This is a genomic window from Streptomyces sp. NPDC101234, from assembly GCF_044767525.1.
Taxonomy (GTDB): Bacteria; Actinomycetota; Actinomycetes; order Streptomycetales; family Streptomycetaceae; genus Streptomyces; species Streptomyces sasae.
On record NZ_JBIWOA010000020.1, the window covers coordinates 143,492 to 199,582 of the forward strand.

At 70.9% G+C, this 56,091-nt stretch carries 52 protein-coding genes and 1 pseudogene (1 of these 53 running past the window's edge); 29 read left to right on the top strand and 24 right to left on the bottom strand.

The window, feature by feature from the left end; all coding sequences use genetic code 11:
- The first annotated feature begins 147 nt into the window (after positions 1-147).
- Entirely contained in the window at positions 148-1,266 is a 1,119-nt protein-coding gene (locus ACIRR9_RS32650) for an acyltransferase family protein (protein WP_403759219.1), read from the top strand.
- 46 nt (positions 1,267-1,312) lie between these two features.
- Here the strand turns inward: ACIRR9_RS32650 and ACIRR9_RS32655 are convergent, their stop codons facing one another.
- Positions 1,313-1,759 carry an HD domain-containing protein gene (locus ACIRR9_RS32655; protein ID WP_384566957.1) on the bottom strand — a complete coding sequence of 149 codons (447 nt, stop codon included), beginning with the start codon at positions 1,757-1,759 and terminating at the stop codon, positions 1,313-1,315.
- A gap of 45 nt (positions 1,760-1,804) precedes the next feature.
- Positions 1,805-2,968, bottom strand: a complete 1,164-nt coding sequence (locus ACIRR9_RS32660; RefSeq protein ID WP_365344744.1) for a PP2C family protein-serine/threonine phosphatase — start codon at positions 2,966-2,968, stop codon at positions 1,805-1,807.
- Between the two features lie 175 nt (positions 2,969-3,143).
- Here ACIRR9_RS32660 and ACIRR9_RS32665 point away from each other — a divergent pair, with 175 nt between their 5' ends.
- A complete protein-coding gene (locus ACIRR9_RS32665; RefSeq protein WP_403759223.1) occupies positions 3,144-4,388 on the top strand; it encodes a GNAT family N-acetyltransferase in 1,245 nt (414 codons plus the stop codon).
- 7 nt (positions 4,389-4,395) lie between these two features.
- Here the strand turns inward: ACIRR9_RS32665 and ACIRR9_RS32670 are convergent, their stop codons facing one another.
- Positions 4,396-5,199, bottom strand: a complete 804-nt coding sequence (locus ACIRR9_RS32670; RefSeq protein WP_403759226.1) for an Fpg/Nei family DNA glycosylase — start codon at positions 5,197-5,199, stop codon at positions 4,396-4,398.
- Between the two features lie 464 nt (positions 5,200-5,663).
- A complete protein-coding gene (locus ACIRR9_RS32675) occupies positions 5,664-6,149 on the bottom strand; it encodes a ribose-5-phosphate isomerase (protein ID WP_403759229.1) in 486 nt (161 codons plus the stop codon).
- A 228-nt stretch (positions 6,150-6,377) separates the two neighbouring features.
- Here ACIRR9_RS32675 and ACIRR9_RS32680 point away from each other — a divergent pair, with 228 nt between their 5' ends.
- The gene (locus ACIRR9_RS32680; RefSeq protein WP_403759232.1) at positions 6,378-7,853 is read left to right on the top strand and encodes an amino acid permease; all 1,476 of its coding nucleotides are present in this window, start codon (positions 6,378-6,380) and stop codon (positions 7,851-7,853) included.
- A gap of 3 nt (positions 7,854-7,856) precedes the next feature.
- On the opposite strand, the gene ACIRR9_RS32685 is transcribed toward ACIRR9_RS32680, so the two are convergent.
- Positions 7,857-9,500 (bottom strand): serine/threonine-protein kinase, encoded by a 1,644-nt coding sequence (locus ACIRR9_RS32685; protein WP_403759363.1) that lies wholly within the window; start codon positions 9,498-9,500, stop codon positions 7,857-7,859.
- Between the two features lie 373 nt (positions 9,501-9,873).
- Between ACIRR9_RS32685 and ACIRR9_RS32690 the strand changes: the two genes are divergently transcribed.
- Positions 9,874-10,521, top strand: a complete 648-nt coding sequence (locus ACIRR9_RS32690; RefSeq protein ID WP_403759366.1) for an LPXTG cell wall anchor domain-containing protein — start codon at positions 9,874-9,876, stop codon at positions 10,519-10,521.
- 80 nt (positions 10,522-10,601) lie between these two features.
- Here ACIRR9_RS32690 and ACIRR9_RS32695 read toward each other — a convergent pair whose 3' ends face one another.
- Positions 10,602-11,180: a biotin transporter BioY gene (locus ACIRR9_RS32695; protein ID WP_365344754.1), complete on the bottom strand. Its 579-nt coding sequence runs from the start codon at positions 11,178-11,180 to the stop codon at positions 10,602-10,604.
- A 456-nt stretch (positions 11,181-11,636) separates the two neighbouring features.
- Between ACIRR9_RS32695 and ACIRR9_RS32700 the strand changes: the two genes are divergently transcribed.
- From ACIRR9_RS32700 to ACIRR9_RS32735, 8 genes are all read left to right on the top strand, one after another.
- Positions 11,637-12,824, top strand: a complete 1,188-nt coding sequence (locus tag ACIRR9_RS32700; protein WP_403759235.1) for an ROK family protein — start codon at positions 11,637-11,639, stop codon at positions 12,822-12,824.
- Between the two features lie 238 nt (positions 12,825-13,062).
- Entirely contained in the window at positions 13,063-14,130 is a 1,068-nt protein-coding gene (locus ACIRR9_RS32705) for an ABC transporter substrate-binding protein (protein ID WP_403759238.1), read from the top strand.
- Positions 14,127-14,975 carry an ABC transporter permease gene (locus tag ACIRR9_RS32710; RefSeq protein ID WP_123976969.1) on the top strand — a complete coding sequence of 283 codons (849 nt, stop codon included), beginning with the start codon at positions 14,127-14,129 and terminating at the stop codon, positions 14,973-14,975. The genes ACIRR9_RS32705 and ACIRR9_RS32710 overlap by 4 nt, the downstream gene beginning before the upstream one ends.
- The gene (locus ACIRR9_RS32715) at positions 14,951-15,664 is read left to right on the top strand and encodes an ABC transporter ATP-binding protein (protein WP_403759241.1); all 714 of its coding nucleotides are present in this window, start codon (positions 14,951-14,953) and stop codon (positions 15,662-15,664) included. The genes ACIRR9_RS32710 and ACIRR9_RS32715 overlap by 25 nt, the downstream gene beginning before the upstream one ends.
- A 130-nt stretch (positions 15,665-15,794) precedes the next feature.
- Positions 15,795-17,132 carry an LLM class flavin-dependent oxidoreductase gene (locus ACIRR9_RS32720; RefSeq protein ID WP_403759244.1) on the top strand — a complete coding sequence of 446 codons (1,338 nt, stop codon included), beginning with the start codon at positions 15,795-15,797 and terminating at the stop codon, positions 17,130-17,132.
- Positions 17,133-17,143: 11 nt separating this feature from the next.
- Positions 17,144-18,037, top strand: coding sequence for a TauD/TfdA dioxygenase family protein (locus tag ACIRR9_RS32725; RefSeq protein WP_403759247.1), 894 nt, complete (start codon positions 17,144-17,146; stop codon positions 18,035-18,037).
- Between the two features lie 113 nt (positions 18,038-18,150).
- Positions 18,151-19,545, top strand: a complete 1,395-nt coding sequence (locus ACIRR9_RS32730) for an amino acid permease (protein WP_403759250.1) — start codon at positions 18,151-18,153, stop codon at positions 19,543-19,545.
- A gap of 139 nt (positions 19,546-19,684) precedes the next feature.
- A complete protein-coding gene (locus ACIRR9_RS32735; RefSeq protein ID WP_403759253.1) occupies positions 19,685-20,326 on the top strand; it encodes a superoxide dismutase in 642 nt (213 codons plus the stop codon).
- Positions 20,327-20,445: 119 nt separating this feature from the next.
- On the opposite strand, the gene ACIRR9_RS32740 is transcribed toward ACIRR9_RS32735, so the two are convergent.
- Together ACIRR9_RS32740 and ACIRR9_RS32745 are read right to left on the bottom strand one after the other, a co-directional pair.
- Positions 20,446-20,553, bottom strand: coding sequence for a hypothetical protein (locus ACIRR9_RS32740; RefSeq protein WP_403759369.1), 108 nt, complete (start codon positions 20,551-20,553; stop codon positions 20,446-20,448).
- Between the two features lie 10 nt (positions 20,554-20,563).
- A pseudogene (locus ACIRR9_RS32745) lies at positions 20,564-20,791 on the bottom strand (SAM-dependent methyltransferase); the annotation flags it as partial.
- A 138-nt stretch (positions 20,792-20,929) separates the two neighbouring features.
- Here ACIRR9_RS32745 and ACIRR9_RS32750 point away from each other — a divergent pair.
- Positions 20,930-21,151, top strand: coding sequence for a hypothetical protein (locus ACIRR9_RS32750; protein WP_123976965.1), 222 nt, complete (start codon positions 20,930-20,932; stop codon positions 21,149-21,151).
- 9 nt (positions 21,152-21,160) lie between these two features.
- On the opposite strand, the gene ACIRR9_RS32755 is transcribed toward ACIRR9_RS32750, so the two are convergent.
- Positions 21,161-21,823, bottom strand: coding sequence for a disulfide bond formation protein DsbA (locus tag ACIRR9_RS32755; RefSeq protein ID WP_403759256.1), 663 nt, complete (start codon positions 21,821-21,823; stop codon positions 21,161-21,163).
- A gap of 150 nt (positions 21,824-21,973) precedes the next feature.
- On the opposite strand from ACIRR9_RS32755, the gene pepN (ACIRR9_RS32760) reads away from it, so the two are divergent.
- Both pepN (ACIRR9_RS32760) and ACIRR9_RS32765 read left to right on the top strand, forming a co-directional pair.
- Positions 21,974-24,565 carry an aminopeptidase N gene (gene pepN / locus ACIRR9_RS32760; protein WP_403759259.1) on the top strand — a complete coding sequence of 864 codons (2,592 nt, stop codon included), beginning with the start codon at positions 21,974-21,976 and terminating at the stop codon, positions 24,563-24,565.
- A 207-nt stretch (positions 24,566-24,772) separates the two neighbouring features.
- Positions 24,773-25,834 (top strand): hypothetical protein, encoded by a 1,062-nt coding sequence (locus ACIRR9_RS32765; RefSeq protein ID WP_403759262.1) that lies wholly within the window; start codon positions 24,773-24,775, stop codon positions 25,832-25,834.
- 107 nt (positions 25,835-25,941) lie between these two features.
- Here the strand turns inward: ACIRR9_RS32765 and ACIRR9_RS32770 are convergent, their stop codons facing one another.
- Positions 25,942-26,451 carry a DinB family protein gene (locus tag ACIRR9_RS32770; protein ID WP_403759265.1) on the bottom strand — a complete coding sequence of 170 codons (510 nt, stop codon included), beginning with the start codon at positions 26,449-26,451 and terminating at the stop codon, positions 25,942-25,944.
- A 79-nt stretch (positions 26,452-26,530) separates the two neighbouring features.
- Between ACIRR9_RS32770 and ACIRR9_RS32775 the strand changes: the two genes are divergently transcribed.
- Positions 26,531-27,064 (top strand): GNAT family N-acetyltransferase, encoded by a 534-nt coding sequence (locus ACIRR9_RS32775; protein WP_403759268.1) that lies wholly within the window; start codon positions 26,531-26,533, stop codon positions 27,062-27,064.
- A gap of 51 nt (positions 27,065-27,115) precedes the next feature.
- On the opposite strand, the gene ACIRR9_RS32780 is transcribed toward ACIRR9_RS32775, so the two are convergent.
- From ACIRR9_RS32780 to ACIRR9_RS32810, 7 genes are all read right to left on the bottom strand, one after another.
- Positions 27,116-28,318, bottom strand: a complete 1,203-nt coding sequence (locus tag ACIRR9_RS32780; RefSeq protein ID WP_123981999.1) for a glycosyltransferase — start codon at positions 28,316-28,318, stop codon at positions 27,116-27,118.
- A gap of 338 nt (positions 28,319-28,656) precedes the next feature.
- The gene (locus ACIRR9_RS32785) at positions 28,657-29,820 is read right to left on the bottom strand and encodes a serine hydrolase domain-containing protein (protein ID WP_403759271.1); all 1,164 of its coding nucleotides are present in this window, start codon (positions 29,818-29,820) and stop codon (positions 28,657-28,659) included.
- 95 nt (positions 29,821-29,915) lie between these two features.
- A complete protein-coding gene (locus ACIRR9_RS32790; protein ID WP_403759274.1) occupies positions 29,916-31,694 on the bottom strand; it encodes a TIGR03767 family metallophosphoesterase in 1,779 nt (592 codons plus the stop codon).
- A 245-nt stretch (positions 31,695-31,939) separates the two neighbouring features.
- Entirely contained in the window at positions 31,940-32,404 is a 465-nt protein-coding gene (locus tag ACIRR9_RS32795; RefSeq protein WP_403759277.1) for an NUDIX hydrolase, read from the bottom strand.
- Between the two features lie 141 nt (positions 32,405-32,545).
- Positions 32,546-33,328: a hypothetical protein gene (locus ACIRR9_RS32800; protein WP_403759280.1), complete on the bottom strand. Its 783-nt coding sequence runs from the start codon at positions 33,326-33,328 to the stop codon at positions 32,546-32,548.
- 2 nt (positions 33,329-33,330) lie between these two features.
- A complete protein-coding gene (locus tag ACIRR9_RS32805) occupies positions 33,331-33,858 on the bottom strand; it encodes an RNA polymerase sigma factor (protein ID WP_384566890.1) in 528 nt (175 codons plus the stop codon).
- Positions 33,859-33,948: 90 nt separating this feature from the next.
- A complete protein-coding gene (locus tag ACIRR9_RS32810) occupies positions 33,949-34,110 on the bottom strand; it encodes a hypothetical protein (protein ID WP_403759283.1) in 162 nt (53 codons plus the stop codon).
- 47 nt (positions 34,111-34,157) lie between these two features.
- On the opposite strand from ACIRR9_RS32810, the gene ACIRR9_RS32815 reads away from it, so the two are divergent.
- Both ACIRR9_RS32815 and pepN (ACIRR9_RS32820) read left to right on the top strand, forming a co-directional pair.
- Complete coding sequence (locus ACIRR9_RS32815; RefSeq protein ID WP_384566884.1) at positions 34,158-35,174, top strand: aspartate-semialdehyde dehydrogenase; 1,017 nt, start codon at positions 34,158-34,160, stop codon at positions 35,172-35,174.
- A 201-nt stretch (positions 35,175-35,375) separates the two neighbouring features.
- A complete protein-coding gene (pepN, locus tag ACIRR9_RS32820) occupies positions 35,376-37,949 on the top strand; it encodes an aminopeptidase N (RefSeq protein WP_403759287.1) in 2,574 nt (857 codons plus the stop codon).
- A gap of 133 nt (positions 37,950-38,082) precedes the next feature.
- On the opposite strand, the gene ACIRR9_RS32825 is transcribed toward pepN (ACIRR9_RS32820), so the two are convergent.
- Positions 38,083-39,345, bottom strand: a complete 1,263-nt coding sequence (locus tag ACIRR9_RS32825) for a M14 family zinc carboxypeptidase (protein WP_403759290.1) — start codon at positions 39,343-39,345, stop codon at positions 38,083-38,085.
- A gap of 208 nt (positions 39,346-39,553) precedes the next feature.
- The gene (locus ACIRR9_RS32830) at positions 39,554-40,999 is read right to left on the bottom strand and encodes an FAD-dependent monooxygenase (RefSeq protein WP_403759293.1); all 1,446 of its coding nucleotides are present in this window, start codon (positions 40,997-40,999) and stop codon (positions 39,554-39,556) included.
- A gap of 129 nt (positions 41,000-41,128) precedes the next feature.
- Between ACIRR9_RS32830 and ACIRR9_RS32835 the strand changes: the two genes are divergently transcribed.
- On the top strand, positions 41,129-41,728 hold the full coding sequence (locus tag ACIRR9_RS32835; protein ID WP_365344803.1) for a TetR family transcriptional regulator: 600 nt from the start codon (positions 41,129-41,131) through the stop codon (positions 41,726-41,728).
- Between the two features lie 98 nt (positions 41,729-41,826).
- Here the strand turns inward: ACIRR9_RS32835 and ACIRR9_RS32840 are convergent, their stop codons facing one another.
- From ACIRR9_RS32840 to ACIRR9_RS32850, 3 genes are read right to left on the bottom strand one after another with little or no spacing between them, the layout of a single operon-like run.
- Positions 41,827-42,078 (bottom strand): hypothetical protein, encoded by a 252-nt coding sequence (locus ACIRR9_RS32840; RefSeq protein WP_403759296.1) that lies wholly within the window; start codon positions 42,076-42,078, stop codon positions 41,827-41,829.
- 48 nt (positions 42,079-42,126) lie between these two features.
- Complete coding sequence (gene malQ, locus ACIRR9_RS32845) at positions 42,127-44,172, bottom strand: 4-alpha-glucanotransferase (protein ID WP_403759299.1); 2,046 nt, start codon at positions 44,170-44,172, stop codon at positions 42,127-42,129.
- The gene (locus ACIRR9_RS32850; protein ID WP_403251967.1) at positions 44,173-44,382 is read right to left on the bottom strand and encodes a hypothetical protein; all 210 of its coding nucleotides are present in this window, start codon (positions 44,380-44,382) and stop codon (positions 44,173-44,175) included.
- 162 nt (positions 44,383-44,544) lie between these two features.
- Here ACIRR9_RS32850 and ACIRR9_RS32855 point away from each other — a divergent pair, with 162 nt between their 5' ends.
- The 3 genes from ACIRR9_RS32855 to ACIRR9_RS32865 are packed head-to-tail and all read left to right on the top strand — an operon-like array spanning position 44,545 to position 47,128.
- Positions 44,545-45,078 carry a PadR family transcriptional regulator gene (locus tag ACIRR9_RS32855; RefSeq protein ID WP_403759302.1) on the top strand — a complete coding sequence of 178 codons (534 nt, stop codon included), beginning with the start codon at positions 44,545-44,547 and terminating at the stop codon, positions 45,076-45,078.
- A complete protein-coding gene (locus ACIRR9_RS32860; RefSeq protein WP_403759305.1) occupies positions 45,075-45,773 on the top strand; it encodes an ABC transporter ATP-binding protein in 699 nt (232 codons plus the stop codon). The genes ACIRR9_RS32855 and ACIRR9_RS32860 overlap by 4 nt, the downstream gene beginning before the upstream one ends.
- The gene (locus ACIRR9_RS32865; RefSeq protein WP_403759308.1) at positions 45,770-47,128 is read left to right on the top strand and encodes an ABC transporter permease; all 1,359 of its coding nucleotides are present in this window, start codon (positions 45,770-45,772) and stop codon (positions 47,126-47,128) included. The genes ACIRR9_RS32860 and ACIRR9_RS32865 overlap by 4 nt, the downstream gene beginning before the upstream one ends.
- Before the next feature lie 87 nt (positions 47,129-47,215).
- Here ACIRR9_RS32865 and ACIRR9_RS32870 read toward each other — a convergent pair whose 3' ends face one another.
- Entirely contained in the window at positions 47,216-47,752 is a 537-nt protein-coding gene (locus ACIRR9_RS32870) for an HNH endonuclease (RefSeq protein WP_093502957.1), read from the bottom strand.
- A gap of 338 nt (positions 47,753-48,090) precedes the next feature.
- Between ACIRR9_RS32870 and ACIRR9_RS32875 the strand changes: the two genes are divergently transcribed.
- Positions 48,091-49,194 (top strand): mechanosensitive ion channel family protein, encoded by a 1,104-nt coding sequence (locus ACIRR9_RS32875; protein ID WP_403759311.1) that lies wholly within the window; start codon positions 48,091-48,093, stop codon positions 49,192-49,194.
- Positions 49,195-49,330: 136 nt separating this feature from the next.
- Positions 49,331-49,954, top strand: coding sequence for a Uma2 family endonuclease (locus ACIRR9_RS32880; protein ID WP_403759313.1), 624 nt, complete (start codon positions 49,331-49,333; stop codon positions 49,952-49,954).
- Positions 49,955-50,022: 68 nt separating this feature from the next.
- Here ACIRR9_RS32880 and ACIRR9_RS32885 read toward each other — a convergent pair whose 3' ends face one another.
- A complete protein-coding gene (locus ACIRR9_RS32885) occupies positions 50,023-50,649 on the bottom strand; it encodes a hypothetical protein (RefSeq protein ID WP_403759316.1) in 627 nt (208 codons plus the stop codon).
- A 311-nt stretch (positions 50,650-50,960) separates the two neighbouring features.
- Here ACIRR9_RS32885 and ACIRR9_RS32890 point away from each other — a divergent pair, with 311 nt between their 5' ends.
- The 5 genes from ACIRR9_RS32890 to ACIRR9_RS32910 form a co-directional block, all read left to right on the top strand.
- Positions 50,961-51,794 (top strand): hypothetical protein, encoded by an 834-nt coding sequence (locus tag ACIRR9_RS32890; RefSeq protein ID WP_403759319.1) that lies wholly within the window; start codon positions 50,961-50,963, stop codon positions 51,792-51,794.
- Positions 51,795-52,070: 276 nt separating this feature from the next.
- Positions 52,071-53,282 carry an ROK family protein gene (locus tag ACIRR9_RS32895; protein WP_403759321.1) on the top strand — a complete coding sequence of 404 codons (1,212 nt, stop codon included), beginning with the start codon at positions 52,071-52,073 and terminating at the stop codon, positions 53,280-53,282.
- Positions 53,283-53,348: 66 nt separating this feature from the next.
- Complete coding sequence (locus ACIRR9_RS32900) at positions 53,349-54,692, top strand: ABC transporter substrate-binding protein (protein ID WP_403759324.1); 1,344 nt, start codon at positions 53,349-53,351, stop codon at positions 54,690-54,692.
- Between the two features lie 2 nt (positions 54,693-54,694).
- Positions 54,695-55,636: a carbohydrate ABC transporter permease gene (locus tag ACIRR9_RS32905; protein WP_385678327.1), complete on the top strand. Its 942-nt coding sequence runs from the start codon at positions 54,695-54,697 to the stop codon at positions 55,634-55,636.
- A gap of 2 nt (positions 55,637-55,638) precedes the next feature.
- A protein-coding gene (locus tag ACIRR9_RS32910) for a carbohydrate ABC transporter permease (protein WP_403759327.1) crosses the window boundary here: on the top strand, positions 55,639-56,091 show its 5' portion. Its footprint extends 444 nt past the window's final position; only the first 453 of its 897 coding nucleotides appear in the window; the start codon lies at positions 55,639-55,641; the stop codon falls past the right edge of the window.

Below are 56,091 nucleotides of genomic sequence, written 5' to 3' on the forward strand. Positions count from 1 at the left end.
CGTGGGCGTAAGTGCCGCATGGAACGGCATTGCCAGAGACATCGACTTCCTTAAATCCGCGGTCGATTCACAATCGATCACGAGCCATATCCAGGAATCACATCGGCGGTTTTACGAATTCCCACAGGCAACGCTAGGGTGCCTCAGATGTCTGACGCCGCCACGACCCCCGGCCAGAACCGAACACCCCGTCCCCCGGCCCGTCCGCCGGCGGACAGACAGCGCGACGCGTTCTTCGACAACGCCAAGTACCTGGCGATCGCGCTCGTCGCGATGGGTCACTCCTGGGAGCCGCTGAAGGGTGACAGCCGCGTCCTGGAGGCGATGTACTCCGTCGTGTACGCCTTCCACATGCCGGCGTTCATCATCATCTCCGGCTACTTCTCCCGGGGTTTCGACATGCGCCCGGACCGGCTGAAGCGGCTGGTCACCGGTGTCGTCGTGCCGTATGTCCTGTTCGAGACCGGGTACTCGCTGTTCCAGCGGTTCGTGAACGACTCCCCCGGCCAGGACATCAGCCTGCTCGACCCCTGGTACCTGACCTGGTTCCTGTGCGCGCTGTTCGTCTGGCGCCTGACCACGCCGATCTGGAAGGCCCTCCGCCACCCCCTTCCCGTCGCCTTCCTCATCGCGATGCTGGCGTCCGTGTCCCCGTCCATCGGTGACGACCTCGACCTGCAGCGGGTCCTGCAGTTCCTGCCGTACTTCGTGCTCGGCCTGTGTCTGAGGCCCGAGCACTTCCGGCTGGTGCGCCGCCGGCCGGTGCGGATCGCCGCGGTCCCGGTGTTCGCGGCCGCGCTGGTGTTCGCCTGGTGGGCGGCGCCGCGGATGAACCCCGCGTGGTTCTACCACCGTGACTCCGCGCAGGAGCTGGGTGCGCCGTGGTGGTGCGGGCCGGTGATGGTGCTCGCCCTGTTCGGCTGCTCGATGCTGCTGACGGCCGCCTTCTTCTCCTGGGTACCGGGCCGGAGGATGTGGTTCACGACGCTCGGCGCGGGCACGCTGTACGGCTATCTGCTGCACGGCTTCGTGGTGAAGTACGGCGTTCACGCGGGCTGGTTCGACCCGAAGTGGCTGCACGGGCCGCTCGGCGAGATCCTCGTCACCGCGGTCGCGGGCGCCGGCGTCACGCTGCTGTGCACGCGCCCCGTCCGGCGGGTGTTCCGGTTCGCCATGGAGCCGGAGATGGAGTGGGCGTTCCGGCAGGACGCGGCGGAACTGGCCCGGGAGCGGGAACGGCGGAGCCGGGCGATGGCCGGCGCGTAGCCGCTCCCGCGGAGACGTTCACGCGGAGACGCTCACGCGGAGACGTCTACTCAGGGAGGCCGAGAAGGGCGCGCATCCGGGCGTACTTCTCGGTCAGCCGTTCTCTCGTGCCCTCGTCCAGTACGGCGAGCCGGCCGGGGTCGGCGTTGTGCGCGAGGTCGGCCTGTTTCACGAGCAGGGCGCCGGGGGTCGTGAGGATGCGCTCGGCGTAGGACTCGGGAGGCTCGCCGGGGCGCTTGGTCACGGCACGGACGACGGCCTTGGTCCGGGGGCTCAGGGCGGCCGCGTCCAGCCACTCCTCGGTGAGGGCGTGGTCCTCCACGGAGTCGTGCAGCCAGGCGGCGGCGATCTGGTCGGGGTCTCCGCCGCGGGCACGGACGCCCTCGGCCACGGCGGCGAGGTGCTCGGCGTAGGGACGGCCGGCCTTGTCGGTCTGCCCGGCATGGGCGGCTCGGGCGAGTTCCTCGACTTCGGGGAGGGAGAGGTGGGTCACGGTGCGAGTATGCGCCACTGCTGTGCGGCGCCCCCGTCCGCTACCTCACCTCGCCGCCTCCCGGCAGATCAGCAGCAGCGCCCGGTCGTCGTTGACGTCCTTCGCCACCGCCTCGATCAGGTGCCAGGCGGCCCCGTGGAAGCCGCCGGCCACATAGCGGTCCGCCTCGCCCGTCAGGCGGTCGATGCCCTCCACGATGTCCCGGTCGGACGTCTCCACCAGGCCGTCCGTGAAGAGCATCAGGACGTCTCCGGGGCGCAGGGAGCCCTTGACCGGGTCGAACTGCGCGCCGTCGTACACGCCCAGCAGGGGGCCCTCCGCCGCCTTCTCCTCCCAGCGGCCGCTGCCCGCGCTGAGCTGGAGGCCGGGCGGGTGGCCGGCCGAGAACAGCTCGTAGTCGCCGGAGTCCAGGTCCAGGACCAGGTGGATGGAGGTCGCGAAGCCCTCGTCCCAGTCCTGGCGGAGCAGGTAGCCGTTGGCGGCCGTGAGGAAGGCGTGCGGCGGGAGGGAGCCGAGGAGGCCGCCGAACGCGCCGGACAGGAGCAGCGCGCGGGACGCCGCGTCCATGCCCTTGCCGGAGACGTCGGTGAGGACGACCTCCATCGTGCGGCCGTTGTTCGTACGGGCCGCGACCACGAAGTCCCCGGAGAAGGACTGCCCGCCGGCCGGCCGCAGGGCCATCTCGCGGTGCCAGCCCAGCGGCAGCTTCGGCAGCTTGCTCTGCACCCGGATGCGTTCGCGCAGGTCGAAGAGCATGGTGCCGCCGCGCCGCCAGGGGACGCCCACGCGGCTTCTGAACTGTGCGGTGAGGAGGCCGAAGAAACCGCAGGCCGCGACGACGAGGACCACGCCCGGGGTGACCCTGGAGGGGCCCTCCGTATAGGGGCCGAGCCGTACCGACTCCACGATCAGGGCTGTCGCCGCCGCCGCGTACAGGCCGAGCAGGCTCGCCGGGCGCAGCAGCAGGCCGCCGGCGATGATCGGGAGGACCAGGGTGGCCGGGGAGAACCACACCGAGTTGGCGAGGGTCATGGCCGCGAGGACCGGGATGGTGAGGAGCAGTCCGGCCAGCGCGATCCAGTCGGAACCGTCGCCGCGGAAGTAGTCCACGGCGCTTCTGCGCACGCCGACGCGGGCCCGGTGCCACTGCATCTTCCACCGGGCCGTCAACGTCTCGGCCTTCCCGCGCCGCTCTCCGTCTGCTGCCATTAGTTCGGGACCCTATCCATCGGACCAGCTTCTTGGCACGGGAGGTCCCACTTGTCCCCCGTCCGAGGCTCGACTTCGAGTGCAACTTCACAGTGAACTTCACCCGGAGCCGTCGCGTCGGCATCCGCGAGAAATTCGCTCGCTCGTCCCACAATGCCCCTGATAGGGATGGCTCATGGCGACTGACCGTACGACGACCGAGCTGAAGGTCCTGCGGCCCGAGGAGTTCGACGGGTGGTGGGACCACCTGGTGCGGGCCTTCGGCGCCGGTCCGGCGCCCGCCGAGGAGCGCGAACTGGACCGCTCCCTCACGGAGTGCGAGCGTTCGCTGGCCGCTCTGGACGGCGGTGAACTCGTGGGGACGTCAGGGGCGTTCAGCTTCCGGATGAGCGTGCCGGGCGGGGCCGCGGTGCCCACCGCGGGCATCACCATGGTGAGCGTGTCCGCGACGCACCGGCGGCGCGGGGTGCTGACCTCGATGATGCGGCGGCTGCTGGACGACAGCCACGCGCTGGGCGAGCCGCTGGCCGCGCTGTACGCGTCCGAGCCGGCGATCTACGGCCGCTTCGGGTACGGGGCCGCGGCCTTCCAGCTGCAGGCCGAGATCGACACGAGCCGGGTGACCCTCGCCGTACCGGCCGGCACCGACGACGTACGGCTGCGGTACGCCGAACCGGCCGAGGTGCTCGACGTGTGCGAGGAGGTGTACGCGGAGCTGGTGTTGCGGCGGCCCGGGATGCTGGCCCGCCGGCCCGGCTGGGAGCAGGCGGGGCTGCTCGACCCGGAGAGCGGGCGGGGCGGGGCGTCGGCGCTGCAGTGCGTGGTCGCGGAGCTGGACGGGCGGGTCACCGGGTGGGCCCGGTTCCGAACGAAGATGGGCTGGTCGCAGAGCGGGCACGACGGCACGGTGACGCTGGAGGAGCTGGTCGCACTGGACCCCGCGACCGACGCGGCGCTGTGGCGGTTCCTGTTCGGCATCGACCTGATGACGACACTGGCGGTACGGAGGCGGCCGGTCGACGACGCCTGGCAGTACCTGGTCTCCGACATCCGCCGCTGCCGGACCCAGCTGCGGGATTCGGTGTACGTCCGTCCCGTCGACGTCGGTACGGCACTCGCCGCACGGACCTACCAGACGCCGGTGGACGTCGTGTTGGACGTGGACGACGCCTTCTGCCCGTGGAACACGGGGCGTTGGCGGCTGACCGGGGACACCAAGGGCGCGTCCTGCGAGCGTACGACGGATGCGGCCGATCTCTCGCTGTCCGTACGGGAGTTGGGGGCGGCGTACCTCGGCGGGGTGTCGCTGCTGTCGCTGGCACGGGCCGGCCGAGTGGCCGAACTGCGGCCGGGGGCGCTGACGGAGGCGTCGGTGGCGTTCGGGTCACCGGTGCCGCCGTGGCCGCCGCACGGCTTCTAGCGAGCGGTCAGCGCTGCTGGCAGGCGGGGCACCAGAAGAGGTTGCGGGCGGCGAGGTCGGCGGTGCGGATCTCGCTGCCGCAGATGTGGCAGGGCAGGGTGGCCCGGCGGTAGACGTACACCTCGCCGCCGTGGTCGTCGACGCGCGGCGGGCGGCCCATCGCCTCCGGGGTGTGCTCGGGCCGGACGGTGTCGATCCGGTTGTTCCGGACTCCCTCGTGCATCAGCTCGACGAGGTCGGCCCAGACGGCGTCCCATTCGGCGGGGGTGAGGTCCTTGCCCGTGCGATAGGGATCGATGCCGTGCCGGAAGAGGACCTCGGCACGGTAGACGTTGCCGACGCCGGCGATGACCTTCTGGTCCATGAGCAGGGCGGCGACCGTCGTACGGCTGCGGGAGATCCTCCGGTACGCCGCGCCCGGGTCGGCGTCGGCGCGGAGCGGATCCGGGCCGAGCCGGGCGTGTACGGCTTCCTTCTCCTCGTCGGTGATCAGGGCGCAGGTGGTGGGGCCGCGCAGGTCGACGTAGGAGGTGGCGTCGGCGAGGCGGAGCCGGACGGTGTCGGTGGCCGGGGGTGCCGGGGCGTCCCCGAAGCCGACCTTGCCGAAGAGGCCGAGGTGGATATGGACCCAGTCGCTGTCGCGGAAGCCGAGGAAGAGGTGCTTGCCGTGGGCCTCGGTGCGGGTGAGGCGGGCGCCGTCGATCAACGCGGCGGCGTCGGAGAACTTGCCCTGCGGGCTGGTGACCCGTACGGGTCCGGTGAGCCGCCGGTAGTCCAGCGCGAGCCGGTGGATCGTGTGCCCTTCTGGCACTGACGTGCATCCTTTCCCACCCACCCACCGGACTCGGTCGGTGGAGGAGTGAACGTCTGGAGGGAGAGCCCCCGAGGCAAGGTTCGAGGGAAGGACAGCGCCTGGTCAAATGCCGGGAGGGCGCAGCACCCCGTCACATGCCTGGAGGATGCAGCAGCCCGTCGAACGCCGGGAGGATGCAGCAGCCCGTCGAACGCCGGGAGGGCGCAGCACCCCGTCACATGCCTGGAGGATGCAGCAGCCCGTCGAACGCCGGGAGGGTGCAGCACCCCGTGAGGGGCGCTGGGGGTGTCCCGGCCGAAGGCTGGGGGAGGAACTGCGCGATCAGCCCCCACCGGCCCGCAGTCGGACGGCTGCCGGTCGCTCGTGGTGTGAAGCCCCGGTCCCATGCCACGCCCCCGGCCCACCCACCCTCGGCCTCGCTTCTTCGGCTGACCGAGTCGGGTGGGCGGGTGGGCAGACGGCTACTGCTGGGGGTGGTGTGCCGGGATCGGCGGGAGGTCGCCCGTCGTCTCGTACGCCGACAGCATGTCGATGCGGCGGATGTGCCGCTCGTCCTCGGAGAACGGCGTGTTCAGGAACGCCTCGACGAACTTCGCCGCCTCGTCCTCCGTGTGCATGCGCGCGCCCACCGCGACGACGTTCGCGTTGTTGTGCTGCCGGCCGAGCGACGCGGTCTCCTCGCTCCAGGCGAGCGCCGCGCGCACGCCCTTCACCTTGTTCGCGGCGATCTGCTCACCGTTGCCGGAGCCGCCGATGACGATGCCGAGGGACTCGGGGTCCGCCGCCGTCCGCTCGGCCGCGCGGAGGCAGAAGGGCGGGTAGTCGTCCTGGGCGTCGTAGATGTGGGGGCCGCAGTCGACGGGGTCGTGACCCGCCGCCTTCAGCCACTCGACGAGGTGGTTCTTGAGTTCGAAGCCCGCATGGTCGGAGCCGAGATACACGCGCATGTGATGAGTGTGACATGGGTGTGAACACCGGACGGGGGCGGGGCCGCGTCCCTGACTGCGACCCGGAACGCAACCCGGAAACGTGAGCAAGACTACAGAACCTCAAGAAAACCTCAAGTAACGATATGGATTCAAAGGTTCAGGAATCAGTCCACCTCCGTTTCACTGGACCAACTCGTACGCCGCTCGTACGGGAGCCCGCTCACCCGGCGCAAAGGAATTCCCCCCATGACTTCGCAGCCGACTACGACTGCCCCGACCCAGGCCGGCGATCCCGGCAACGGTCTCCACGCAGGACTCAAGAACCGCCATCTGTCGATGATCGCCATCGGCGGTGTCATCGGCGCCGGCCTCTTCGTCGGTTCCAGTTCCGGAATCGCCACCGCAGGACCCGGCATCCTGCTGTCGTACGCGCTCGTCGGCACCCTCGTGGTGCTGGTGATGCGGATGCTCGGCGAGATGTCCGCCGCGAATCCGACCTCCGGTTCGTTCTCCGCGCACGCGGACCGCGCGCTCGGCCGCTGGGCCGGGTTCTCCATCGGCTGGCTGTACTGGTTCTTCTGGGTCGTGGTGCTGGCGGTGGAGGCCACCGCCGGTGCCAAGATCCTGGAGGGCTGGATCCCGGCCGTACCGCAGTGGGGCTGGGCGCTCATCGTGATGACGGTGCTCACCGCCACCAACCTGGTCTCCGTCGGCTCGTACGGCGAGTTCGAGTTCTGGTTCGCCGGGATCAAGGTCGTCGCGATCGGCGCGTTCATCGTCGTGGGCCTGCTGGCGGTGCTCGGTGTGCTGCCCGGCGTGCACGACGACAAGGCGTCCTTCTCCAACCTCACCGGCCACGGCGGGTTCCTGCCCCACGGTCCCGGCGCGATCCTCACCGGTGTGCTGCTGGTGGTCTTCTCCTTCATGGGCAGCGAGATCGCCACCCTGGCGGCCGGTGAGTCCGAGAACCCGCAGCGCGCCGTCACCAAGTCCACCAACAGCATCATCTGGCGGATCGGCGTCTTCTACCTCGGCTCGATCCTCATCGTGGTCTCGCTGCTGCCGTGGAACGACCCGTCGATCAAGGAGAAGGGCTCGTACGTCGCCGCCCTCGACTCCCTCGGTATCGCGCACGCCGGCCAGATCATGAACTTCATCGTGCTGACGTCCGTGCTGTCCTGTCTCAACTCCGGTCTGTACACGGCCTCCCGGATGGCGTTCTCGCTCGGGCAGCGGGGCGACGCCCCGAAGGCGTTCGCGCGGACCACCTCGCGCGGTGTGCCGATGGCCGCGATCGTCGCCTCCGTCGTCTTCGGCTTCGTCGCCGTCTTCTTCAACTACGAGTTCCCCGACTCGGTCTTCCTCTTCCTCGTCAACTCCTCCGGCGCGATCGCCCTGTTCGTCTGGCTGGTCATCTGCTTCTCGCAGCTGCGGATGCGGAAGATCATCCAGGCCGAGGCGCCGGAGAAGCTCGTCGTGAAGATGTGGCTGTACCCGTATCTGACCTGGGCGACGGCCGGTCTGATCGTGTTCGTCCTGGGTTACATGCTGACCGACACGGAGGGCGCGAGCAGCGGTCGTACGACCGTGCTGCTGTCGCTGCTGGTCGCGGCGGCGGTGGTCGCGGTCGCCCTGGTGAAGCAGAAGGTGACGGGCGGCGGCCGTACGGCGCCGGCGGCCGCCGGGGCCGACGAGACCGCCGACCAGGTGTCCGTCGGCTGACGCTCACAGCAGGGTGAAGCCCTCCTTCACCTGTTCGTACGTCCGCACGGCCTGGGCTTCGATCGCCGGCTGGTACCAGGTGTTGATCTGGTACGACTTCCCGTCGGCGTCGAAGCCCAGCAGCCGTGCGTGCCAGGGGGTGCCCTTGAGGGTGAAGGTGTACTCCCAGACCACCGCCGGGTAGCCGCGGAAGGTCGTCCCGGCGAGCTTGATCTTGGCGTAGTCCTGGCCCTGGTGGGCGCTGCGCTCGGAGGCGGTCCAGGTGTCCAGGAGGTTGCCGCGGGCGAGGGAGGACTTGGCGACGAGTTCCTGGCGGCCGTCGGGCGAGGTGTAGTGGACCTCGGCGCCGGTCTTCACATCCCTTCGCCAGCCGGTGGGTGGCGCCCAGGCGAAGCCGCCGGCCTCCTGGTGGGTGCCGGGTGGGAGGGTGCGGGGGCGGGTGGTGCCCTCGACTGTGGGCGCCGATGAAGTGGGTGTGGTTGCCGGGGTGGTCGAGGAGGTACCGCTCGCTGTGGCGCTGTCGCCGCTGCCTGTCGTGGAAATGAGAACGGCGATGGCGGTGACTACAGCCGCGAATCCCAGTACGGCGAGGAGAGTTGTGCGTCGGGGGGCCTTGCGGTGGTGGGTCGCTGCGGGTGCGTGGTGGCTGGTCGCGCCGTTCCCCGCGCCCCTTACGGGGCGCTGCAGCGTGGGGTCCGCCGAATTGCTCGACGGGGCTTCGCTGCGAACCTCGGAGCGTTCCGAGGCCGCCTCCGTCGACGCGCTGAGCGACTGCGGGCGTTCGTCCTCCGGTGCCGGAAGGCGCAGCTTCGTGAGGTCCACGTACGCCGGTGTCGGGCGTTCCGCGGGAACAGGTACCGGAACCGGCGCCGGATACGTCTCCGTCGGTGTCTGCGTCGGGTACGCCACCGGGCGCAGCGCCTGTTCCACCTCCGCCAGGTCCGGCCTGACCGTCGGTTCCTTCTCCAGGAGCGCTGCCAGCAGGTCGCGCAACGGGCCTGCCGCGGACGGGAGTTCGGGCTCCTCGTAGAGGACCGCGTGCAGCGTGGCCAGGGTGGTGTCGCGGGTGAAGGGGGAGCGGCCGCCGAGGGCCGCGCACAGGGTCGCGCCGAGCGACCAGACGTCGGACGGCGGGCCCTGCGGACGGCCGGCGATCCGCTCGGGTGCCATGTAGTCGGGGGAGCCGACCAGCATCCCGACCATGGTGAGCGCCTTGGCGTCCTGGATGGCCGCGATACCGAAGTCGGTGAGGACGACCCTGGCGCCGGCGTTCTCGACCAGGACGTTCCCGGGTTTGATGTCACGGTGCAGCACTCCCCCGGCGTGCACCTGGCTCAGCGCCGCGACCAGGCCGAGGCCGATCCGGGCCGCCTCACGCGGGCCGAGCGCGCCCTCCTCGGCCATGATGCGTTCCAGGGAACGGCCGTTGACCAACTCCATGACGATCCACAGCCGTTCGCCCTCGTCGACGACGTCGTAGACCCGCACCACGTTGGGGTGGTCGATGCGGGCGGTGGCCCTGGCCTCGCGCAGGGTGCGTTCGCGGCGGGTGCGGGTGTCCTCGGCGTCGAGGCCGTCGATCCGCATCTCCTTGACGGCGACCTGCCGGTCGAGTGTCTCGTCGGCGGCCCGCCACACCCGGCCCATTCCCCCCTGCCCGATACTCTCGGCCAGCCGGTAGCGACCCGTCACCAGCAGCCCCGGAACACCACCGTGCCCCGTGCTCTCCGAATTCCCCGGCCCCTCCGAATTCCCCGGATTCCCTGAACTCCCTGAACTCCCTGAATTCTCCGGCAATTCGCCGCACCCCCCTCAACGACCGCCTCTGCCGACACGCAATGGTCACACTTACGGCCGTACCAGCATAGTGCGGAGAAATCTTGTGGTACCTCTTCAAGTGACCGCGAATTCAGGCGCGGTCCAGGGGGTTGCAAGGGGGACGAACATGAGTTCTCGTCGTATGGCCCGGCGACTGGCCGTCGTCACGGGATCGCTGGTCACGGCATCTTTCTCGGCCGTGATGATCCTGCCGTTCACGGCCGCCGCCGATGACCAGGGACCGGGAAGCGGCAAGGGGGGAAAGGCGGTTGACCAGGCACCGGCGGGTGTGAAGCTGACGACCACGTTGCCCGGGAAGATCTCGGTCGACAACAGTTCACAGAAAACGGCGATCACCGCCACCGTCAAGAACGAGGGGACGAAGGACAGCGGCGACATCAAGCTTTTGGTGGTCGGTTTCGACGGCCTGAAGGTCAATGGCGTTCAGGGCTGCGACGCCATCGCGGAGAAGGATCTGCCAGCCGGTTCGAACAGCGCCTTCAGTTGTCCCGTCGGCGCGCTCGGGCCGGGCAAGTCGAAGTCGTACGCGGTCGACGCCACGTTCGATCTGGGCAGGACCGGGAAGATCTGTCTGCCGGTGCAGACCGCGGACGGGAAGAAGACGTTCTGGCAGCAGGGCCCGGTGCCGTTCGGTACGACGAACCCGTCGCCGAACGCCCCGGCCACCCCGCTGCTGCTCGGCACCGACAACAAGCCGGTGGGGCCGGGCGGCGACCAGTTGCCGAAGACCGGGGCGGGAAGTGATGTGCTGCCGCTGGGCGCGGCCGGCGCGGCGCTGATCGCGGCCGGGGCGGCGGGCGTGTGGTGGTCGCAGCGGCGGACGGACTGACGGGCACCCGTGCATGCGAAGCGGGCCCGAGGCGCGTTCTGCGCCTCGGGCCCGCTTCGCGGATGTCTGCCGCCGTCGTGTCAGCGCTTGCCGACGAGCTTCCACGCCGTGGGCGTCGCGCCCATCGCCAGGGCCGCCTTCAGCGCGTCGCCGATGAGGAAGGGGGTGAGGCCGGCGGCGATCGCCGCGGACGCCGACAGGTGGGCGGTGTAGGCGAGGTACGGCACGCCGATCGCGTAGATGATCGCCTCGCCGAGCACCATCGTGCCCGCCATGCGCAGCGCGCCCCGGTCGGCGCCGCGCCGGGCCAGGGCGCCGACGGCGGCGGAGGCGAGGATCATGCCGAGGATGTAACCGAAGGAGACGGAGAGGCCGGAGGTGCCGCTCGCGAACCACGGCACGCCCATCAGGCCCGCCAGCGCGTACAGGGCGAGCGAGGCGACACCGCGGCGGGCGCCCAGGCTGGTGCCGACGAGCAGGGCCGCGAAGGTCTGGCCGGTCACCGGGACCGGGGAGCCGGGCACCGGGACGGCGATCTGGGCGGCGAGGCCGGTGAGCGCGGCGCCGCCCAGCACGAGTGCGGCATCGCGTACCCGGGACGCGGGCAGGAGGTCGGCGAGGACGATGCCGGGGCGGGCGGCCGCGGTGGCGGTGCTCATGGGGACTCCGCGAGGTGAGGGTGGGCGGACAAGCAGGGGACATCGTGACGCTATCCCGGCCCGCCTGAGCCGAACACGTCAGCGATCGACAAAGGCCGGAAGTGACGCTTGGTGGGCTCCCCACAAAGGATGTGGGTTACACGCGGTACAGGGTGATGCCGATCACTGAGGCAGAGATGTTTCGCTCACGTCAACGGCGTTGAACAGCTCTGTGGAGTTCCACCAACCGAACCCTAGCGGTCTGGTGGGATTCAAGGTTCCTGGCCTACGCTTTTGGACATGGCAGCCCAGTCCCTGAACCTCACGTCGCGTCGCTATGTCGACCTGCGACGGCAAGGGGCTGCCACCTGTCGCCGTACGGCCTGAGGCCGCGCGGCGGGACGGCGGGAGCCGGTCCGGGCGCGCCTCGATCTCCGAGACGAGACGTGTCGGCCCCGTTCCCGAGGACGGTTTCCCATGCCCCGTACCGCGGCACCCCCGCTCACCAACCCTCCCCCCACCGACCGGCGGCGGACCAGCGCCAGTGTGGTCCTGCGCTCGGTCCTGGAGCACGGGCCGGTCGCCCGCTCCACCATCGCCCGGCTGACCGGGCTGTCCCCGGCATCGGTCACCGACTACTGCGCCCGGTTCACCGAACTCGGTCTGATCCGGGAGGCGGAGGTGCCGCGCCGGCTGAAGGGCGTGGGCCGGCCGCACGTTCCCGTCGATCTCGACGACTCGCGGTTCGTGGTCGGCGGGGTGCATGTGGCCGTGCCGTACACCACGGTCGCGCTGCTCGATCTGCGCGGACGGGTGGTGCTGCGGCGGGAGTTGAAGCACTCGGGCGCCGTCGATCCGCTCGCCGTGCTGGCGCGGGCCGCCGCCGGGCTGGCCGCGCTGCTCGCCGAGGTGCCGGGCAGCCGGCCACTGGGTGTCGGGGTCGCCGTCGGCGGCTGGGTGGACCGGGACTCCGGGACCGTCGTCGAACATCCGCTGCTGGGCTGGCGGGAGGTGCCGGTGCGGGAGCTGCTCGGCGCGCACACCGGGCTGCCGGTCCATGTGGACGGGCATGCGCGGGCGCTGGTCAACGGAGAGCGGCTGTTCGGGCGGGCCCGGGGCAGCCGGAGCGTGCTGCATCTGTTCGTCGGGAACGTGGTCGACGCGGCCTTCGCCACCGGCGACGAGGTGCACCACGGGCCGCGCTCCCAGGCGGGCACGATCGCTCATCTCCCGGTGCCGGGCGGCACCGAGCCCTGTGGCTGCGGTCGTACGGGCTGCCTCCAGGCGGAGCTGAGCGAACGGACGCTGGTACGGCGGGCCCGGGCGGCCGGGGTCGTCGAGGGACCCAACCCGATGGACGTCCTGGCGGCGGCGCGGGCCGGTGACCCGGTGGCCGTGCGGCTGCTGGTGGAGCGGGCGCGTATGACCGGGCGGGCGGCCGGGCTGCTGCTCGACGTCCTGAACCCGGAGAGCGTGGTCGTCACCGAGGTGGGTGTGCTGCACCGCGAGGACTGTCTCGCCGCGCTGCGGGAGGCGGTCGGGCCGGAGCGGGCGCCCGTGCTGCCCACCAGTTTCGGAGCCTCCGTGCTGGCGGTGGCGGGCGGTTCGGTGGCCCTGGACGTGCTGTACCGGGACCCGTTGAGCGCGTCACCAGAGCTTATTTAATTCAGAAACTCGGAATATTGACAGTCGTCGCACACGACAAGGAACATCTTTCTCATGACCTGTCGCACTCTTTGTTGCTGACGTCTTGGCGCGCCCAAGGCGCGCGTTTCACCGCATGCTCCGCATCTGCATCCGCATGTTCTGCGTGAGATCTCTCTCTGCGAGACCGCTCTTTCCGGCCCTCCGTCGCCGGTAATTCGCTCTGCCTTTCCGCTGCTTCACTCCCGGGAGCCCTCCCATGCCTTCTGCGTACCCTTCCGGCATCGACCGCCGGCTCTTCCTCACCTCACTGCTCGGCGCCTCGGCGGCCGTGGCCGGGCTGAGCGGCTGCGCAGGCGGCAGCGCCGCCGCCGACACCGCGGGCGCCTCCACCGCTCCGCTGGCCGCCGAGGTCCCGTCCGGCACCAGCTTGAAGATCGCCTCCTATCTGGGCCAGCAGCAGCTGCAGTTCAAGCTGGCGAAGCTGCCCGCGCTGCCTTTCACGGTGTCGAGCTGGCTGAACATCGGGGCCGGTCCCGATGTCATCAACGCCTTCCGCGCCAAGTCCCTGGACCTCGCGAACAACGCGGGAATTCCGCCGATCCAGGCGCATTTCCAGGGTTTCGCGGCGAAGATCGTGGCGATCGGCATCACCCGTAAGCCGAACTACCTGTTCGCCACCAAGCCCGGCAGCGACATCCACACGGTCGCCGATTTCAAGGGCAAGAAGCTCGCGTTCTCGCAGGGGCAGGCCCAAGGGGTCGTCCTGCTGCGGGCGTTGAAGAAGGCCGGGCTCGCCTACGGCGATGTGAAGCTGGTGCAGCTGACCAGCAACCAGTTCCTCACCGCCCTGCAGTCCGGCCAGGTGGACGTGGCGCCGCTGGCCAACACCCAGGTGCCCGCCTACCTCCAGCAGTACGGCTCGAAGGGCGCCCGCACGATCACCACCGACGTGGTCGACCTGCTCAACCTGCTGTGGGCGCCGCAGGCGGTGCTCAACGACCCGGCGAAGGCGGCCGCGATCGCCGCGTACATCCCGCAGTGGGCCAAGGGCCTGGTCTGGCAGTGGGAGAACCCGGACACCTGGAACGAGGAGTTCTACGTCAAGACCCAGAACCTGACCCTCGCCCAGGCCCAGGGCATCACCAAGCTCGCCAACAAGCCGCTGTTCCCGCCGAGCTGGGACGAGGCGATCAAGTGGGAGCAGGAGACCGCCGATCTGCTGGCGGAGGGCGGCTTCGTGAAGAAGACCGACGTCACCTCGCTCTTCGACCACCGCTTCGAGGGCATCGCCGCGAAGTCCGTACCCGAGGAGTACCGCAAATGACCGCCGTGACCACCGCGACCACCGGCACCGCGCCGGTCGCCGCCGAGGAGAGCCACCGGGTCCGTCCGCGCCGCCGCCTCTCCCCCGGCAGGCGGCTGCCCGCCGCCCGGCTGGCCGGTCCCCTGGTCTTCCTGGCCGCCTGGGCGATCGCCTCCGCCGCCGGGCAGCTCGACCCGAACGCGATCCCGGCGCCCTGGACCGTCCTGGACACCGCCGTCCGTCTGTGGACGGCCGGGACGCTGCGCACCGACATCCTGACCTCCGTGGAACGGGCCGGGTACGGCTTCGCGATCGGACTCACCGCCGGGGTGCTGCTGGCCCTGGCCTCCGGGCTCACCCGGACCGGCGAGGCGCTGATCGACGGAACCGTGCAGATCAACCGGGCGATCCCCACCCTCGGCCTGATCCCGCTGTTCATCCTCTGGCTGGGCATCGGCGAGACCTTCAAGATCGCCATCATCGCGATCGTCGTCTACATCCCGATCTACCTGAACACCCACGCCGCGCTGGCCGCCATCGACAGCCGGTACGTCGAACTCGCCGAGGTACTGGGCCTGTCGAGGCTCCAGTTCATCCGGCAGATCGTGATCCCCGGCGCGCTGCCGGGATTCTTCGTGGGACTCCGGCTGGGCGTCACCGGGTCGTGGCTGGGCCTGGTCGTCCTGGAGCAGATCAACGCCACCAGCGGCCTCGGCTACATGATGTTCCAGGCCCAGAACTACGGGCGCAGCGACATCATCCTGGTCGGTCTGCTGATCTACGGCGTCTTCGGTCTCGTCTCCGACACCGTGGTCCGCGTCATCGAACGGAGGGTGCTGTCATGGCGCCGCACACTGAGCAGCTGACCCGCCCCGCCGTCCAACTCCGGGGACTGACCCGGTCGTTCGGTGCCCGTACGGTCCTCGACGGCATCGATCTCAATGTGCCGGCCGGGCAGTTCACCGCCCTGCTGGGGCACAGCGGCTCCGGCAAGAGCACGCTGCTGCGGGCGGTCGCGGGACTCGACCACGGTGTCGCCGGCAGCGGGCAGCTCACCGCTCCGGAACGGGTGTCGGTGGTCTTCCAGGACTCCCGGCTGCTGCCCTGGCGCCGGGTGCTGGACAACGTGGTGCTGGGTCTGGACGGCAAGGACGCGTACGACCGGGGCCGGGCCGCGCTCGAAGAGGTCGGCCTCGGCGGCCGGGAGCGGGCCTGGCCGGGCGAGCTGTCCGGCGGCGAGGCACAGCGGGCCGCGCTCGCCCGCTCCCTGGTCCGCGAACCCGAACTACTCCTCGCCGACGAGCCGTTCGGGGCGCTGGACGCGCTCACCCGGATCAAGATGCACCACCTGCTGCGCAAGCTGTGGAAACGGCACCGCCCGTCGGTGCTGCTCGTCACCCACGACGTCGACGAGGCGATCGTCCTCGCCGACCGCGTCCTGGTCCTGGAGAAGGGCCGGGTCGGCGTCGACCTGAGCATCGACCACGAGCACCCGCGCGGCGGGTATCGGAGCCGACTGCTGGCGGCGCTGGGCGTCACGGAGGACGTCGCGTGACCGTCTCTTGCGGTGACCGCCCCGGGGGCTGCCGCCCCCGGACCCCCGCTTCGGCCTGAACGGCCTCGTCCTCGATCTCCCCCAGAGGGGGGACCCCCAGACGGGCTGAAAAGATGCAAAGGACCCCCGCATGACCCGCCAGCTCCACCTCAACGCCTTTCTCATGAACACCGGTCACCACGAGGCGTCCTGGCGTCTCCCGGAGAGCGATCCGCACGCGCATGTCGATCTCGCGCACTACGTGCGGCTGGCCGAGGCCGCCGAGCGCGGCACCTTCGACTCGCTCTTCCTCGCCGACGGCCCGCATCTGTGGGGCAGTGTCGCCCAGCGGCCCGCCGGGGCCCTGGAGCCGCTGACCCTGCTCACCGCGCTGGCGACGGCCACCGAGCACATCGGGCTGATCGCCACCGCCTCCACCTCCTACAACTCCCCCTACAACCTGGCCCGTAAGTTCGCCTCGCTCGACATCATCAGCGGCGGCCGGGCCGGCTGGAACATCGTCACCACGGCGGGTGCGGAGGCCGCCCGCAACTTCGGGATCACCGAGGAGCCCGCCCACGCCGAGCGGTACGCGCGGGCCGCCGAGTTCCTCGACGTGGCGCTGAAACTCTGGGACAGCTGGGAGGACGACGCGATCGTCGCCGACAAGGCGTCCGGGGTCTGGGGCGACGACGCGAAGATCCACCCGCCGCTGCACCAGGGGCCGTACTTCAGTGTCGAGGGCGCGCTCAACGTGCCCCGCTCCCCGCAGGGTTACCCGCTGCTGGTGCAGGCGGGGTCCAGCGAGGACGGCAAGGCGTTCGCCGCCCGGTATGCGGAGGCGGTGTTCACCGCGCAGCAGACCATCGAGGACGCGCGTTCCTTCTACGCCGACCTCAAGGCGCGTACGGCCGCGGCCGGCCGCGATCCCGACCACATCAAGGTGCTGCCCGGCATCGTCCCGGTGATCGGCTCGACGGAGGCCGAGGCGCGGGCGCACGAACAGCTCCTGGAGGACCACATCGTGCACCGGCACGGCGTGGCCAACCTGGAACGGCTCCTCCATCTCCCCGAGGGAACCCTGGAGTTGGACCGGGAACTGCCGGCCGAGCTGCCGTCCGAGGACGCCATCGAGGGGGCCAAGAGCCGTTACACGCTGGTCGTCGAACTGGCCCGCCGTGAGCGGCTGACCGTACGGCAGCTGATCGGGCGGCTCGGCGGCGGCCGCGGCCATCTGACCTTCGCCGGGACACCGGACCAGGTCGCGGACGCGATCGAGACCTGGTTCACGCAGGGCGCCGCCGACGGCTTCAACATCATGCCGCCCGTGCTGCCCTCCGGTCTGGAGACCTTCGTCGACCACGTCGTACCGATCCTGCGTGCCCGCGGCCTGCTGCGCGAGGAGTACGGCCCGCGCCGGACCCTGCGGGAGCGCTACGGCCTCCCGCGCCCCGCCAACCAGTACACCGCCAGCCCTGTGTTCGCCTGAAAGGAACCGCCATGTCCCTCCAGATCAGCAAGATCACCGCGAACATCGGCGCCCGGGTCTCGGGCGTCGACATCTCCCGCCCCCTCGACACCGGGACGGCCACCGCAGTCCGTGAGGCCCTCAACACGCACAAGGCGCTCGTCTTCGACGACGTGAACCTCGACGACGACTCCCACCAGGCGTTCGTCCGCACCTTCGGCGAGGTCACCACCGCGCACCCGACGGTCTCCTCGGTCGACGGCGTCCCGAACGTCCTCCCGGTGGACAGCGAGCGCGGCCGGGCCGCCAACCACTGGCACACCGACGTGACGTTCGTCCTCAACCCGCCCCAGGCCACCACCCTGCGCTCGATCACGATCCCGCCGTACGGCGGTGAGACCCTGATCGCCAGCTCGGCCGCCGCCTACCGGCAACTGCCCGAGCCGCTGCGCCAGTTGGCGGACACCCTGTGGGCGGAGCACACCAATGACTACGACTACGCCGTGCCCGACGAGGAGATCGACGAGCAGCAGGCCGCCCAGCGCGCCCAGTTCACGTCGATCAAGTACCGCACGGTCCACCCGGTCGTCCGCGTCCACCCGCTGACCGGTGAACGCGGCCTGTACATCGGCGGGTTCGCGCAGCGCATCGTCGGCCTCTCGCCGTCCGAGTCGCGCCGGATCCTCGACCTGCTCCAGGCGTACGTCACCCGTCCGGAGAACATCCTGCGCCACCGCTGGTCCGAGAACCAGCTGGTCGTCTTCGACAACCGGATCACCCAGCACTACGCCATCGACAACTACGACGGCCGGCCGCGCCGGCTGCACCGGGTGACCCTCGCCGGTGACATCCCGGTCGGCGTCGAGGGCAAGGAGAGCTACTCGATCCAGGGGGACGCCTCGCACTACACGCCCGTAGCCGCGTAGTCACTGCGCGCACCGGACGCGTCCGGATAGTGGGCGGCTTCTCCCTCTGAGCGGAGAGGCCGCCCACACTGTGGGCGTTTTTGCCCATCTCACGCATTGGACGAGCCGCGCCCATGCCGCACAGCAGCACCCAGGTCGAGACACCGCCTACACACGACGACGGCGGCGGTGCCTCGCTCTCCCACGGCCTCAAGCAGCGCCATCTGTCGATGATCGCCCTGGGCGGTGTCATCGGCGCGGGCCTCTTCGTGGGCTCCGGCGCGGGGATCGCCGCCGCCGGTCCCTCCATCGTGATCGCCTACACGCTCTCCGGTCTCATCGTGATGCTGGTGATGCGGATGCTGGGCGAGATGTCGGCCGCGTACCCGTCGTCAGGTTCCTTCTCGGCGCACGCGGAGCGGGCGATCGGGCCGTGGGCGGGCTTCACGGCGGGCTGGTCGTTCTGGGTGCTGCTGTGCACGGCGGTGGGTCTGGAGGGCATCGGCGCCGCGAAGATCGTCACGGGCTGGCTGCCGGGGACGCCGGAGTGGGCATGGGTCGCCCTCTTCATGGTCGTCTTCTGTGTGACGAACCTGGCCGCGGTGCGCAACTTCGGCGAGTTCGAGTTCTGGTTCGCGGCGCTGAAGGTCGGCGCGATCAGCCTCTTCCTGGTCCTGGGTGTCCTGGCGATCGCCGGCGTGCTCCCCGGCACGGACTCCCCGGGTGTCTCGAACCTCACCGACCTCCTTCCGAACGGCGGCCAGGGCCTGATCATCGGCCTGCTCGCCTCGGTCTTCGCCTACGGCGGCCTGGAGACGGTGACCATCGCGGCGGCCGAGTCGGAGAACCCGGTCCGGGGCGTGGCGAGCGCGGTCCGCACCGCCATGTGGCGCATCGCGCTCTTCTACATCGGCTCGATGGCGGTCATCGTCACCCTCGTCCCCTGGGACTCCAAGGAGGTCGTGACGAAGGGCCCGTACGTCGCCGCCCTGGACCACCTGGGCATCCCCGGCGCGGGGCAGCTGATGAACGTCGTCGTCCTCGTCGCCCTGCTCTCCGCGATGAACGCCAACATCTACGGCTCCTCGCGCATCGCCCACTCCCTGGTGGCGCGGGGCCAGGGCCCCAAGGTGCCGGCCAGGGTCTCCGGAGGCGTCCCGCGCGTCGCGGTGCTCACCTCCTGCGTCTTCGGCTTCGTCTGCGTACTGCTCAGCCACTGGCGCCCCGACGACGTCTTCCCCTGGCTGCTGAACATGATCGGCGGGGTCATCCTGGTCGTCTGGTTCTTCATCGCCGTCTCCCAGCTGCTGCTGCGCCGCCGCGTGGAACGGGAGAACCCGGAGAAGCTGGTCGTCCGGATGTGGGCGTTCCCGTATCTGACGTGGCTGGCGCTGGCGGGCATGACGGCGATCTTCGTCCTGATGGCCCGCGAGGCGGACACCCGGGTGCAGCTGTACTACACGGGCGGGATGACGGCCGTCCTGGCGGCGGTGGGCTACGCGCGGCAGCGGAGGCGCGCGGGCGTCTGACGCGACTCTCCCGAAGACCCCCTCCCGAGGCCCTCACGTGACGACACGTGGGGGCCTCGGCTCTTGCCCGCACCAGGCTTCTTGTTGCTAACGTGTACTTGCAAGTCCTTCGCAATAAGAGGTCGGAGGGGACCCACCCATGCTCGTCTACACGCTTCCCGAGCTGCCGTACGACTACGCCGCGCTGGCGCCGGTGATCAGCCCCGAGATCATCGAACTGCACCACGACAAGCACCACGCGGCGTATGTGAAGGGCGCCAACGACACCCTGGAGCAGCTGGCGGAGGCACGGGACAAGGAACAGTGGGCGTCCCTCAACGGCCTGGAGAAGAACCTCGCCTTCCATCTCTCCGGCCACATCCTCCACTCGATCTACTGGCGGAACATGTCGGGGGACGGCGGCGGCGAACCCCTCGCGGCGGACGGCGTGGGCGACCTCGCGGACGCGATCACCGAGTCCTTCGGCTCCTTCGCCGCGTTCAGGGCGCAGCTGTCCAGGGCGGCGGCCACGACCCAGGGCTCCGGCTGGGGCGTCCTCGCGTACGAACCGCTCAGCGGCCGGCTGATCGTCGAGCAGGTCTACGACCACCAGGGCAACGTCGGCCAGGGCTCGACGCCGGTCCTGGTCTTCGACGCGTGGGAGCACGCGTTCTATCTCCAGTACCGGAACCAGAAGTTCGACTTCATCGAGGCCATGTGGCAGGTCGTCGACTGGCAGGACGTGGCACACCGCTACGCGGCGGCGCGGTCGCGGGCGGATGTGCTGCTCCTGGCCCCCTGACGTCCCGGCGTCCTGCCTCGTGATCGTCTTCTCACCGTTCACAGAGGGCAGGCGGAGGAAGGGAGAGCCCCCGCGAGGACACGACTCGCGGGGGCTCTCCCGGTGCGGGCGTCAGTGCGTCACGGCTTGCGGCCCAGGCCGCCGTGCTGCCCGATCGGCCGCTGGTCCGCACCGGCCTCGGGACGCCACAGGGGAACCGGGACCGCTCCCGGCCCGACCAGCTCCAGCCCCTCGAAGTAGCCCGGTGCCGACGTCCAGGAACTGCCGTACCCCCGCCTCCTCCACGAGGTGGCGGATGCTGCGGCCGAGGAAGGCCCGGCTGCTGCGGGCGATGGTCACGATCCCGCGGAAGACGGCGGTGTAGGCGTCACCGGCCTCCTGGTCCACGAGGTAGTTGTCCTTACCGCCGAGCCAGTAGTTCCAGATGCGCGCCGAATGCGGCACCGAGGTGTCGATCTCCGTCATGTGCCCATGGCGCTACGGCAGATGGGGCCGCGTCCGGAATCCGCCCCGGCGGGACGGATTCCGGGCTCACCCGAGAAAGGGCGCCGCACCTATGCTCCCGGTTCCGGCCGTTTCGCCGGATCGATCCGGGAGGCTCGTGTGTCCGACATGCTGCACTGCCCCAACTGCCCCGGCGAGAAGCTGCATCCGTTCCGCAGGGTCACCGCGGAGGAGGAGAAGCACATCGCGTCGGTCTACGAGAAGAAGGGCGCGCACGGCTTCTGGCGGTGCGAGGGCAAGACCTCGCTGGGCCAGTGCCTGTGGGTGCAGCCCCGCTTCAACCGGTCGGACGGCTTCTCCCTGCCCGTCTCCTTCAGCTGACCGGCACGGTCACAGGTTGCTGAAGTCGGGGCCCTTGGTGCGGGTGCGCTTGATCTCGTAGAAGCCGGGGACGGAGGCGACCGCGAGGGTGCCGTCCCACAGGCGGGCCGCCTCCTCGCCCTTGGGGGCGGGGGTGACGACCGGACCGAAGAAGGCGATCTGCTCGCCGTCGGCGCCGGGGACCGCGATGACCGGGGTACCGACGTCCTGGCCGACCTTGTCGATGCCCTCCTTGTGGGAGGCACGCAGCTGGGCGTCGAACTCGAAGTCGGCCTGCTCGGCGTAGTCGATCAGGTCGGCCGGCAGGCCGACGTCGGCGAGCGCACCGGCGATGGCCTCCAGGGTCGGGCCCTCGCCGTTGTTGTGGATACGGGTGCCGAGCGCGGTGTAGAGCGGGCCGAGGATGTCCGCGCCGTGCTTCTGCCAGGCCGCGGTGACCACGCGGATCGGCTTCCACGCCTTGGTCTCCAGCAGCTCGCGGTACTCCTCGGGGAGCTCGTCGAGCCGGTTCTCGTTGAGCACGCCCAGGCTCATGATGTGCCAGCGGACCTCGATGTCCCGGACCTTCTCCACTTCCAGGACCCACCGGGAGGTCATCCAGGCCCAGGGGCACAGCGGGTCGAACCAGAAGTCGACGGGGGTCTTGCCGGAGCCGGTCACGGTCTCGGACATGGTTCTCCTCGGAAATACGGCCGTTTTCCTGCGGCAACACCGGCACCGGCCGCCCCATTCCCGCTACCCGCTGTCAGGTGCACATGGGAGGATCGGTGCTGTTCCGGCGTACCGACAACGACGCGTATCGACGACAAGGGAGTGCCGCCCGTGCCCGGTGAGAATCTGTCCCGCGACGAGGCCCGGGAGCGGGCCGCCCTGCTGTCGGTCGACGGCTACGACGTGTCGCTGGACGTGCGGTCCGCCGTCGGCGAGGGCGAGGGCGGGCCGCGGACCTTCCGTTCGGTCACCACGATCCGCTTCCGGTGCAGCGAGCCGGGCGCGTCGAGCTTCGCCGACCTGATCGCACCGGGCGTGACCGCCGTCACCCTCAACGGCAAGGATCTGGACCCGGGCGAGGTCTTCGACGGCACCCGGATCGCCCTGGAGGGCCTGGCCGCGGAGAACGAGCTGGTGGTGGACGCGCAGTGCGCCTACTCCCGCACCGGCGAGGGCCTGCACCGCTTCGTCGACCCCGAGGACGGCGAGGTCTACCTCTACACGCAGTACGAACCGGCCGACTCCCGCCGGGTGTTCGCCAACTTCGAGCAGCCGGACCTCAAGGCGCCGTTCCGCTTCGAGGTGCGGGCGCCGGAGGAGTGGACGGTGTGGAGCAACGGCGCCGGTGAACTCACCGACGGCGTCTGGCGGTTCGCGGAGACGAAGCCGATCTCGACGTACATCACGTGTGTGGTGGCGGGGCCGTACCACTATGTGACGGACTCCTACTCCCGGACGTTCCCCGACGGGACGACGCTCGACATCCCCCTCGGCGCGATGTGCCGCAAGGGCCTGGCCCCCTACTTCGACGCCGACGACGTCTTCCTGGTCACCAAACAGGGCCTGGACTTCTTCCACGAGCACTTCGACTACCCGTACCCGTTCGGGAAGTACGACCAGGCGTTCGTGCCCGAGTACAACCTCGGCGCGATGGAGAACCCGGGCCTGGTGACCTTCCGCGAGGAGTACATCTTCCGCGGCAAGGTGACGCAGGCGTCGTACGAGGCGCGGGCCAACGTCATCCTGCACGAGATGGCGCACATGTGGTTCGGCGACCTGGTCACCATGGTGTGGTGGGACGACCTGTGGCTGAAGGAGTCCTTCGCGGACTTCATGGGCACGTTCGCCAACGTCGGCGCGACCCGCTTCCAGAACGCGTGGACCACCTTCGCCAACCGCCGCAAGGCGTGGGCGTACCGCGCAGACCAACTGCCCTCCACCCACCCGATCACGGCCGACATCCGCGATCTGCAGGACGCCAAGCTCAACTTCGACGGCATCACGTACGCGAAGGGCGCGAGCGTTCTCAAGCAGCTCGTGGCGTACGTCGGCCAGGACGCCTTCCTGGAGGGCGCCCGCCGCTACTTCAAGCGCAACGCGTACGGCAACACCCGGCTCGGTGACCTGCTGTCGGTCCTCGCGGAGACCAGCGGCCGGGACATGAGCGCATGGGCGCGGAAGTGGCTGCAGACGGCCGGGGTGAACTCGCTGACCCCGCAGGTGCTGCTGACCGCGGACGGCCGGATCGCCGAGCTGGCGGTGGTGCAGGAGGCCGCTGTGATCGCCCCGGCGGACCACCCGGAACTGCGTCCGCACCGGGTCGCGATCGGCCTCTACGGCCGTACGGCAGAGGGCGCGCTGGAGCGGTACGCGCGCGTGGAGGCGGACGTCGACGGCCCGCGCACGGTGATCGCGGAGCTGGCCGGGGCCGAGGCGCCGGAACTGGTCCTGGTCAACGACGACGACCTCACCTACTGCAAGATCCGCTTCGACGACACGTCACTGGCGACCCTCCGGGACCACCTGGGCGCCCTGACCGACCCGCTGGCCCGGGCCCTGTGCTGGTCGGCGCTGTGGAACCTGACCCGGGACGCGCTGCTGCCGGCCCGGGACTTCGTCGGCCTGGTGCTGCGCTTCGCGGGCCGTGAGTCGGACATCGGTGTGCTGCAGATGCTCCAGGCGTGGGCGGAGTCGGCGCTGGTGCACTATGTGGCGCCGGCGTGGCGGGAGACGGCCGAGCGGCTGCTCTCCGAGGGCGCCCTGCGGGAGCTGCGGCAGGCGGAGCCGGGCAGTGAGCACCAGCTGGCCTGGGCACGTTTCTTCGCGTCGACGGCATCCGCCGGGTCCGACTTCCAGCTGCTCCAGGAGCTGCTGGCGGGCACGGCGACGTTCGACGGCCTGGACGTCGACCAGGAGCTGCGCTGGGCGTTCCTGGAACCCCTGGCGGCCCATGGCGCGGCCGACGAGTCCGCGCTGGCGGCCGAACTGGCCCGGGACGACACGGCGTCCGGCAAGCGCCACCAGGTGCGCTGCCTGGCCGCCCGCCCCTCGGCGGCCGTGAAGGCGCAGGCGTGGGCACAGGTCGTGGAGTCGGAGGCGCTGTCCAACGCGCTGGTCGAGGCGACGATCGCGGGCTTCGCCCAGGCGTCCCAGCGGGACCTCCTGGCCCCGTACGCGGAGAAGTACTTCGAGGTGATCGCGCGCGTCTGGGAGGACCGCTCGATCCAGATCGGCATGGACGTGGTCCGCGGTCTGTATCCGTCGTACCAGGACAGTCCGCGGACGCTGGAGGCGACCGACGCATGGCTGGCGGCGCACGCCGAGGCGCCCCCCGCGCTGCGTCGGCTGGTGTTGGAGGCGCGGGACGACCTGGCGCGGGCGCTGCGCGGCCAGGAGTGCGACGCGGCGGCAATCACCGGTTGACCTTTGGCCTGAGGTATCCCTCCGGGTGACCGTTACGCAATTCAGTCAATCATGACCGTAACCCCTGGTCCACACCCGATCGGACCAGGGGTTTTCGCTGCCTACTCGGCATCCGAACACCCGTCCTTTAGTCCGGTGTTGTCCGCATTCTTCGACGAACATGTAACACCGGTTACGGGGCAGACCGGACACGGGAATCTCCCGGCCATGACCCACAACACCCCACTCTCCCCCCGCCCCCTCCGCCACCTCGCCCACGTCCACCGCCGGGTGCTGACGACGGCCCAGCTCCGCTCCCACGGCGTCTCGGCCAACGAGATCGCCGAGCAGAGCCGGCCGGGAGGCCCCTGGCAGCAGCTCCTGCCGGGCGTGGTCCTGCTCCACCCCGGCCCGGCCACCAGCGAGGAACGCCTGCACGGGGCCCTGCTGTTCGCGGCCCGCGAGTCCGCCCCGGGCGTCCCCACCCAGCCGACCCCCGGCTCCCCGCACCGCTCGGTCTACCCGGAGGCGATGATCACGGGCCTGGCGGCGCTGACCCTGCACGGCTTCTCGTCCACCCCGCCGCTCCTGTCCCTGGACCACGTGGACGTCCTGGTCCCCCGCCTGCGCCGGCTGCGCTCGACCTCCTACGTCCGCGTGATCCGCACCTCGGCCCTGCCGGCCCCCGAGCCGGTGACCGGCCTCCCGGTGGCCCCGGTCCCGCGCGCCCTCGCGGACGCGGTGGCGGAACTGGCCGACGCGGCGGCGGTACGGCGGCTGCTGACCGAGGCGGTACGCGGCCGCCACTGCGAACCGACGGCCGTCGTACGGGAGTTGACCCAGGCGAAGCTGCTGTCGCGCCCACACGTGGTGGACGCGGTGGACTCCCTGGTCGCCGAGGGCCGGGCGATCGCGGAGGACCGCCTCTACCGCATGGTCCACGAGTACGGCCTGCCCGACCCGGTCTGGAACGTGGACCTGCGGCTGCCGGGCGGCCCGCACCTGGGCGGTCTGGACGCCTACTGGCCCGACCACGCGGTCGGCGTCGAGCTGGACACCCGCGCCCCGCACCAGGGCCATGGCCCGGGCCACCGGCAGGACGAGGACGCCCAGTGGTCCGAATACGCCCGCAAGCGGGAGCACTTGGAGCGACTGGGCATCACGGTCGTCCACATCACACCGAAGAAGCTGCGCGACTCGATGGAGCAGCAGGCGGCGGTGATCCGGACGGCCCTGATGGCGGCCGGCGACCGCGATCCGGCCGCGTATGTCGTGGTGCTGCCCCGATAAGGGGGACCTCGGCAGCAGGAGGGGAGCGGAGGGGCCGCCGGTCCGGAGGGGGACCGACGGCCCCTCCGTATGCCGTCAGGACGATGTCCGGTGCGGACCGCCGCCGGTCACACGCCGGTACGGCCGTCGACGATCTCCCTGATGATGTCGAGGTGGCCGTTGTGGCGGGCCGTCTCCTCGGTCAGATGGAGAAGGATCCAGCGCAGGTCGGGGTGCCGGCCGTCGCGGATCGGGGTCTTGGCCTCCGCGTCGAGGGCGGCCGAGGCGACCAGTTCCCGGTACCGGGCGCTCTGCTCCTCGTACTCCGCCAGCAGTTGCTCCAGCGGGAAGTCGACGGCGATCCGCATCTCGCGGTCGGGGTCCTCCTCGGTCCAGGGCCCCAGGTCCTCCTCGCCGAGGAAGACGACCTGGAACCAGTAGTACTCGACCCACCGAAGATGGTTGATCAGCCCGGAGATGGTCATCAGCGGGGAGCCCGGCAGCGGGGCCCGGCGCGCGTCCTCCGCGGAAACCCCCTCGCACTTGGCACGGGCGGTGTCCCGGGCGTAGTCGAGGAACGTGGTCAACTGGGTGCGCTCGTCCCGGGCGGGAGGCGTGTCCGTACGTGTCTCTGTCATCGCGCGGAACGATCCGCGACACCGGGCGCCGCCGTCAAACCATTAAACGCGCGCGCAGGCAGGGGCTAACGTGACCGCGATGAGCGATGACACGTCCGTGATACTGCGCCCCGCCCGCGAGGACGACCTCCCCCTGCTGGAGCGGTTCCTCTTCGACCCCGAAGCGGCCAGTCCCTTCCAGTGGTTCGGCTGGCGGGACCCCGACCGCTTCCGGCGCCGTTTCGCGGAGAACGGTCTGCTCGGCCCGGACGACGGCCAGTTGGTCGTCGACGCTTCCGATGCCGGTGCTCCGCTCGGATTCGTCTCCTGGCACAAGCTGGGGACGGGCCCCACGTCGTACTGCTGGAGCATGGGCATCGCACTGGCACCGGAGGCCCGGGGCCGAGGCATCGGCACCCGCGCCCAACACCTCCTCGTCCGCTACCTGTTCGCCCACACTCCCGTGCAACGCATCCAGGCCGACACCGACCTGGAGAACATCGCCGAGCAACGCGCCCTGGAGAAGGCGGGCTTCACCCGGGAAGGAGTGATGCGCGCCGCCGTGTTCCGGGACGGCCGCTGGCGCGACTGCGTCCTCTACGGCGTCCTCCGCGACGACCCGCTGCCCGGGTGACTCTCCAACTGCCGGTGCCGGCTCTCCTGGAACCCCGCCGGCCCCGCTCTGCTACTGCCCGCTGACGCCTGGACGCAGTTCGTCGCGTACGTCGCCGACGACGCGGCCGAGCAGGTCCGCGTACGCGGCGATCATCCGGGTACGGCTGAACCGCTCGCGACTCGCGTCCAGCGCCGGTGCGAAGGTCTGCCGCTCGGCGACGGCCGCGGACCAGGCGAAGGCGATCGCATCCGGATCGAAGGGCGTCACGAAGCCATGCCCCTCGACGATCGACGCGCTGTCGCCGACGTCCGTGGTGACGGGTACGGCGCCGCACATCATGCCCTCGATGAGGCAGAGCGGCGCCGCCTCACCGGAGGCGGAGGTGAGGGCGACGACGTCGGAGCCGGCGTAGACGGCCTCCATGTCGTGCCGCACGCCGAGCAGGTGCACCCGGTCGCCGAGGGCGGCACGGTCGGCGCCGAAGGCGACCTCGATGTCCGCCCAGAGGGCGGGGTTCTCGTCGGTCATCCCCGCACCGCACATGATCACGTGGCCGCCGCCCTCGCGGGCCAGCCACGCCCTGGCCGCCCGCAGGAAGAGCGGGACGTTCTTCATACCGGCGTACCGGGCGGCGAAGACGACGACGGGGGCGGTGGCGGGAATCCCGAGGGACTCCCGGAAGGCGAGCCGCACCGCGGCATCCGGCCGGAACCGGAGCAGGTCGACCCCGTTGGGGATCACGTGCAGCAGCTCACCGGGGATCCCGGCGGCCTCGTACGCGTCCCGCGTCGACTCGGCGCAGCAGACGCACGCCACAACCGTCCCGTCCGCGATGGCGGCCTTGAGCTCGTCCAGCGCCGGGCCCTGGTTCTCCGGGTCGGACCGGTGCAGGCACACCACGACGGGCCGACGCGGCAGCCCGCCCTGGTTGAGCAGCGCGAGCGGCTGCTCCTTCAGCGACAGGATCACATCCGCGCCGGCCATCGCCCGGGCCGTGTCGGCCAGCTCGGGCCCGCTGAAGACCGACGCGGCGACGGTGCCGTCGACGAGCCCGGCGGTACGGCCGAGGGAGGTGACGTCGATACCACCGGCCGTAAGGGCGCGGTAGCAGGCGTCGTCCTCCATGCGTTGTGTGGTGGCTTCTCGGTAGACCTCACCGTGCACACTCAGCACGCGATGCCACTGCTGCCCGCCCTCTACCAGGCCGAGCAGCACATCACTGTGCACGATCCGGGCTCCCCCGGAGAAAAATCCCTCGTAGACCGAGAGCACACGAAGTCCGAGCCGAGCGCCCACACGATCACCAGCCTTGCACCATATCGAGCCATCCCCGGGAACCGCGGGTTAGCCGATATGAGGCGGTACAGACGTTTCATTCGGATGAACGGAATGTCTCGGGCCGGAGTCGGCTGCGTTTACACGGCGAGCGCCGGATCCCGCACTCCCGACATCACCCGGCCGTCCTCCTACCCACCCTCCTGACCTGCACTTTTACGGGACCCGCGAGCACCTCCACGCACTCGACGACAGCAGGGCCGACGGCAAAAAGAGTGGCAAGTGAGTCGGCTGAACGGACGCCGGTGTAGGCCGTCGGATGATCGACGCCGGGCTCACCCCCCGCAGAACTCCGCCTCCACCACCGTCTGCGGGTCTCCCGTCCAGTCCGCGTTGAAGTTCAGGGCCAGGGCGTGGCGGCCGTCCGCTGTGGTGGCGGCGGTGGAGGTGGACCCGTGGATGCCGCCGTCGTGGCCCCAGACGTGGCGGCCGCAGGAGAGGGTCTGGTCGATCAGGCCGAGGCCGTAGGCGCTGTTGGGGGCGCCGGGGACGGGGGTGGTGGTCTTCATCTCCTTGAGCCGGCGGGGAGGCAGGAGGCTGCCGCGCAGCAGGGCCTCGTAGAAGCGGGTCAGGTCGGCGGAGGTGGAGATCATCTCGCCCGCGGAGGAGGCGAGGGAGGGGTTGAGGGTGGTGACGTCGTAGGTCGGGCCCGTGGTCGTCTCCGCCAGTTTCGAGTAGGCGCGGCTGCTCGGCCGGGGGACGGTGGGGCGGGTGCCGGGGAGGGACGTGCCGGTGAGGTGGAGGGGCCTGATCAGGCGGTTCGTGATCTCCTCGGCGTAGGAGCGGCCGGTCACCGCCTTGATGACCATGCCCGCCAGGACGTAGTTCGTGTTGGAGTACGCCCAGCTGGTGCCCGGTAGGAAGGCCGGCTTGTGCTTCATCGCGATCGCCACCAGGGCGGCGGGCGTCATGGTGTCGTAGCGGTGCTCGAGGAAGCCGTCCGCGAGGAAGTACGTGCGGCCGAAGTCGGCGTCCGCCGTGTAGTTGAAGATGCCGCTGGTGTGGTTGAGGAGTTGACGGACGGTGATGCGACGGCCGTCGTTGCCGTTTCCGGTCACCACGCCCGGCAGCCACCTGTCCACCGTGTCGTCGAGCGACAGGCGGCCCTCCGCCTCCAGTTGGAGGAGCACGGTGGCCACGAAGGTCTTCGTGATGCTGCCGACCCGGTAGTGGTCGGACGGGGAACGCGGGGCGCCGGTCCGTGTGTTGCCCACTCCGGCCGTCGTCGACCAGGTGCCGTGCGCGTCCCGGGCCGTCGCCGTCACCCCGGTCACGCCCTCCACGACCGCCGTCTCCACCGCCTTGCGGGTGGCCGAATGGTCGGTGGCCGAAGGCCGGGTGGCCGAACGACCGGCGGCGGGTGCCGCGAGTGCCGGTGCCGCCAGTGCTGCCGACAGGGCCAGTGCGGTGGCCGCCACGAGCGTCGTACGTACGGACATGTCCCATCCCCCAACTGAGTCGTCTGACGCGGTCGGGAGATGGGACTCCGTCGTGATCGGGCCGGTTGCCTCGGCCTACGCCGGTTGAGTGAGTCTCAGCCCTTCTTCAGGACCAGCTCCGTGTTCCGGTCCACCGGGTTGCCGGCCAGGGCCTTGCTGGCGCCGGGTGCGTTGAAGGCGAGTTCGCGGTAGAGGGCCGCGAGGCCGGTCTGGGAGAGGTCGGTGAAGTCGGTGCGGTGCGGGGCCGCGGACTCGATCAGGGTCGTGAAGAGGGAGATCGTGCCGTCCTTGTTGTCCACCAGCTCGACGATCCGGGCCAGGTGGGGGTAGTCGACGTGGGACGCCGTGGTGATCTCCCAGAAGGAGCGGCCGTTCGAGGCGGTGTGCGGGGTGATGAGGTTGCGGTGGATGTGACCGTTCACCCACGCCAGCACATTGGCGTGGCGGTTGAGGAGGGTGACCACCTCGGCACCGGTGTGACGGCGCTCGCCCGGGTGGGCCGGATCGGGGCGGGTGTTGGTCATCGACTGGCTGGTGTGATGGCTGAAGACGACGGCGTAGGAGTCCTTGTTCTCCGTCAGGGTCTTGTCCAGCCAGTGCAGCTGGGCCGTGCCGATGGAGCCGTCGTAGTGGCCGCCCGCGTCCGTCGTGTCGAGGCTGATGCCGATGACGTCGTCGGAGATACGGAAGGCGTAGTACTGGGTGCCCGCGTCCACGTTGGCGGAGGAGTAGCCGTGCCCGACCGGGCCCAGGCCCTGGTAGGCCGGGTCCAGGTGGGCCTTGAGGTAGTCGGCGGGGGTGTACGGGGCGCGCTTCTCGTCCGGCGTCACCGAGCGCATGGAGCGCGCGTGGGCCTTCAGGAAGTCGCGGTAGCCGCTGCCCTTCGGGTCCTGGGCCTTGCGGATGGAGTCCTGGAGCTTCTTCGCGTCGGCGTCGGTCACCGACATCAGCTTCTTGCCGCCGATCGCGGCCGCGGCGAGGTAGGGGTCGGCGTGGGAGCCGTAGCAGCCCAGCGGCAGGGCGTCGTGGTTGCCGACGGTGGAGTACCAGGGCAGGTTGAGGCCGGGGCTGCGCACCTCGCGGATCGCGGCGGCGAGAAAGCCCGCGAGGTGCGGGAAGCCGAGCGCCTTGTCGCCGTCGCGGACGGTGGAGTCGGGCTGCCAGAACAGCTTGAGGCCGCTGTTCTGCACACCCTGGTAGTGCTTCGGGTCCCCGGTGTTGGGGCTCATCCGGCCGCCGCTCATCACCTTCATGAACCACTCCAGTTCGGAGTGGGCGTTGTTGTCGGTGTTGTCGCCGGTCGTCATCACGAAGTGCAGCGGGGAGCCGGTGACCGGGGCGCCGCGCAGCGCGTTCACCCGCTCGACGAGCGAGATCGCGCCGGGCACGGTGAGCGCCTCGTGCGGGCGCCAGGCGTGCCGGTCGTGGACGCGCACGTACTCCAGGCGCAGCGGGTGCTGGACGTCCATCAGATGCAGGTCGGTGAACTGCACGAACGCGGCGAGGGCGGTACGGCGGTTCTCCCGGCCGGACTTGGCGGCGGCCAGGTCGGAGCGCAGCACGCGCTTCCAGCCGGCGCCGTCGCCGAGCCGCCGGTACCCGGAGCTGTTCCGGGGTGCGGCGACGGAGGCGAGGGTGGTGCCCTTGGTGTAGGGGGCGAGGGGCGCCGCGGGGGCCTTGCGGCTCTCGGCGACCGGCTGCTGCTCCTCGGTCGCGGCGGGGGCCGCCTGGCTGTCGGTGGGGCGCAGGGCGTAGCCGACGCCCGCGGAGAGCGAGACGGCCCCGGCGGCGGCGAGCACGGAACGGCGGTTGATCTCCAGTGCCTCGCGGCCCTTCTGGGCCGCGGAGGTGGCGACAGAGCGTATGCGCGACATGGCGCGATCTCCCCGAGTACGAACGCGTCCGGCAGTGGTCGCGGGCGATCGCTTCCGCGAACTTCCCGCTCACTCTGGATCGTTGGCACCGGGGGTGACCTGTGCGTGAACTCGGCGGCAACGCGCAGCACCGATCACCGTACGTGGATCAGGCGAGGTGAGGACCGGTCATGGAGCGGATTTCGGCAGTCCGGGGACCGGTCACTCCGCGTTCATCTGCCGGGGTAGGGGAGGGTCTCCGGCCCTCACGACCGCTCTTCTGCAAACCGTCCCGCGGCCGGCCGCTCCCGCCACAGCCTGAGGGCGACGTCGATCAGCCGGATGTGCCTCAGGTCCGGTACCGCGTCCAGGTCGTGCCAGGCGGCCAGATCGGTGGAGCCGTTGACCTCGTTGCGCAGTTCGCCGCCGACGATCTCACCGGTGTAGATGATCCGTACGCCGTGGTGGTCGGTGGCCCGGGACAGCAGGGAGCCGCGGGCGAAGCGCCGGTGGAAGGAGTCGATGCCGAGCAGTCCGGTCACCTCGATGCGGTAGCCGGTCTCCTCCATGAGCTCGCGGCGGACGGTGTCGTAGGGGTCCTCGCCGTGGTCCATGCCGCCTCCGGGCAGGACCCACTCGGGCGTGCCGTCGGGGGCGGGTGACCGGGCGAGCAGGATCTGTCCGTCACGGACGCACACGGCGTAGGCCGCCACCCTCAACTTCTTTCGCACATCGGCACGGTAGGGCTCGCCGGGGCCGACGGCCACGGGATTTCCCGGAGGGGAGGCCGAAGGTCACGCCGTCATGCCGTAGGCGATCCCGGTGCTGCGGGGCGGGCGTCCTGACGGTCGCCCGCCCCTTTCGGCTCCGGATCACTTCCGGCAGGTCAGGGTGCGCGACTCGGGCAGGTCACGGACGATCCAGGCGCGCTCGGGCGCGATGTCCGACTCCCCCACCGCGTACCGGTCGGGGATCTGCTGCCCGGCCGTGACACCGACCAGGAGGCGGGCGCCCGCGCGGATCCGGTCGTCGGAGCCGGACTCGAAGAGGACGTCGACCTCGGCGGCGGTCTTCGCCGGTTTGTAGGCGTGGGTCACCTTCAGGGTGACCCGCTCCTCGCCGGTGCCCGGGATCCGGTGCACACCGGTCACCGTGCCCTCGACGACGAGCCGGGCGCAGGCGAGGTAGCCGGGGCCGGTGACGCCCTCCGCGTTCGACGCGCCGCTGCCGGCGGCCTTGTCGGCGCCGGCGCCGTTCGACATGGCGTCCGAGCCGCCGTTCGCCGCGAGCCAGCCGACGCCGAGCACGACCGAGGCGAACGCGGCCGCGAGGGCACCGGCGAGACCGACGGCCCGCACGCCGGGGTGCTGCCAGGGGCGGCGGCGCGCTGCCGGGCGAGGGCGGGGACGCAGGTGGGGGTGGGGGTGGGCTGCCGGAAGGGGCGGCCCGGCGAGGGTGTCCCCGATGATTCCGAGCTCGTCGCGCAGCAGCGCCACGTCTGCGGTGGCGGCCCGGTGCTCGGCCATGAAGGCGGGATCGGCCCGCTGCTCGGCGGAGAGCGGTTCGTCCATGAGGACGGCGAACAGGGCATCGACCTCGCCCGGCTCGACGGGGTTCCCGGGCTCGCCGGCGTTGTTCTCGTGTTCGGCGGTCATGCTCACACCACCTCGTCCTCGTGCAGGCGGGCGCGCAGGGCCCGTACCGCCGTGTGCAGCCGGCTCTTGACCGTGCCCTCGGGGATGCCGAGTTCCTCGGCTATCCCGCGTACCGGCAGGTCGGCGTAGAAACGCAGGACGAGGATCTGGCGCTGGGCGTCCGGCAGGTCGTCCAGGCCGCGGGCGACGGCGACGGAGAGCAGGCTGCGGTCCTCGCCGAGGGCGTGGTCGGGCTGGCGGAGGGAGGCCAGCCGTTCGCCGAGGCGTTCCTGGCGGCGTTTGGCGCGGTGCCAGTCCATGGCGAGGTGGGAGGCGACGACCGCCGCCCACGCCGAGACGTCCCGCGGGGCCTCCTGGCCGTTCGCGGTCCGCTCCAGCAACCGCAGGCGGACCTGCTGTACCCCGTCCAGCAGGTCCGCCTGCGGTACGCCGCCCAGCGCGAGCACCGCCCGGACCCTGCGCTCCTGGTCCGCGTCCAGAGGATCCCCGTGCTGGTCCTCCTGGGCGCGGCGGGCCTTTCTGCGCAGCACGACCCACCCCCCTCACTGCGTTTCCCCTACGACGCCGCAGCCCCCGGAAACGTTCGGCCGGGGCACCGGAAATCTTTTCCGAGGCGTACGTCACACCGGCGCCCGGCGCAGCACAGCTTGCGGTGCGACGGCCACGGAGAGGTAATTTCTGCAGCTCAGCACGGGTGTGAGCGGGAGTTCCACGGAGCGGGTGGTCCAGTCGGTGGGCGTGGCGCCCAAAGAATTGGACAGGCTGACCCGGGTCGGCCGCATGATGGAAAGGCCGCAGACACACGTCAACGTATGCAGAGGGAGTCGCCGTGAGGGTCGGAATCGTCGGAGCCACCGGTCAGGTCGGCACGGTCATGCGCAGGATCCTCACGGAGCGCAACTTCCCGGCCACGGAGCTGCGCCTGTTCGCCTCGGCCCGCTCGGCCGGGACCGTGCTGGACGGTGTGACGGTGGAGGACGCGGCGACCGCCGACTACACCGGCCTGGACATCGTGCTGTTCTCGGCGGGCGGGGCCACCTCGAAGGCGCTGGCCGAGAAGGTCGCCTCGCAGGGTGCCGTCGTGATCGACAACTCCTCCGCCTGGCGCAAGGACCCCGAGGTCCCGCTGGTCGTCTCCGAGGTCAACCCGCACGCGATCGCGGACCGCCCCAAGGGCATCATCGCCAACCCGAACTGCACCACGATGGCCGCGATGCCGGTCCTGAAGGTGCTGGACCGGGAGGCGGGCCTTCAGGCGCTGGTCGCCACCACCTACCAGGCGGTCTCCGGCTCCGGTCTCGCGGGCGTCGCCGAGCTGCACGGCCAGGTGCAGAAGGTGGCCGCCGACGCGGAGCGGCTGACCCACGACGGCTCGGCGGTCGACTTCCCCGAGCCGCAGGTCTACAAGCGGCCCATCGCCTTCAACGTGCTGCCGTTCGCCGGCAACCTCGTCGACGACGGTCTGAACGAGACCGACGAGGAGCAGAAGCTGCGCAACGAGTCCCGCAAGATCCTGGAGCTCCCCGAGCTGAAGGTCTCCGGCACCTGTGTGCGCGTCCCGGTGTTCTCCGGGCACTCCCTGCAGCTGAACGCCCGGTTCGCCCGCCCGATCAGCCCCGAACGGGCGACCGAGCTGCTCGCCGAGGCGCCGGGTGTCGAGCTCTCCGACATCCCGACCCCGCTGCAGGCGGCCGGCCAGGACCCGTCGTACGTCGGCCGGATCCGCCGTGACGAGACGGTGGACAACGGGCTCGCGCTGTTCGTCTCCAACGACAACCTCCGCAAGGGCGCTGCGCTGAACGCCGTGCAGATCGCCGAGCTGGTGGCGGCGGAGCTGTCGCGGTAGGACCGGTCCGTCGTACGGGTGCGGGTGCGTGGGGGCTGGTCGCGCCCCGCGGCGGCAGCCGCATGTCGACACAGCCCCGCGCCCCTTCGGGCGCGTCACTGCGAGGGCGCTGACAGGCAATCTCTCGGGTTTTCCCTCGACGTCCCGGGCACCGTCCCATGGAAGGATGGCGCAACCCACACATAACGAGGAGATGACCGCGTGCCTGGCACAAACCTGACTCGCGAAGAGGCACAGCAGCGGGCGAAGCTGCTCACCGTTGACTCGTACGAGATCGATCTCGACCTCTCCGGCGCGCAGGAGGGCGGTACCTACCGGTCCGTGACCACGGTGCGCTTCGACGTCGCCGAATCCGGCGCCGCGTCCTTCATCGATCTGGTCGCCCCGGCGGTCCACGAGGTCACCCTGAACGGCGACGCGCTCGCCCCGGCCGAGGTCTTCGCGGACTCCCGGATCGCACTGCCGGGCCTGCTGGCGGGCCGCAACGTGCTCCGCGTGGTCGCGGACTGCGCGTACACCAACACGGGTGAGGGTCTGCACCGGTTCGTCGACCCGGTCGACGAGCAGGCGTACCTGTACACCCAGTTCGAGGTGCCGGACGCCCGCCGGGTCTTCGCCTCCTTCGAGCAGCCGGACCTGAAGGCGACCTTCCAGTTCACGGTGAAGGCGCCGACCGGCTGGACCGTGATCTCCAACTCGCCGACGCCCGAGCCCAAGGACGACACCTGGGTCTTCGAGCCGACGCCGCGTATCTCGTCGTACATCACCGCCCTGATCGTCGGCCCGTACCACTCCGTGCACAGCGTGTACGAGAAGGACGGGCAGAGCGTGCCGCTGGGCATCTACTGCCGTCCGTCGCTGGCCGAGTTCCTGGACTCGGACGCGATCTTCGAGGTGACCCGGCAGGGCTTCGACTGGTTCCAGGAGAAGTTCGACTACGACTACCCGTTCAAGAAGTACGACCAGCTGTTCGTGCCGGAGTTCAACGCGGGCGCGATGGAGAACGCGGGCGCGGTGACCATCCGCGACCAGTACGTCTTCCGGTCCAAGGTGACCGACGCGGCGTACGAGACGCGCGCCGAGACCATCCTGCACGAGCTGGCCCACATGTGGTTCGGCGACCTGGTCACCATGGAGTGGTGGAACGACCTGTGGCTGAACGAGTCGTTCGCCACGTACACCTCCATCGCCTGCCAGGCGTACGCACCCGGCTCGCGCTGGCCGCACTCGTGGACGACGTTCGCCAACTCCATGAAGACCTGGGCGTACCGGCAGGACCAGCTGCCCTCCACGCACCCGATCATGGCGGAGATCCGCGACCTGGACGACGTGCTCGTCAACTTCGACGGCATCACGTACGCCAAGGGCGCGTCCGTCCTGAAGCAGCTCGTCGCCTATGTCGGCATGGACGAGTTCTTCGCCGGTGTGCAGGCGTACTTCAAGCGGCACGCGTACGGCAACACGCGCCTGTCCGACCTGCTGGGCGCCCTGGAGGAGACCTCCGGGCGTGACCTGAGCACCTGGTCGAAGAAGTGGCTGCAGACGGCCGGGATCAACATCCTGCGCCCGGAGGTGGAGACGGACGCCGACGGTGTCGTCACCTCCTTCGCCATCCGCCAGGAGGCCCCGGCGCTGCCGGCCGGTGCCAAGGGCGAGCCGACGCTGCGTCCGCACCGGATCGCGATCGGCCTGTACGACCTCGACGAGGCGACCGGCAAGCTGGTCCGCACCGACCGGATCGAGCTGGACGTGGACGGCGAGCTGACGGCCGTACCGCAGCTGGCCGGCCGCGCCCGTCCGGCGGTGTTCCTGCTCAACGACGACGACCTGTCGTACGCCAAGGTCCGCCTGGACGAGGAGTCCCTGCACTTCGTCACCGAGCACCTGGGCGACTTCGAGTCCTCGCTGCCCCGCGCCCTGTGCTGGGCGTCGGCCTGGGACATGACCCGCGACGCCGAACTGCCGACCCGCGAGTACCTGTCCCTCGTGCTGTCCGGCATCGGCAAGGAGTCCGACATCGGTGTCGTGCAGTCCCTGCACCGCCAGGTGAAGCTCGCCGTCGAGCTGTACGCCGACCCGACCGCCCGCGAGGCCCTGCTCACCCGCTGGACCGACGCCACGCTGGCCCACCTGCGGGCGGCCGCGCCGGCGAGCGACCACCAGCTGGCCTGGGCCCGTGCCTTCGCGGCCACCGCCCGCACCCCGGAGCAGCTGGACCTCCTGGACAGCCTGCTGGAGGGCACCCACACCATCGAGGGCCTGGCCGTCGACACCGAGCTGCGCTGGGCGTTCGTGGAGCGGCTGGCGGCGGTCGGCCGCTTCGACGAGGCGGAGATCGCGGGCGAGTACGAGCGGGACAAGACGGCCGCCGGTGAGCGGCACGCGGCCACCGCCCGCGCCGCCCGCCCGACCGAGGAGGCGAAGGCGGAGGCCTGGGCGTCGGTCATCGACTCCGACAAGCTGCCGAACGCCGTGCAGGAGGCGGTGATCGGCGGCTTCGTCCAGACCGACCAGCGTGAGCTGCTGGCGCCGTACACGGACAAGTACTTCGAGGTCCTGAAGTCGGTCTGGGACTCCCGCTCGCACGAGATCGCCCAGCAGATCGCGATCGGCCTCTACCCGTCCCTCCAGGTCTCCCAGGAGACCCTGGCCAGGACGGACACCTGGCTGGCCGCGGCCCAGCCGAACGCGGCCCTGGCCCGCCTCGTCTCGGAGTCCCGCGCGGGCGTCGAGCGCGCGCTGAAGGCCCAGGCCGCGGACGCGGCGGCCGAGTAGCCGGTACGACGGTGGGGGCGCCCGGTGACATACCGGGCGCCTCCTTTTTTCCGCTACGGCGCGGCTTTCCCCGCTACTTTCCGCTACGATGCGGCTTTCCCCGCTACTTTCCGCTACGACGCGGCTTTTTCCGCTACGCGCACAGCCGGCCGGCGAGATCCAGCATCGTCCGTACATGCAGCCCGGTCTGTGCGGACACCGGGATCCAGCGCGGCTCATAGGTCTTGTCGAGTTCCCGGCACCATTCGCGTACCAGGTCGGTGAGGACGTCGGCGGTCGCGGGCGCGGTACGGGCGAGGGCCCGGCGCGCCATGGCCGCCACGCGCAGCGGGATACGCCGGGCGGAGACGCCGAGGGTCGCGAAGTGGCCGCGGGAGCCGGTGTGTTCCTGTTCCGCCCAGCCGACCGCGAGCGACGGGGCGACGCGCAGCAGTTCCGCGGCGGCGGTGTGCAGGGGCAGCAGCTCGTACGGCACGGTGTCGGACCGGACCGGCTCCAGCAGGGTGCCGAGTTCCCGGGTCCTGGCCAGCAGCAGGTCGCAGGCGGCGCCGACCGCGCGCCGCGGGTCGGGTTCGGGCCGGGAGTCGCTCACCGCCGGGACGGCCCAGGCCGGTGCCTCGACGAGGGCGGTGAGCGTGCCGTACCGGCGGGGGTGCAGCCAGGTGCTCTCGGCGACGAAGCCGCTGGGGTCGCGTTCGCTGCCGCCGCTGGCGGGCGGGAGCCGCAGCACACCGGGCGGGTCCGGCCGCCAGTCGGGGCCGTCGCAGGGGTGGTCGTCGAGCGGGATGCGCAGCCGGGCGGCGGTCTCGCGGAAGGCCCGCGCGGCTCCGGGGACTTCCCGGGTCTGCATGGTGAAGGCGCCGCCGATCTCGATGCCGTGCAGGGTGAACTGGGCCGTCGGGCGCAGTTCGTCGAGGAGCCGTACGAGCACCGTGGACTCGGGCAGCGGCTCCCGGCCGGTGCCGGGGGCGGGCGGTGACTCGGGCTGGCAGGCGAACTCGGGCCGGTAGAAGTGCCGGTGGCACTCCTCCGGGGAGGGGGTGGGCTCCTCGGGCTGCCAGCCGTGCGCGAGGCGGGCGCCGTCCGGGTCGAGACAGAGCAGGAAGTGCCAGGTGCAGTCGAGCCCGCGGAGCAGTTCGGGCCGGTGGGCGAGGAGCCGGCCGAGGCGGAGCGCGGAGGCGCCGCCGACGGGTTCGTTGGCGTGCGCTCCCGCGACGGTCAGGAGCTGGTGCCGCCCCTGCCCGGCGGAGAGTAGGTGGAGGGGCCGTCCGGCCCTGCTCCGTCCGGCCTCGCGCAGCCGCAGGACTTTCGGTGCGAAGGCGGCCAGCGTGCGGGCCTGCCGCTCCAGTTCGTCGACGCCCGGGTAGAGCGGGCGCCGGGACGACGATGTCCGCACGCGGGCCCTCCGATCAGGCGCCTTGAGAGTTGCTGTCCCCGGTGGTCTCCTTCTTGTCCAACGGGCGAATCTCGATCTTGGTTGCCATTTCAACTCCCCTTTTCAGTAAGGATGTTGAGCCTGAGCTTTCCCATGGGAACTCCCGGGGCAGCACCTGTCAAGGGTGGCTGTGGGGACTGGTCCGCCGCACGGGCCGGACGGGCCCCGGTCATCCGAGGTGGGCGGCGAGCGCCCTGTCGATGTCCGCGTCCCGGGCGTTCTCGGCCGCCCAGGCCACGTATCCGTCGGGGCGCACCAGCAGGGTGGTTCGGCGGTCGCTCGCCCAGCGCGCCACGGCCAGCCGGTCCGCGCGCCCCGCGCCCGGGTCGTGGGAGCCCGGGGTGACGAGGACGAACCGGCCGCCGCGCAGGGCCTCGTAGAGGCGGCCGCCGCCGGCCAGGGCGAGGTCGGGGACGCGGGCGCCGGTGAGACGGTGGGCGCCCCCCGGGGCGGGGTAGCGGTAGCCGACGCCGGTGATCTGGCCGAGCACCCGGCGGCGGGCGGGGGCCAGCCGGCCGAGGACGGTGGCGAGCGCGGCGCGCACGGGCAGCTGCCAGCCCTTGGCCATGGCGAGGCGGACGATGGCGCCGCTGCTGCGCAGGACGGTCCTGCCGACGGGGTGGCGTTCGCTCTGGTAGGTGTCGAGCAGGTCGGGGGACGCGTGGCCGTGCAGCACGGCGGCGAGCTTCCAGCTCAGGTTGGCCGCGTCCTGCAGGCCGGTGTTCATGCCCTGGCCGCCGGCCGGGGTGTGCACATGCGCCGCGTCGCCGGCCAGGAAGAGCCGGCCGGCCCGGTAGCTGGGCACCTGGCGCTCGTCGCTGTGGAAGCGGGACATCCAGCGGGCGTCGTGCATCCCGTAGTCCCGGCCCAGGGCCTCCCGGGTGATCTCCTTGATCTCCGCGAGGTCGACCGGCTCGCGGTCGGGGACGTCGCGGCCGCGGTGCCAGCAGATGACGCGGTGGTAGCCGTCGCCGAAGGGGACGAGGAAGGCGAACGCGTCGCCGACCGCGGCGGCCGTGATCAGGGTCTCGGGCTGCTCGGTGAGCAGCACGTCGGCGAGGACGACGGACTTGATCGCCGACCGCCCCGGGAACGGCAGCCCGGCCGCCTCCCGTACGGCGCTGCGCATCCCGTCGGCCCCGACGACGTACGCGGCGCGCAGGCTCTCGGCGCCCTTGATGTGGACGGTGACCCCGTCGGCGCCCTGGGTCACGCCGGTCACCTCGGAGTCGTGGCGGAAGTCGACACCGGCCTCGGCCGCCCGGCGCTCCAGCACCTTCTCGACCTCGTACTGCGGGAGGACGAGGACGTGGTGGAAGCGGGAGGGGAGGGTGCCGAGGTCGAGGGTGAGCCCGTCGAAGAGGTTGAGCCGGGTGACGGGTCGGCCTACGGCCTCGAGGTCGTCGGCGAGACCTCGCGCGTCGAGCTGCTCCAGGGCGCGGGCGTGCAGGACGAAGGCGCGGGAGAGGTTGCTGATCTTGTGGGGGCGCTTTTCGAGGAGGGTGACCGGGACGCCGGCGGTGGCGAGGTCACCGGCCAGGAGCAGGCCGGTGGGGCCGGAGCCGACGACGATCACCCGGGGGGCGGTGGGGGTGGGGCCGGTCGTGCCGTTCATGGGGACCTCCCAGAGAGCCAACACTTGTTGGCCAACACCCGTTGGTCAACGCTTGTTGGCAAGGATAGGACGGACACGCGCGACAGTCAACGCTTGTTGGCCCACAGATGTTGGCCTACGCTCGTTGGCATGACCGGCACCCCCAGTAGAAGCACAGATTCCGCGAACGGCTCCGCGGCGCGCCGCTCCGACGCCAGCCGCTCCGCCATCCTGGCCGCCGCCCGCGAACGCTTCGCCACCGACGGCTACGAGCGCGCCACCATCCGCGCCATCGCCAAGGACGCACACATCGACCCGTCCATGGTGATGCGCTACTTCGGCAACAAGGACGGCCTGTTCGCGGCCGCCGTCGCGCTCGATCTGCGGATGCCCGACCTGTCCGAGGCGCCGCGCACCGAGGTCGGGCGGGCGCTGGTGGCCCACTTCCTGGACATCTGGGAGGAGAACGAGGAGCTCACCGCGGTACTGCGGGTCGCCGTCACCAACAAGGCGGGGGCCGAGCGCCTGCAGGGCATCTTCCGGGAGCAGGTGGTGCCGGTGGCGCAGCGGGTGTGCCCCGACCCCGAGCAGGTACCGGCGCGGGCGGCACTGTGCGCCTCGCAGCTGATGGGGCTGGCGCTCACCCGGTACGTGCTACGGCTGCCGCCCGCGGTGGAGCTGGCGCGGGAGGAGATCCTGGCCTGGCTCGGGCCGACCCTGCAGCGGTATCTGACCGCGCCGAGCCCCTGAAACGCGCCGAGGGCGCCGGTCGGCCTCCCTACGTCCCCTCGGGGTACGTACGGAAGGCGACCGGCGCCCTCGGTGCAGAAAAGTGGAGAAGCGGGAGGTCAGGCCTTGGCCTTCGGCTTGACGACCCGGATCTTGGACTTGTCCAGCACCATCACGAGACCCGCGATGACCGCGAACAGCACGAGCGGGGTCAGGACGTAGAGACCCAGCGTCTGGATGACACTCAGGCCCGGGCCGGGGTCGTCACCGTCGTCACGCGTGAGCGCGAGCGCGGGGGACGACATGAGCAGCATCATCAGCGTCGTACCGGCAGCCAGGGCGCCGGCGCGCAGGGCATTCTTCTTGTCCACGGTCCCAAGTTAGCTGGCCCATTCGGGTGGCGCGCGTCCGGGGTGCCCCTACGGGCCGGTGCGGCCCTGGAGCACCTCCAGCAGGGCCCGTGCCCTCGCCGATCCGGTCAGCTCCTCCAGTGTCACCGGGCGGCCCTCCGCGTCCGCGATCGGCAGGCGCCAGTTCGGGTACTGGTCCCAGGTGCCGGGCAGGTTCTGCGGGCGGCGGTCGCCGACGGTGTCCGGGAGCCAGACGCCGATCATGCGGGCGGGGGTGCGCAGCAGGAAGCGGTGGACGGCCCGGATCTCGGCCTCCTCGTCACCGGCGTCGGACGAAGCGAGCAGGCCGAGCCGGGTCAGCAGCGCCAGCCACTCGGCGGTGTCGGCCGCCGCCTCGGCCCGTTCCACCTCCAGCGGGCGGGTCAGCAGGCCCAGCCGGTCGCGGAGTTCGACGTGTTCGCCGGTGAGGCGGGCGGCGGTGGGCGGCAGGTCGTGGGTGGTGGCGGTGGCGAGGCAGTCGGCGCGCCAGCGGTCCGGGAGGAGAGGCCGGCCGTCGCCCTCCCAGTCCCGTTCGAACCAGAGGACCGAGGTGCCGAGCACCCCGCGCCGCTGGAGCGTCTCGCGCACCCCCGGCTCCACGGTGCCCAGGTCCTCCCCGATCACCACGGCTCCCGCCCGGCCGGCCTCCAGGGCCAGCAGCGCGAGCATGGCCTCGGCGTCGTAACGGACGTAGGTGCCCTCCGTCGGCGGTCGCCCCTCCGGCACCCACCACAGCCGGAACAGACCCATCACATGGTCGATGCGCAGGGCGCCGGCGTAGCGGAAGAGGGCGCGCAGGAGCCGGCGGAAGGGGGCGTGGCCGGAGGCGGCGAGGCGGTCGGGGCGCCAGGGCGGCAGGCCCCAGTCCTGGCCGCGGGCGTTGAAGGCGTCGGGCGGGGCGCCGACGGACATCCCGGCGGCGAAGACATCGCGCTGCGCCCAGGCGTCCGCGCCCTGGGGGTGCACGCCGACGGCGAGGTCGTGGACGATCCCGACCGGCATCCCGGCGTCCCGGGCGGTGCGCTGGGCGGCGATGAGCTGGGTGTCGGTGAGCCAGGCGAGCCGGGAGTGGAAGGCGACGCGGTCGCCCAGCTCGGCACGGGCCCGGGCGGTCCCGGGTGAGCGGGGGTCCCTCAGGGCCTCGGGCCAGCGGTGCCAGTCGGAGCCGTACTTCTCGGCGAGCGCGTACCAGGTGGCGTGGTCCTCCAGCGCCTCGCCCTGTTCCGCGAGGAAGGCGTCGTACTCGGCCTGCCGTGCCGGGGTGAGCGCTGCGGCGGCCGCCGTCTCCAGCGCCTCCCGCTTCAGCTCCCACACCGCGTCCCGGTCGATGAGTGCGCCCTTGTCGAGGACGGCGGACCGCAGCCGTTCGGCGCGTTCGGCGAAGGAGTCCACGCCGGTGTACTCGGGGACGGACTCCAGCCGCAGATGCACCGGGTCGGGGAAGCGGCGGGAGCAGGGGCGGTACGGGGACGGGTCGGTCGGGGCGCCGGGCACGGCCGCGTGCAACGGGTTGACCTGCACGAATCCGGCACCCGCGGTGCGTGCGGCCCAGTCGGCGAGGTCGGCGAGGTCGCCGAGGTCGCCCATGCCCCAGGAGCGGCTGGACAGCAGCGAGTAGAGCTGGACGAGGAGTCCGTACGAGCGGGTGGCGGGGGTGGGCAGCCGGTCGGGGGCGACGACGAGGTGGGTGCGGGCGGTACGGCCGTCGGGGGCGGTGGCGGTCAGCAGATGGACGCCGAGCGGCAGGTCCCGTACGTCGTCGCGCGTCTCCCCGTCCTCCGTCCGCAGCTCCAGACGGGTGCCGGCGGGCAGGCCGAGGGCGATCTCGCCGGCGCCCGTCCAGTGCACGACGGTCGGCGGCAGCAGCCGTTCGGCGAGGTCCCGCTCCCGGTCGGCGAGGGCGGTGCGAACGGCCTCGGGGCCGCTCGCGTCGACGCCCAGGGCGCCGAGGGCGGCGATCACCGCGACGGCGGAGGCGGCGACCGTACGGTCCGGGGACGGGCTGTAGGAGGTGGCGACGCCGTGCAGCTCCGCCAGCCGGGACAGCTCCCCGTCACAGGGATCGGCTTCGCTCATCTACAACCCCGGCTCACTGGTCAGCGGAGCCGCGTCGGCGAGCGGCGGTTCGCTGGTGAGGGGCTCGGCGTCGGGCAGCGGCGGCTCACTGGTCAGCGGCGCCTGGGCGCACGCGCCCTCGGCGCTGAACACACAGAGATGGAGCTCCTCCTCGGTCTCCACCGGGGGTTTGAACTGGGCCGGGATCGGATGGTGAACCGTTACGGCCACGGTGGCCTCCTTGTCGGTACGTCGGGTGGGGGCGTTCGCCGGGTCAGAGCAGGCCTACCCCGTGAACGGGACGGCACTCTCGACGGGCACCGGAGCGCACCGGAGCGCACCGGAGCGGCACACTATTCACTCAGTACATGTAGCGGGTGTATATTGATCTCCATGAGCACCCGGCACATCCTTCTGGGACTGCTGGAGGCCGGGCCGAGTCATGGCTACGACCTCAAGCGGCGCCACGACGAGCGTTTCCCGCAGGCCCGCCCGCTGGCCTACGGGCAGGTCTACACGACCCTGCAGCGCCTGGTCCGCGACGGCCTGGCGGCGGTGGAAGGCACCGACGCCGACGGCGGACCGGAGCGGACCCGCTACCGCTCGACGGAGGCGGGCACGCGGGAACTGGCCCGGTGGGCGGGTGCGGTCTCCCCGCCGGCGCCGTTCGTGACGAACGAGATCTTCGCCAAGGTCGTGGTGTCGATCCTCGCCGGCGGCGACCCGGCGGCCTACCTGCGCGACCAGCGCGCCGCGCACATGGAGCGGATGCGGGAGCTCACCGCTCTCAAGACGGCGCGGAACGCCGATCTGACGACCGTGCTCTCGGCGGACTTCGCCCTCAACCACCTCGACGCCGACCTCCGCTGGATGCACACGACGGCGGACCGGCTCACCACTCTGACCGCGGAGGTCGACTCAGCATGACCGACAACGGGGGCACCCCACCACCGCTGCTGGCGGGCCTGGACCTGGCCAGGGCGCACGGCAGGACCGAGGCCCTGCGCGGCGCCTCGGTCGAGCTGCGCGCGGGCGAGATCCTCGCCGTGACCGGCGCCAGCGGCAGCGGGAAATCCACGCTGCTGCACTGTCTCGCCGGGATCGTCCGGCCGGACGCGGGCTCGGTGACGTACGCCGGGGAGCGGCTGGACCGGCTGCCGGAGAAGCGGCTGAGCGAGCTGCGGCGGACCGACTTCGGGGTGGTCTTCCAGTTCGGGCAGCTGATCCCGGAGCTGACGGTGCTGGACAACGTGGCACTGCCGCTGATGCTCGCGGGGGCGACGCGTACGGACGCCCGGGCGCGGGCCGGCGAGTGGCTGGAGCGGTTCGGGGTGCGCGGGCAGGGGGAACTGCGGCCGGGCTCGATGAGCGGCGGGCAGGCCCAGCGGGCCGCGCTGGCCCGGGCGCTGGTGACCGGCCCGAAGGTGGTCTTCGCGGACGAGCCGACCGGGGCGCTGGACTCGCTGGCGAGCGAGCAGGTGATGACCGCCCTGGTGCACACGGTCCGGGAGGCGGGCACGGCCGTCCTGCTGATCACGCACGACGCCCAGGTGGCGGCGTACGCGGACCGCGAGGTGCGGCTGAGCGACGGGGTCGTGCTGACGGCGGAGGTGGCCGCATGAGGGCCGATCTGCGGCTCGCCTGGCTGCTGACCCGGGGATCGGACCGGCGGGAGTGGTGGCGCATCGTGCTGACGGCGGCCGGGGCGGCCCTGGCGACCGGTCTCGGGCTGGCGGTCGCCGTGCTCCTGTCGCTGGACGGCCAGTACAGCGTGTCGGTCGGCTCCGGGCTTCTGGACCGGCCCGGAACCCGCGACGGAATGGTCGTCGCGCTGATGCTGCTGCTCGTCCCGGTGTTCGGGTTCCTCGGACAGTGCGCGCGGATCGGCGCGGTGTACCGGGACCGGCGGCTGGCCGCGCTGCGGCTCGCGGGGGCGGCGCCGGGCCGGGTACGGCGGATCGCGGCGCTGGAGACGGGTCTTGCCTGTCTGCTGGGCTCCGGGCTCGCCACCGCCGTCGCGACTCCGGTCCTGCTGTCCCTCTGGTCGCGGCCGACCGCCCTCGCCTGGGCCGGGATCGTCCTGGTGGCCGTGGGTGTGCCGGCGCTGGGCGCGGCGGTGAGTGCGCTGGCGCTGCGCCGGGTGGTGGCCTCGCCGCTCGGCCGGGTACGCCGGGTGCGGCCCACGCGGCCTCCCGGGCGGGTGTTCCTGGTGGTGAGCGGCCTGTGCACGGTGTCGGTGCTGCTGACCGTGCTGACCCCCGACAACGGCGACCGTCTCGCCTCCTCCCCCGCGCGGCTGTCGGTCTTCGCGCTGATCGTGCTGGTCGGCGTCGCGGTGGTGTGGCTGCCGGGCTGGTGGTCCGGGCTGCTCGGCCGGGTGCTCGCGGTCCGCGCGAGCCGGCCGGCGCTGCTCATCGCGGCGGAACGGCTGCGCGACGACCCCTGGGCGGCGGCCCGCACGAACGCGGCCGTGCTGCTGGTGACGCTCGTGGGCACGGGCTTCGCCGGTGTACGGCAGGTGCTGCTCGCCGATCTGCACGCCATGCGCCGCGACGGCTCGCTCGGCACGGACGTGGCCTTCTACACGACGGGGATCGACCTGACGGCCGCCGCGCTCCTCGTCTCCCTGGCGATCGTGCTCTGCGCTCTGGCCGTCGGCACCGCCGAGTCCCTGGCCACCCGGCGCCGGGGACTGGCCGCGCAGACCGCCGCCGGAGTGCCGCGCGGGGTACTGGTCCGGGCGCTGCTGTGGGAGACCGCGCTGCCGCTGGCCCCCGGTGTGGTGGTGGCGGGTGCGGGCGGGACGGCGATCGGCGTCTGGTACGCGGCGCTCGCCACGGAGCACACCGCCCCGGCGGTGCCGTACGCGGCGCTGCTGGTCCCGGTGGTCGTGTACGCGTGCTGCCTGCTCGCCACGGCCACCTCGCTGCCCCTGCTGCGCCGCTCGGTGCACCCGGCGGAACTGCGCTACGCATGACCGCCGGATGAGCGTCCGGTCCCGGGGGCGCAGGGGACCCCCGGGACCGGATCACGCAGGTGCCCGGGTATGCGAAAGCCCGGATCGTCAGGCGGAGATGCCGTCGATCCGGGCCAGGGCGTCGTCCGCGCCGTACGGCTGCAGGTACGGCAGCCAGCGCGGGTCCCTATGGCCGGTGCCGATGATGCGCCAGGCCAGGCCGGTGGGTGGAGCCGGTTTGTGCCGCAGCCGCCAGCCGATCTCGAAGAGATGGCGGTCGGCCTTGACGTGGTTGCAGCGGCGGCAGGACGCCACCACGTTGTCCCAGACGTGCTGACCCCCGCGACTGCGCGGGATGACGTGGTCGACGCTGGTTGCGACGCCACCGCAGTACATGCACCGGCCCCCGTCGCGCGCGAAGAGCGCCCTTCGGGTGAGAGGAACGGGCCCCCGGTAGGGAACCCGTACGAATCGCTTGAGCCGGACCACGCTGGGTGCGGGGACTGTGACGGTTGCGCTGTGCATATAGGCGCCGGATTCCTCCAAGGCGACTGCCTTGTTCTCCAGGACGAGGATGAGCGCGCGGCGGAGCGGTACGACGCCGAGCGGCTCGTACGACGCGTTGAGGACCAGGACATGCGGCACGGGTGCCTCCTTGGGCGTCGGCGGCGCGTGGCTCGCGCCGGGACGATCTGTGGCCAGTCTCCCCTCTTGCCTGGTGGACGCGCCACCATGTCCCGGTAACGGGCTGGGAGTGTTTTCGACCACACCGCATTCATCCCCCGGTCGCCCACCGCTTCAAGCGGGCCTGTTCAGGCGGGGTGAGCACAGTCTCTCCTTCTTGTATCGGTGGGGCGCACATCCAATGCCCCGTTAGTGTGGTTGTCCTGCCCGTCCGGTGACCTTTTCGTGACCTTGACCGCCGTACCTGACCCGGAACGCCGTACCGGAGGGCAGTACCGCACCGCCTGGAGGTACCCGCCGTGTCCTTGCCCGCCGTCCTACTGGCCGCCGGTTCGTCGCCGTCGCCGACTCCCTCGGAGTCGTCGACCCCGGCGGTGCCCACGCTCCAGGACGCCCAGGAGAGCGCCACGAACGCCGCGAGCTGGGTCGAGCAGAACTGGTCGACCTGGCTCGCGATCGGTCTGAAGGTGCTGCTGATCCTGGTGATAGCGGTGCTGCTCAGAAGGGTGGTGCTGCGGTCGATCACGAAGCTCATCGACCGGATGAACCGCACGGCCGAGTCCGCGGAGGGCACCACCCTCGGAGGGCTGCTGGTCAACGCCGAGCGGCGGCGGCAGCGCTCCCAGGCGATCGGGTCCGTGCTGCGGTCGGTGGCCAGCTTCGTGATCCTGGGCACGGCCGCGCTGACGGTGCTGTCCGCGTTCCAGATCAACCTCGCGCCGCTGCTGGCCTCGGCCGGTGTCGCCGGTGTGGCGATCGGTTTCGGTGCCCGCAACCTGGTCACGGACTTCCTGTCCGGCGTGTTCATGATCCTGGAGGACCAGTACGGCGTCGGTGACACGATCGACGCGGGCGTGGCCTCCGGCGAAGTGGTCGAGGTCGGTCTGCGGGTGACCAAGCTGCGCGGCGACAACGGCGAGATCTGGTACGTCCGCAACGGCGAGGTCAAGCGCATCGGCAACCTCTCGCAGGGCTGGGCCACGGCCGGGGTCGACGTGACCGTGAAGGCCAGCGAGGACCTGGACCGGCTCCGGGCCACCCTTGACGCCGTCGCCGAGAAGATGGGCAAGGAGGAGCCCTGGAACGAGCTCCTGTGGGGCCCGATCCAGATCCTCGGCCTGGACTCCGTCCTCATCGACTCGATGGTGGTCCGCCTCTCCGCCAAGACCATGCCCGGCAAGGCCGCGGCCGTGGAGCGCGAGCTGCGCTGGCGGATCAAGCGGGCCTTCGACGCGGCGAACATCCGGATCGTGGGTGGCGTACCGACCGTACTGAGCGAGGCCGAGACCCCGGACCCGACGGCCGCGGTGGCCGCACCGGCGGTGTTCTCCGACTCGGACTCACCCCAGGTGGCGGCGACGACCCCGATCGCTCCGCAGCGGTCGTCCGCGCCCGGGAAGTAGCGGAACGGTTCAGCACGCTCGTTCGAGTGAACGGTGGGGCATTCCGGCGTCATACAGCGTCGCGGACGCCCCATCGTTCTGCCGGGGCACCCAGCGGGGGCTTAGCCTGGCATCAATCCGACGAGGAGACCCAGTGATGAGCGCGGAGCCGATCATGGAGCCGGTCATGCCGCAGGTAGACCCCATCGACCTGTTGATCGCACTCGAAAAGGCAGCGTCGCCGATGCCGATTCGAGCGGAGTACGTCGAGGGGACGGGCTACGTGCCACCTCAGCCAGAACACCGGCACAACGCGGGTGCCGTGAAGCTCATCGTCCAGTTTCACCTGGCCGGACTGGACATGGCCGGTGTGAACGACGGCTTCCGAGTGCCCCACCCAGACGGTCGGACGATGGCTTTGGTCGTCCCGGACTTCTACGTATGCCGTCGCAATCCCACCGAACTCGACGAGTCGTACCGCAAGGCCCACAGGGGCTGGTACCCCATCGCCATGATCGCCCTCGTCGGCGAGGTCACCTCGACCAACCACGAGACCGACACCGGCCCCAAGCTCCGCACCTACGCGGCCGCGGGCATCCCCGTCTACGTCCTGATCGACCGCCACGCCAGGACGGCCCACTGCTACACCGACCCCGTCCTCCCCGGCGACGACCCCACCGAGGCCTACTACAGGACTGACGAGAAGGTGAACCTCGGCGACCCGCTCCCCCTCCCGGCCCCCTACCCCACCCTCGACACGGCTCCGTTCCTCGACGACTGAGCGCGCGCACGACGCGGCGAACATCCGGATCGTCGGCGGGGTGCCGATCGCCTCGGAGCGGTCGGCGGCTAGGCAGTGGCGCCGCCGCAGGTGAGCCGGTAGGCCTCCTTGATCCACGGGTGGTTCCCGGGATCGACGCCGCAGGCCAGGGAGGCGCCGGAGTCGCCCTTGAGCCAGGTGATCACGCTGCCGTAGACGTCCCGGCCGCCGGAGCAGGTCATGGTGAAGCTCGCCTCGACGACGTTGACGCCCTCGGCCTCGACATAGCGTCCCGGGTGGCCGAGGAAGTCGGCCTGCGGGTCGTGGTGCACGCGGTCGGCGGACATCTCCCCCGGAGCCGCCAGCCCCTCGGCGTCCGCCCACTTCAGCCGTTTGGCGACCGCGACGAGCACGCGGTGCGCGGAGACGCTTGTGTCGCTCGTGTCGACCCGGGCCACGATGGTGCGTACGAGCCGGGGGTGGAAGGTGATCCGTCCGTCACTCCTGCCCACCTTCACGACCGGGGAGACCTCGGTGAGCCGGACCTCCCGCGTCACGTCGGTCCACCGGAAGGTCCCGCCCTGGCAGGCGGCGGCCTTGGCGGCGGCCGCCACCTTGGCCGAGGGTTCGGTCCCGGCCCTCTTCTCCGTCGCCGTGGTGCAGCCCGCCGCCAGGACGAGTGTGCCGAAAACCGCCGCGATGTGCCGCCGCCTCACTTCGCCTCCTCGGCGAGGGCGCTGCGCAGCAGTCTTATGAACAAACGTCTTCGAGGGGGCATGGCCGGTCGCCGTTCTTCTGGTCGGTGTCGGGATCAAAGATCAGGAAGCCGTGAGGAGGACCCTTCTGACCAGCGCCGACGTGGATCGTGACGCAGCTGTGATCATGGAGCCCGGACTGCCCGGATTCAGATGGTCTTCACAGGCCCCCCGCATTCTCCGCGCCCGAGTGATGATCTAGGGTCACCCCACCACGGGTCCTTGTTCTGGAGCGCGACGTCGCCCGGGGACCCGTTCGAATGTGGGGATTCATGAGAAAGATCGCCATAGGTGCCGCCCTGTCCGGCGCCCTGGCCCTGGCCGGTATCGCGGCGCCCGCCGCCTCCGCGGCCACCAGCACACCCGACCTGAAGTTCACCGGCGTGACGGTGAACAACGGCAAGGCCATCGTCGTCGGCACCGCCAAGACGGTGAGCGTGCCGGTGACGTACACCCTGACCCGGCCGGTGGATGTGAACATCGACGGCGACACGGCGTTCGCCGGGGTGATCCTGTACCGCGGCACCCTGAAGTCGCTGCAGAACATGGTCGGCCCCGACGACCTGCCCACCTGCACGACGACGGCGACGACGGACACGACCGTCACCGCGAGCTGCACCGAGAAGGTCGTCATCGACCCGACGATGGACCTGTTCGAGGCCGCCGACGCCACCACCTGGAAGGCCGGCGGCCTCTACAGCCACAGCGACAGCACGAGCTCGGACGACTTCCTCAGCATCAACGCCGGAACCGCGATCTGGGGCAACCTGGGCACGGCGAAGGTGCAGCGCGCGGCCAAGCTGACCGCCGACGCCTCGCCGGAGCCGGTGGCCAAGGGGAAGACGATCACCGTCAAGGGCAAGCTGACCCGCGCGGACTGGGACGCCGCCGCGTACAAGGGCTACTCGGGGCAGAAGATCGTCCTGCAGTTCCGCCCCGCGAGCAGCACGACGTACACGGACGTCAAGGCCATCACCTCCGGCACGGGCGGCGCGCTGTCCACGACCGTGAAGGCGTCGAAGAGCGGCTACTACCGCTATGTCTTCGCCGGTACGACGACCACCGCGGCGACGAAGGCCGCGGGCGACTACATCAAGGTGAACTAGCACCTTCGACCCCCTCGCCACAGGGCCCGCCCGGTCTCCCGGGCGGGCCTTTCGCATGTCCGCGCCCGTTCAAGCCCAGGTAACGACTGCATTGCCGCGCAGGCGGGCTATTGACGCCCCCCTTCCGGCGGCCTACGTTTTCCAGCCAACAGGAAACTTTCCTAACAGTGATCAAGGTCGAGCGGATCCGGCGGGTGCTCCGACGGGTCTCCCGGGTGGACCGATCGCCCTGGTCACTGGGAAACTGAGCGGCTGGAAAGGCAGGTGTCGAACCACATGGCAGGAACCGCCGGTACGCCGGGCACCCCTCGCGTGCTGCGCGCCATGAACGACCGCGCCGCACTGGACCTGCTGCTGGAGCACGGCCCGCTGTCGCGCACCCGGATCGGCAAGCTCACCGGCCTCTCCAAGCCGACCGCGTCCCAGCTGCTGGCCCGCCTGGAGGCGGCCGGGCTGGTCCTGGCGACCGGCACCAGCGAGGGCCGCCCGGGGCCCAACGCCCAGCTCTACTCGGTCAACCCCGCCGCCGCCCACGCCGCCGGGCTCGACGTCAACCCCGCCCGGATCCGGGCCGCCGTCGCCGACGTCACCGGCCGCACGGTCGGCGAGTACGAGCTGCCGACCCCGGGCAGGCGCTCCGCGCAGTCCGTCGTACGGCAGGTCACCGACGCCCTGGACGGCGCGGTGAAGGCGGCCGGGCTGGCCCGCGACGACCTCCACCGGGTCGTCGTCGGCACCCCCGGCGCCTTCGACCCCAACACCGGCCGACTGCGCTACGCCTCGCACCTGCCCGGCTGGCACTCCCCCGCGCTGCTCGACGACCTCGCCGCCGCGCTGCCGATGCCCGTCGAGTACGAGAACGACGTCAACCTCGTCGCCATCGCCGAACAGCGGCTCGGCGCGGCCCGCGGCCACGGCGACTTCGTGCTGCTGTGGAACGAGGAGGGCCTCGGCGCCGCCCTGGTCCTCGGCGGCCGGCTGCACCGCGGCTGGACCGGCGGCGCCGGCGAGGTCGGCTTCCTGCCGGTGCCGGGCACCCCGCTGGTGCGCCAGGTGACCAAGGCCAACAGCGGTGGTTACCAGGAACTCGCCGGTGCGCAGGCCCTGCCCCGGATCGCCCGCGAACTCGGCATCGAGGACCTGCCCACCGGCTCGCACTCCGAGGTCGCCGCCGAACTCGTCGGCCGCGCCGCCGATCACGGCAGCGGACCGCACCGCGAACTCCTGCGGACCTACGCGACCCGGCTCGCCACCGGTCTCGCCTCCCTCGTCTCCGTCCTCGACCCCGAACTCGTCGTCCTCAGCGGCACCGTCCTCACCGCCGGCGGCGAGGTGCTGCGCACCCTCGTCCAGGCCGAGCTGGAGGAGCTGGCGGCCGCCCGGCCGCGGCTCGTCGTCGGCGACGTCCGTGAACACCCCGTGCTGCGCGGCGCGCTGGAGAGCGCGCTCGCGACCACCCGCGACGAGGTCTTCGACACCTCGCGCTGAGCCCCCCGCAGACCCCCGCACAGCCAGTCCTTCCCTCGCTCACCGCCCGCCCAGGGAGATCTCGCCATGCCCATACCCTCCGCTGCCCGAAAGACGGCTTTTGCCCTGACCGCGGCCGCCAGTTCGCTGGCCCTGCTCACCGCCTGTACCGGCCAGTCCTCCTCCGGCGCCTCCGACGACGCCTCCGCGAACACCACCATCAACTTCTGGCACGCCTGGAGCGCACCGAACGAGGTGAAGGCGGTCAACGCGCTGATCGCCGGCTTCGAGAAGGCGCACCCCAACATCCATGTCAACGTCGTCTCCAACATGACCGACGACAAGATCAACCAGGCGCTGCGCAGCGGCGGCGACAAGGCCCCGGACGTCATCTCGTCGTTCACCACCAACAACGTGGGCAAGTTCTGCTCCTCGGGCGCGCTGGTCGACCTCAACCCGTTCTTCAAGAAGGCCGGCATCGACCCGGAGACGACGTTCCCGAAGGCGATGAACGAGTACACCCAGTACGACGGCAACCGCTGCACGGCGCCGCTGCTCGGTGACGCGTACGGCCTCTACTACAACAAGACGGCGTTCGAGAAGGCCGGCATCACCAGCCCGCCGAAGACGTGGACCGAATTCACGGCGGACGCCAAGAAGCTGACGATCACCCAGGGCGACAGCTACAAGCAGCTCGGTTTCATGCCGGACTACCACGGCTGGGAGACCACGACCGAGCACTACGCGGCGCAGTTCTCGCCGACGTACTTCACCTCCGACGGCAAGTCGGACATCGCCAAGGACCCCGCTTTCACCGAGGCGTTCACGCTGCAGAAGAACCTCGTCGACGACCTCGGCGGATTCCAGAAGCTGGAGAAGTACCGGGCGACGCTCGGCGACGAGTGGGGCGACAAGCACCCCTTCCAAACCGGCCAGGTCGCCATGCAGCTCGACGGCGAGTGGCGGCTCGGCATGGCCGTGGACGCCAAGACGAAGTTCGACATCGGCGTGGCGCCGCTGCCCGTGCCCGACGACCAGGTCGCGCAGTACGGCAAGGGCTACATCACCGGCACCATCGCCGGTATCGCCGCCACCAGCAAGAAGCAGAACGCGGCCTGGGAGTTCGTCAAGTACATCACCACGGACACGGACGCGGTGGTGAACTTCTCCAACGCCATCCACAACGTGCCGTCCACGCTGGCCGCCCTGAAGTCGCCGAAGCTGACGTACGACCCGCGCTTCAAGACCTTCCTGGACATCGCCGCCAACCCGAACTCCACGACATCTCCCGCCTCCATCAACGGCGGTGTGTACCTGGCGACGATCCAGAACTTCGGATACGACTACGAGAGCGGCAAGGTCAAGGACCTCAAGTCCGGTCTGGCGGCCACGGCCCAGCAGATCGACACGGACATCGCGCAGGCGAAGTAGCGATGAGCACCATCACGTTGGCGTCGAAGCGCCGCAGGTCGGCGCTTCGTACGGCCGCCTTCATGTCGCCCTGGCTGATCGGGTTCTCGGTCTTCTTCGCGTACCCGATGCTCTCCACGGTCTACTTCTCGTTCATGCACTACGACGGCTTCAGACCGCCGACGTGGAGCGGCACGAAGAACTGGACGTACGTCTTCGAGCACTACCCCTACTTCTGGCCCGCACTGCGCAACACGCTCTGGCTGGTCCTGGTGACCGTCACGCTCCGGGTCCTGTTCGGGCTCGCCATCGGCCTGCTCATCACGAAGATCAAGACCGGTACGGGTGTCTTCCGCACCCTCTTCTATCTGCCCTACCTGGCCCCGCCGGTGGCCGCCACCATGGCCTTCGCGTTCCTCCTCAACCCCGGGACGGGACCGGTCAACTCGATCCTGGAGAAGACCGGCATCCCGGCACCGGGCTGGTTCAACGACCCAGCCTGGTCCAAGCCCGCCCTCACCCTGCTGTTCCTGTGGGGCGTCGGCGACCTGATGGTGATCTTCATGGCCGCGCTGCTGGACGTGCCCAAGGAGCAGTACGAGGCGGCCGAACTGGACGGCGCCTCGGGGTGGCAGCGGTTCCGGTTCGTCACCCTCCCCAACATCTCGCCGATCATCATGTTCGCCGTCGTCACGGGCGTGATCGCGGCCATGCAGTGCTACACCCAGCCGCTGATCGCCGGAAAGGTCGCCTCGGGCGTGATCCAGGGCGCGGGTACCCAGTTCGAGCCCGGCTACCCGGAGAAGTCGACCCTCACCCTCCCCCAGCTCATCTACAACCTCGGTTTCCAGCGCTTCGACTACGGCTCCGCGTGTGTCGTCGCCCTCGTGCTCTTCGCCCTGTCCATGGTGTTCACCGCGTTCCTGATGCGGCGCCGGGGCGGTCTCATCCAGGCAGGTGACTGACGATGACCCAAGTGCTGGACCGGCCGGCGCGGCTGACGCCCCAGCCGGTGTCCGCGGCCGAACGCACCGCCCGCCGCAAGGCCCTGCTGAACTGGGTGGCGGTCCACTCCCTCGGCGTCGCCGCCGCCCTGTTCTTCACGCTCCCCTTCGTGTTCGTCTTCCTGACCTCGCTGATGAGTGACAGCCAGGCCCTGAGCCGGGACCTGATCCCGCACACCTGGGAATGGAGCAACTACCGGCGGGTCTTCGACACCCCGGGCTTTCTGACCTGGTGGAAGAACACCCTGCTCTACGCCGGCCTCGGCACCGTCCTGACCGTCGTCTCCTCGCTGCCGGTGGCGTACGCGCTCGCCAAGTTCCGCTTCCGGGGCCGCAATCTCTCCCTGATGCTGGTGATCTCGATGATGATGCTGCCGCCGCAGGTGGTCGTCATCCCGATGTACCTGTTCTGGGCG

What these genes read in the sequence shown, in the direction of transcription:
- ACIRR9_RS32650 (WP_403759219.1), top strand. Translation starts at nt 148, where the DNA reads ATGTCTGACGCCGCCACGACCCCCGGCCAGAACCGAACACCCCGTCCC.
- ACIRR9_RS32660 (WP_365344744.1), bottom strand. Translation starts at nt 2,968, where the DNA reads ATGGCAGCAGACGGAGAGCGGCGCGGGAAGGCCGAGACGTTGACGGCC.
- ACIRR9_RS32665 (WP_403759223.1), top strand. Translation starts at nt 3,144, where the DNA reads ATGGCGACTGACCGTACGACGACCGAGCTGAAGGTCCTGCGGCCCGAG.
- ACIRR9_RS32675 (WP_403759229.1), bottom strand. Translation starts at nt 6,149, where the DNA reads ATGCGCGTGTATCTCGGCTCCGACCATGCGGGCTTCGAACTCAAGAAC.
- ACIRR9_RS32680 (WP_403759232.1), top strand. Translation starts at nt 6,378, where the DNA reads ATGACTTCGCAGCCGACTACGACTGCCCCGACCCAGGCCGGCGATCCC.
- ACIRR9_RS32685 (WP_403759363.1), bottom strand. Translation starts at nt 9,500, where the DNA reads ATGGGCCGGGTGTGGCGGGCCGCCGACGAGACACTCGACCGGCAGGTC.
- ACIRR9_RS32690 (WP_403759366.1), top strand. Translation starts at nt 9,874, where the DNA reads ATGATCCTGCCGTTCACGGCCGCCGCCGATGACCAGGGACCGGGAAGC.
- ACIRR9_RS32695 (WP_365344754.1), bottom strand. Translation starts at nt 11,180, where the DNA reads ATGAGCACCGCCACCGCGGCCGCCCGCCCCGGCATCGTCCTCGCCGAC.
- ACIRR9_RS32700 (WP_403759235.1), top strand. Translation starts at nt 11,637, where the DNA reads ATGCCCCGTACCGCGGCACCCCCGCTCACCAACCCTCCCCCCACCGAC.
- ACIRR9_RS32705 (WP_403759238.1), top strand. Translation starts at nt 13,063, where the DNA reads ATGCCTTCTGCGTACCCTTCCGGCATCGACCGCCGGCTCTTCCTCACC.
- ACIRR9_RS32710 (WP_123976969.1), top strand. Translation starts at nt 14,127, where the DNA reads ATGACCGCCGTGACCACCGCGACCACCGGCACCGCGCCGGTCGCCGCC.
- ACIRR9_RS32715 (WP_403759241.1), top strand. Translation starts at nt 14,951, where the DNA reads ATGGCGCCGCACACTGAGCAGCTGACCCGCCCCGCCGTCCAACTCCGG.
- ACIRR9_RS32720 (WP_403759244.1), top strand. Translation starts at nt 15,795, where the DNA reads ATGACCCGCCAGCTCCACCTCAACGCCTTTCTCATGAACACCGGTCAC.
- ACIRR9_RS32725 (WP_403759247.1), top strand. Translation starts at nt 17,144, where the DNA reads ATGTCCCTCCAGATCAGCAAGATCACCGCGAACATCGGCGCCCGGGTC.
- ACIRR9_RS32730 (WP_403759250.1), top strand. Translation starts at nt 18,151, where the DNA reads ATGCCGCACAGCAGCACCCAGGTCGAGACACCGCCTACACACGACGAC.
- ACIRR9_RS32735 (WP_403759253.1), top strand. Translation starts at nt 19,685, where the DNA reads ATGCTCGTCTACACGCTTCCCGAGCTGCCGTACGACTACGCCGCGCTG.
- ACIRR9_RS32755 (WP_403759256.1), bottom strand. Translation starts at nt 21,823, where the DNA reads ATGTCCGAGACCGTGACCGGCTCCGGCAAGACCCCCGTCGACTTCTGG.
- ACIRR9_RS32765 (WP_403759262.1), top strand. Translation starts at nt 24,773, where the DNA reads ATGACCCACAACACCCCACTCTCCCCCCGCCCCCTCCGCCACCTCGCC.
- ACIRR9_RS32770 (WP_403759265.1), bottom strand. Translation starts at nt 26,451, where the DNA reads ATGACAGAGACACGTACGGACACGCCTCCCGCCCGGGACGAGCGCACC.
- ACIRR9_RS32775 (WP_403759268.1), top strand. Translation starts at nt 26,531, where the DNA reads ATGAGCGATGACACGTCCGTGATACTGCGCCCCGCCCGCGAGGACGAC.
- ACIRR9_RS32785 (WP_403759271.1), bottom strand. Translation starts at nt 29,820, where the DNA reads ATGTCCGTACGTACGACGCTCGTGGCGGCCACCGCACTGGCCCTGTCG.
- ACIRR9_RS32790 (WP_403759274.1), bottom strand. Translation starts at nt 31,694, where the DNA reads ATGTCGCGCATACGCTCTGTCGCCACCTCCGCGGCCCAGAAGGGCCGC.
- ACIRR9_RS32800 (WP_403759280.1), bottom strand. Translation starts at nt 33,328, where the DNA reads ATGACCGCCGAACACGAGAACAACGCCGGCGAGCCCGGGAACCCCGTC.
- ACIRR9_RS32810 (WP_403759283.1), bottom strand. Translation starts at nt 34,110, where the DNA reads ATGCGGCCGACCCGGGTCAGCCTGTCCAATTCTTTGGGCGCCACGCCC.
- ACIRR9_RS32830 (WP_403759293.1), bottom strand. Translation starts at nt 40,999, where the DNA reads ATGAACGGCACGACCGGCCCCACCCCCACCGCCCCCCGGGTGATCGTC.
- ACIRR9_RS32835 (WP_365344803.1), top strand. Translation starts at nt 41,129, where the DNA reads ATGACCGGCACCCCCAGTAGAAGCACAGATTCCGCGAACGGCTCCGCG.
- malQ (WP_403759299.1), bottom strand. Translation starts at nt 44,172, where the DNA reads ATGAGCGAAGCCGATCCCTGTGACGGGGAGCTGTCCCGGCTGGCGGAG.
- ACIRR9_RS32855 (WP_403759302.1), top strand. Translation starts at nt 44,545, where the DNA reads ATGAGCACCCGGCACATCCTTCTGGGACTGCTGGAGGCCGGGCCGAGT.
- ACIRR9_RS32860 (WP_403759305.1), top strand. Translation starts at nt 45,075, where the DNA reads ATGACCGACAACGGGGGCACCCCACCACCGCTGCTGGCGGGCCTGGAC.
- ACIRR9_RS32865 (WP_403759308.1), top strand. Translation starts at nt 45,770, where the DNA reads ATGAGGGCCGATCTGCGGCTCGCCTGGCTGCTGACCCGGGGATCGGAC.
- ACIRR9_RS32880 (WP_403759313.1), top strand. Translation starts at nt 49,331, where the DNA reads ATGAGCGCGGAGCCGATCATGGAGCCGGTCATGCCGCAGGTAGACCCC.
- ACIRR9_RS32890 (WP_403759319.1), top strand. Translation starts at nt 50,961, where the DNA reads ATGAGAAAGATCGCCATAGGTGCCGCCCTGTCCGGCGCCCTGGCCCTG.
- ACIRR9_RS32895 (WP_403759321.1), top strand. Translation starts at nt 52,071, where the DNA reads ATGGCAGGAACCGCCGGTACGCCGGGCACCCCTCGCGTGCTGCGCGCC.
- ACIRR9_RS32900 (WP_403759324.1), top strand. Translation starts at nt 53,349, where the DNA reads ATGCCCATACCCTCCGCTGCCCGAAAGACGGCTTTTGCCCTGACCGCG.
- ACIRR9_RS32905 (WP_385678327.1), top strand. Translation starts at nt 54,695, where the DNA reads ATGAGCACCATCACGTTGGCGTCGAAGCGCCGCAGGTCGGCGCTTCGT.